This window comes from Ochrobactrum sp. MYb379 (assembly GCF_037479515.1).
Classification (GTDB): domain Bacteria; phylum Pseudomonadota; class Alphaproteobacteria; order Rhizobiales; family Rhizobiaceae; genus Brucella.
Genome location: NZ_JBBGYW010000013.1, coordinates 55938 through 106512, shown reverse-complemented (window position 1 = coordinate 106512; position 50575 = coordinate 55938). Strand labels below are relative to the sequence as shown.

Sequence of the window (50575 nt, the reverse complement as noted above, 5' to 3'; positions counted from 1 at the left end):
TTTATGAATATATGTAATATATACATATATCTAAACTATATATTAGAAAAAATAAAAATAATTATTAATGGTGCGGGGGCGCTATGAGTAAGGGGTCGATTGGGTTCGATCTTGCGGTATGCACAGCCATATCTGCGAGATTGGAGCGACGAGGTGTGTCGCGAGCGTGTCTTAAACATGCATATGAAAGGGCTCTGATTAACGGAACGAGTTTTTGCGAAGAAATTCAGCACGCGAAAGATGTCACGGAGACGATGCTTTTCGAGGCTATTGCGGACTATCTTGAGCTTCCGTTTACATTGGAGATATTGCCGTCTCGGGTTTTTGTTTCCGGGGAGGCGGCGGCAACCGTCGTTGAGGTCGGGCAAGCCTTGGTCTTGGGGCCAGACGGTTCAAGCTATCTCTATCTTGCGCCGAATGAGCGTCGGACTGCACGGCTTCTGGAACATCTTCGTCGTTCGCCAGAGCTGCGAACGCGCATTCGGATATGCACGCACTCCTTGCTCAAGCAGATATTGCGGCAACGTCATCAAGACGAATTGATTCAACGTGCGCACTTGATGACGCCTAAGCCATTCTCGGCCGCTCGTGTACTCGAAACACCTCAGGCATTTCTCATCGCTATGGGCCTCTACGCCTTTATCGCCTGCATTGTCGGTTGGCCAATGCAAACGATATTTGTATTGCATACGAGCCTGACACTATTCTTTTTGGGCTGTGTGCTCATACGATTATCAGCTGCCGTTTCCAGTCGAAGGCTGCGCTTGTCACAAATGCTTCCATTCAAGAAACGTGACTTGCCAGTCTATTCTGTGCTCGTTCCGCTGTATCGCGAGCAAGCTGTCGTTGGACAACTGATTTCAGCGCTGGATCAGATCAACTGGCCGCGCAGTAAACTCGACATTAAGCTCGTCTGCGAAAAGGATGACTTCGATACAATCGCTGCCATTCGCAGTTGCAGGCTGCCGAGCAATTATGAAATCATCCTCGTCCCATCAGGCGGGCCGCGGACAAAGCCAAAAGCGCTTAATTATGCCTTGCAGTTTGCGCGTGGGGAAATTGTGGCCGTTTTTGATGCAGAGGATCGTCCGCACCCGGATCAGTTGCTGGAGGCATGGCAGGCATTTCAGCGTGAAGGTAGAAAGCTTGCTTGTGTTCAGGCTCCGCTGATTATCGGAAACTTCCGCCAAAACCTGCTGACGCGGATGTTTGCATTTGAATATTCGGCCTTGTTTCGGGGGCTTTTGCCATGGCTTGCGTCACAAGGGCTGGTTATTCCATTGGGTGGCACATCCAATCATTTCCGCCGTTCCTGTTTGGATGAAGTCGGGGGCTGGGATGCTTATAATGTGACCGAAGATGCCGATATGGGCCTGCGTCTGGCACGTTTTGGCTACGGCATTGGCGTTATCAGTCGTGGAACGATTGAAGATGCGCCGATAGATTTCAGCGTATGGAACAAGCAGCGTACCCGCTGGATTAAAGGTTGGATGCAAACCTGGCTGGTTCATGGTCGCAATCCCTATGCCGCATCACGTGAACTTGGCTGGTGGCGTTTTGCCATCAATCAAATTTATACTCTGGGGATAATCGGCTCAGCGCTTCTGCATCCATTTATGCTGATGACGGTTCTGCTGCTTTTCGGCAGCCTGTTTTTTGCGCCGCTTGGTGCAGAAAATATCTGGCTTCTGCGCATTGATATGGTGAATATCCTGCTGGCTTATCTGAGTTTCTATGTGTTGGGTTCCAAAACAATGGAGCCAACAGAGCTGGGCGGCTATGCCTATATTCTGGCAATTCCGGTCTATTGGGTTCTGATTTCTCTCTCTGCATGGCGCGCAGTGTGGCAGCTGGTGTGGAGACCCCATTTATGGGAGAAGACTCCGCACCAGCCAAGCTTGTTCTATGTGCCTGAAGAGGAAAGCTTCGGAATGCTCGATGCTAGAAACTCAGCACCTCGGCCGATAATGGACTGATCTTCCGGGCCAATAGCCTCAAGATCACGGCCTGTATAGGGCAATGTCAAAAGCACTCGCCGGATTGCAGCCAGTCTCGCGCGACGCTTGTCATTGGAGCGGATGATCGTCCATGGCGCATACCCGGTGTCGGTGCGTTCCAACATGGTTTGCAGTGCCGCCGAATAATCGTCCCAGCGCGAAATCCCGGCGATATCCATCGGCGAGAATTTCCAGTTTTTGAGTGGGCTGTGTCGACGCTCATGAAAGCGCTTGAGCTGCATTTCCTGACCAATATCGAGCCAGAACTTGAACAGGTGAATGCCTTCAGTCACCACCATCCGCTCGAAGTCAGGGGTTTCCGTCAGGAATGTCTCAAGCTGTTCTGGCGTGCAGAACTGCATGACACGTTCAACGCCTGCACGATTATACCAGGAGCGGTCGAAGGTGACGAACTCGCCCGATGTCGGAAAATGCTGCGTATAACGTTGAAAATACCATTGTCCGCGCTCTGTTTCGGTCGGCTTTGGCAAAGCGACATTTCGCGCGGTACGTGGGTTCATGAATTCGCGAAGCGTGAAAATTGTTCCGCCCTTACCAGCAGCATCGCGGCCTTCAAAAACATTGATGACGCGACCGCCAGTCTCTTGCAGCCAGTATTGCAGCTTCACCAACTCGATTTGTAGCCGCTCCAGTGTTTCTTCGTAATCCTTGACCTTCATTTTATCGGGATAAGGATAGCCACCGGACTGCAGCGCATTGTCCTCAATCCAATCCGGGAGTTTCGGATCATTGATGTCGAACTTCTGCGTTTTGCCATTAATTTTCAGCTTGATGGGTTTTGTGTCGCCCTTATCGGCATTCTTTTTGTTAGCTGTCTTTGAACTGTCACCCACCGCAAGCTCCTTTGCTATATAGACAAAGCATGTTTCAAACATGCCCATTCTTCTTGTTTACATGATATGGGCTGTTTGTGATGGACGTAAAGGACGCAATGCTGGTTTTTGCCGCATCTGCGTCTTCATGGTGAATCGCTTGCGCTTGAGAGCGCATCCCGAAAAGTGTGAAGCGGTTTTCGGATAAAGATACGCGTTAAATAACTGAGAGAAGTCAGAATGAGTGAAGATAACAATCAGGATGCACCCGTTTTAAATGCGGATGAATCTTTTTTCGCGCCGCTTCTCCGGGTTAAAGGTGTGCTGATTGCAAGCCTTGTTGTGATTATCTGCGTTATGGTGCTGGATCTGCCATTGTGGTTCCGCATTGTGTTGTTGCTGTTGATCGTCGTTGGTGCAATCTGGGTTGCCAGTGCCACGACTGATGATGTGGTTGTGCAAGAGCCGCAAAACGTGAGCATCGTCAGCGAGATGGACAATGTCACTGGCGAACGTCTTTCGGATTTGCTGACCGATCCGATGATCGTCTTTGATCATCGCGCAACGGTGCTTTTTGCCAATGTGTCGGCACGTGATGCTTTTCAGTCACTTGAAAAGGACACCGGGCTTTATCTGCGCTTTCGTGCGCCGGAGATGCATGCGCTTATTCAGGGTGTGATCACCGATGGCGAGCCGCGCAGCATTGATTATTTCGAGCGCGTGCCGATTGACCGTTGGTATAAAGCCATGGTGAAGGCGCTTCGCGGAGCTGACGGCAAGCCAGAACTGTTTGTTCTGCTGTTTCGCGATCAGAGTGAAACACGCCGCATTGACCGTATGCGCTCGGACTTTATCGCCAATGCAAGCCATGAATTGCGCACACCGCTGGCGTCGCTGCTCGGATTCATTGAAACGCTGCAAGGTCCGGCGCGCAACGATGCGAGCGCACGCGAACGTTTCCTTGGTATCATGCAAAAACAAGCCGAGCGCATGTCGCGTTTGATCGACGATCTTCTGTCTCTGTCCCGGCTCGAAATGCGGGCGCATTTGGCCGTGACCGAATGCGTGGATATGACAGCCGTACTTAATCATGTGGCTGATACACTAAGCCCGCTGGCACAAGGTCTGGATGTGGTTATTGAACGCCATCTGCCAGACCATCCGCTAAACGTTACCGGCACGCGGGACGAGCTAATTCAGGTGTTCCAGAACCTGGTTGAAAATGCCTGCAAATACGGGCAAGGCGGCAAGCGCATTATTGTGAATCTGAATGAAGAAGTATCGCAAGGCGCATCTGAAGTCGTGGTGTCGGTGCAGGATTTTGGACCGGGCATTGCCGCCGAACATCTGCCGCGTCTGACAGAGCGCTTCTATCGTATCGATGTGGAGACAAGCCGCGCCCAAAAGGGCACTGGGCTTGGGCTGGCGATTGTTAAACACATTCTTGCCCGTCATCGTGGACGTCTTGTCGTGCGCTCGCAGCTTGGCGAAGGTTCAACTTTTGTGGTGCGGTTGCCAAAGCGGGCATAAACTAGACAAATTCTGATACGCAAAGAAAAACCCCGGAGCAAAAATGCTGCCGGGGTTTTGAATTATAAACGCTCAAGAGATTGATTAGCGTGCGCGGCGACGTTCCGCAGTTGGCTGGAAAGCCAGCTTCGAATGATAGCCGCAATATGGGCTGGATTCACCGGATTCACTGCCGCAGAAGTGGAAGTCTTCATTGAGCGGATCGCCGATTGGCCATTTACAGGTGCGTTCGCTAAGCTGCAACAGTGTCAGCTTGCGCGAGATTGGAACCACCACGTCAGATGCCGGGCGCACAACACGCTGCGTTACAGCATCTTCAACATATTCCATCTGAAGTGCAGTTGCGCCGACAGTCTGGGTTACGGTTGCAGTGCGAATGGTCGTGGTCGCCTGTGGGCGGCTTGCACCATTGCTGCTGCTGGTCGTTGTTGTCGCAGTTGGACGCGGGGTCGCTGCAACTGGGTTTACTTTTTTGCTGCGCGGAGCAGCGGTCGTGGTTTTGCCACGGCCTGACAATTTCAGACGGTGCACTTTGCCGATCACTGCGTTGCGGCTGACGCCGCCAAGCTGCGCTGCGATCTGGCTCGCGCTCAAGCCATCATTCCATAGCTTCTTAAGCAGTTCGACGCGCTCATCTGTCCAGTTCATCGCCCTGGGCTCCAATCAATCTTCGTTATCCGGAATCCACCAGCGCCCCCGGATTACTCCAGGTGCAAATACTATATCTATCCGGGTGACTAGGTCCGCCGTACAAAATGTGGTTTTTTACTTTAAAAATAAACTACATTATTGAACGACGCCATGACAAGGGATAGCCTTGTCAGGCGGATTCCATTTCTATGGTTTTCCCCAACTTGGGTGCTAAAGACGGTTTTTCTGAGTCAGTTGCGCGTATTTTGCAGCAGCTTTTCAGAGGTGCGCCCCGTCAGGGAGAACTTCTGGCGTCTCTATATCGCCCCGTTCTGCAAAATGCCACCCCTTCGACCGCATAGGTGCCATCTTATAACCGGCAATAACTATAAGGTGTGTTTCTTGCATCACTTCATGCGTAAGATGCTTGATTATCCGGGATTGCTTTGATTGACATTTTTTTTGTGAACGCCAATATACGCGCGGGATTAAATAATGCCGCCTTGAGGGCGGTTTTTTATTTCCGCAGAGCGCATCCCGAAAAGTGTGAAACGGTTTTCGGATAAGATGCGCGTTTAAAATATGGGAAACGCTGCCTGACCGGCCTTGCCGGGGGCGCTGCATTAAAAAGGCTAATGGAGGCCTGACTGCAATGACCAACGTTACGACTGTGCAACCGCTTTACGACACTTACAATCGTGCGGCTCTGCGCTTCGAGCGAGGTGAGGGCATCTGGCTTATTACCGAAAGCGGCGAGCGTTATCTCGACTTTGCGGCAGGCATCGCGGTCAATTCGCTCGGCCATTCGCACCCACATCTCGTCAATACATTGAAAGATCAGGCTGACAAGCTCTGGCACCTGTCGAACCTCTATGAAGTTCCGGGTCAGGAAAAGCTGGGTCAGCGTCTGGTCGATGCGACTTTCGCAGACAAAGTTTTCTTCACCAATTCCGGTGCGGAAGCGATTGAATGCGCGATTAAGACCGCACGCCGCTATCATTATGTAAATGGCAATCCTGAGCGCTTCCGCGTCATCACCTTTGAAGGTGCGTTCCACGGCCGCACACTGGCCACGATCGCCGCTGGTGGTCAGGCAAAGTATCTCGAAGGCTTTGGCCCGAAGGTCGATGGTTTCGATCAGGTTCCTTTTGGCGATGAAGCGGCACTGCGTGCTGCGATCACCGATGAAACGGCTGCAATTCTGCTTGAGCCTGTGCAGGGTGAGGGCGGTCTGCGCGGTTTCCCTGAAGAGTTTATGCGTCTTATTCGTAAGATCTGCGACGACAAGGGCCTTCTGCTGATCCTCGATGAAGTGCAGACTGGCGTTGGCCGTACTGGTAAATTGTTTGCGCATGAATGGTCGGGTATTACGCCAGACATCATGGCAGTCGCCAAGGGTATCGGCGGCGGTTTCCCGATGGGCGCATGCCTTGCAACGGCTGAAGCTGCCAAGGGCATGACTGCTGGCGTTCATGGCACCACCTATGGCGGCAATCCGCTTGCTATGGCTGTTGGCAATGCTGTGCTTGATGTTGTGCTGGCTGACGGTTTCCTTGAAAGCGTGCAGGAAACTGCACTCACCATGAAACAGGGCCTTGCCTCGATTATTGATCGCTACCCGAATGTTATTTCGGAAGTGCGTGGTCGTGGTCTGCTGATGGGTATCAAATGCGTAGTTCCAAACGTGAGCCTCATTCAGGCTCTGCGTGATGAGAACTTGCTCAGTGTTGGCGCGGGCGACAATGTTATCCGTCTTCTGCCTCCGCTGGTGACAACACCGGAAGAAGCGCGTGAAGCGCTGGCGCGTATTGAAGCAGCTGTTGAGCGGCTTTCTGTTGCAAATCCGATCAGTAAGACGGCGTGAGATCATGGCGAATAATGGTATAAAGCACTTCATTGACCTCTCAGCCGTTCCGGCAACGGAACTGCGCGCGATCATGGAAGACGCCAAGGCACGTAAGGCACGCATTAAATCTGGTGAGATCGAAAAGCCATTCGCTGGTAAAGTGCTGGCGATGATTTTTGAAAAGCCGTCCACGCGTACCCGTGTGTCGTTTGATGTCGGTATGCGTCAGCTGGGTGGCGAGACCATTATGCTGACGGGTTCGGAAATGCAGCTCGGTCGCAGCGAAACCATTGCGGACACCGCAAAGGTGCTTTCGCGCTATGTCGACGCGATCATGATCCGCACAACATCGCATGATCGCATGCTGGAATTGGCCGAACATGCGACCGTTCCGGTAATTAATGCACTAACCGACGACACACACCCTTGTCAGATCATGGCTGACGTTCTTACATATGAGGAACATCGCGGCTCGATCAAAGGCAAGACCTTTGCCTGGATGGGGGACGGTAACAACGTTCTTCATTCGCTTGTGGAAGCCGCGGCGCGTTTTGATTTCAACGTCAATATCGCAACGCCGGAAGGCAGCGAGCCGAAGCATCAATACATCGATTGGGCAAAGGCAAACGGCGCGACTATCATGTCCACTGCGGACCCTATCAAGGCAGTTGACGGTGTGGATTGCATCGTCACTGACACGTGGGTTTCCATGGGGCAGGAAGATCGCGCACGTGGCCACAATGTTTTCATGCCCTATCAGGTAAATGCACGTCTGATGGCTAATGCTGACCCGAAGGCGCTTTTCATGCACTGCCTGCCCGCGCATCGCGGCGAGGAAGTGACAAACGAAGTGATCGACGGCCCGCAATCGGTCGTATTTGATGAAGCTGAAAACAGGCTGCATGCCCAGAAGGCCATTCTGGCATGGTGCCTGCAAAGCAGCTGATTGGGAGCATATTTTGTCTGACAAGATCAGCACAGAGCATAACGAAGCCGAAGTCGTTCATATCGATATGAACAATTTTGAATTCGCAGGTGATGACGCCGTTGTGCCTTTCCAGGTGGAAGGGCTCGACGTGCGTGGTCGCGCCGTGCAGTTGGGCGCAAGCATTGACGCAATTTTGAAGCGCCACGACTACCCGGAACACGTTGCCCGCCTTCTGGCGGAAGCGACGGTTTTGACCACGCTTCTTGGCACCTCATTGAAGTTTGAAGGCAAGTTTATCTTCCAGACGCAGTCTGACGGTCCGGTCGATATGCTGGTCGTGGATTTCCGCACGCCGAAGTCTGTTCGTGCCTATGCACGTTTTGATGCGGAGCGCGTTGCAGAAGCGGTGAGCGCTGGCAAAACCCGCCCCGAAGAACTGCTCGGTCGCGGCACGCTTGCTTTTACGGTTGATCAGGGTGCACATACACAGCGCTATCAGGGCATTGTTGCGCTTGATGGATCGACACTGGAAGAGATCGCACGCACTTATTTCCGCCAGTCGGAGCAGATTGCAACCGATATGCGACTGAGCGTTGCGAAGCTTGTTGAACGCGGTAGCGACGGTAAACTGGCTGAGCGCTGGCGTGCTGGCGGTTTGATGATCCAATACCTGCCGGAATCCGAAATGCGTGCGCGCATGCCAGATCTGCCGGGTGGCGATGGCGATGAGAATACCGCTATTCTCGGTCCTGAAGATGATGGCTGGGATGAAGCGCGTTCGCTGGTCGGAACAATCGAAAGCTCAGAGCTAACCGACCCGCAGGTCGGTTCGGAACGTCTGCTTTATCGTCTGTTCCATGAGCGCGGCGTGCGTGTATATGAAGCGATCCGCGTAGAGGATAATTGCGCATGTTCGCGTGAGAAGATCGAAGGCGTGTTCAATAATTTCTCGGCTGAAGAGGTTGAGGATAGCGTCAAGGACGGCAAGATTTCGGTGACATGCGAATTCTGCTCAACGACCTACGAGTTCGATCCGGCGCAGTTTGCGAAGTAAATGAGCACATCCCGAAAAGTGTGAAGCGGTTTTCGGATAAGATGTGCGACAAATTAAAAAGGCGCTTTTTTCAAAGCGCCTTTTTTTAATTCAGTGTCCGTCGAGTTTCTGGAATATCCAGCGAGAACGCTGGAATATCGACGTCAAATGAATTTCCATCGGGCGATTGCATCTGATAGCGACCGACCATGACGCCGGATGTTGTGCTGAGCGGGCATCCCGATGAATACTGATAAGAGTCGCCGGGGTTCAACGTAGGCTGTTCGCCGATAACGCCAGCGCCGCGCACTTCTTCAATGCGGCCATTGCCGTCTGTGATCTGCCAATAGCGCGAACGCAATTGCACGGTTTGCGATGAATTGTTGGCGATGGTAATCCGGTAGCCCCACACATAACGGCTTTCGTCCGGCTCGGACTGGTCTTCGAGATAAAACGGTTCAGCCGTTACCTCAATATCCCGTGTTACCGCTCTGTACATACGCACCCGCCTTCAAATCATACCTTGTCGCTGTCTTCTATCGCCAAAGTTGCGGGTAAGGTCAACGATTTGTGGCTGCAATTGCCGGAATGTTCCGGCAATTGCTTTATTTGGAATATCAATCAGCGAGCAGCGGCAAGCGCTTCCAGCACGTCTTCAACAAGATCATCCTGATCTTCGAGGCCAACCGAAATACGCAGCATACCGTCAGAAATGCCGAGTTCTGCACGCGCTTCATCGGTGAGGCTCTGATGCGTGGTTGTAGCCGGATGGGTGATGATGCTCTTTGCATCGCCCAGATTGTTGGAAATGCTGAAGACCTGCAACGCATTTTCAAACTTGAATGCTGCTTCCTTGCCGCCTTCGAGTTCGAGTGCGATCAGTGTCGAGCCGCCGGTCATCTGTTTTGCAATGATGTCTGCCTGCGGGTGATCTGCACGGCCTGGATAAATGATCTGCTTCACACCTGCCTGACCAGCAAGCGCATCGGCAACGGCTGCCGCCGACTGCGTCTGCTGACGCACACGAACGCCGAGTGTTTCAAGGCCTTTGAGCATAATCCATGCATTGAACGGGCTCATGCCTGGGCCGGTATGACGGAAGTAAGGCTGTAGCACTTCTTCGGTCCATTCCTGATCGGAAAGGATAATGCCGCCGAGGCAACGGCCCTGACCATCAATATGCTTGGTGGTCGAATAGACGACGATATGTGCACCAAGTTCCAGCGGCTTCTGGAAAAGCGGCGTTGCAAACACGTTGTCAACGATCAGCTTTGCGCCGATTTCATTGGCAATCTCTGCAACAGCTGCAATGTCGATAACCTCAAGCGTGGGGTTCGACGGGCTTTCGAGCAGCATGACTTTGGTGTTCGGGCGAACAGCTGCTTTCCAGTTTTCAATCTTCGAGCCGTCGATGATGGAGAACTCAACGCCATAGCGTGGCAGCAGTGTTTCGATAATGTAGCGCGACGAGCCAAACACAGCGCGCGCACAGATGACATGCTCGCCTGCCTGTACTTGACAGAGAATGGATGCGGCGACCGCCGCCATACCGGATGTGAAAGCGCGTGCATCTTCGGCGCCTTCGAGCGCGCACATGCGCTTTTCAAACATGTCTGTGGTTGGATTGGCATAACGCGAATAGATGAAACCCGGGTCTTCGCCAGTGAAGCGTGCTTCCGCAGCTTCTGCGGTCGGGTAGAGGAAGCCCTGCGTCAGATAGAGGGCTTCGGAAAGCTCTGCAAAGCCCGAACGGAGCGATCCTGCATGAACGAGTTGCGTTGCTGGGCGTAATTTACGGGTAGTCTTATTCGTCATTTTATCCAACCTGTCGAAAGCTGGTCGGCCGGGGCGGATTGCCTCGGCGGCCAATAAAAAAACCGGCCTTGCGAATACACAAAAGGCCGGTTACGAACCGCGGCCTTATTTTAGCGAATTCTTTAACGTGGCTGCAAGCCGGCCGGCCAAATCACCACGGAACACTTTTTCCTTATGCCTCTTGAGCGGGGTCGTCAATGCCAGAAGACGCCGACAAGCTGGAAAATAAGCAGTTTGACATGTGTTTTGATGCGTGAAAGCTGGGGAAACAGAGTCAAAATGCTGGTCTTGCGGCATTCAAGCGGTCAATGGTCTTAAACCTATTTTAAGTAATTCACGGAGTTGAGTGGCATGACGCAGAGGGAAGCAGGAATTCTGGCAGATGCGGATATTGCCGCCCTGTTTGAAAGCGGTTTGCTCAAATCTCAGCGTCCGCTCGATGCCGATCAGATTCAGCCTGCAAGCCTTGATCTGCGTTTGGGTGCGAAAGCCTATCGTGTGCGTGCATCTTTCATGCCGGGTCCGGGAACGCCGGTCATCGATAAGCTCGAACGCTTGAAGCTCCACGAGATTGACCTCACTCAAGGTGCGGTGCTTGAAACGGGCTGCGTCTATATCGTGCCGCTGCTCGAAAGTCTGTCGCTTTCGCCAGAGCTTTCAGCATCCGCCAATCCAAAAAGCTCGACTGGACGCCTCGATATTTTCACCCGTGTCATCACCGATGGCGCGCAGGAGTTCGACAAGGTTCCGGCTGGCTATAATGGCCCGCTTTATCTTGAAGTCAGCCCGCGCACATTCCCGATTGTCGCGCGCACTGGCTCGCGCCTGTCGCAAATCCGTTTCCGTCAAGGCCGCGCACAGCTGACCGAAGCCGAACTTGCGGTGCTGCATCAGACCGAAACGCTGGTGGCTGCCGAAATGCCGAACATCTCCGGCGGCGGCATTGCGCTCTCGGTTGATCTTTCTGGTGGCGAAGACAGGTTGATCGGTTATCGTGGCAAGCACCACACTGGCGTTGTCGATGTTGATAAGCGCGCCGCCAATGACGTTCTCGACTTCTGGGAACCAATCTATGATCGTGGCGCGCGCGAACTGGTGCTCGATCCGGATGAGTTTTACATCCTTGTTTCGCGTGAGGCAGTACATGTGCCGCCGCTATATGCTGCTGAAATGACGCCTTTTGACCCGCTGGTCGGTGAATTCCGTGTGCATTATGCAGGCTTCTTTGATCCGGGCTTTGGTCACACCGCTGCTGGTGGAACGGGAAGCCGTGCGGTTCTGGAAGTGCGCAGTCATGAAGTGCCGTTCATTCTCGAACACGGGCAGATTGTCGGCCGTCTTGTTTATGAGCATATGCTGCATCGCCCGAAGGCGCTTTATGGCCTTGATCTTGGATCAAACTATCAGGCGCAGCAGCTCAAGCTCTCCAAGCATTTCAGGTGATTGCATTCTTCCCAGTTCCGTCTCTATAAAATAGGGAATAGGTGGAGGATTGCTTTGGTGAAAAACGGGAAAGATGAGGTGCGGGAAATCGCGACGGACACGCCAGCGCGTCGTTTGTCTGTGGGCATTGTCGCATTGCCGGGCTTTACGCTGACCGCATTGAGCCTGTTTCTCGACCCGTTTCGCCTTGCAGCCGATGATCGCGATAAAAGCCGCCAAATCCGCTGCGGTTGGAAAATCTGCACCCTGTCTGGTGGTCCGGTCACATCGAGTTCCGGCATGGTGATCGAACCGACCGCGCCCATTGGTGAACTGGACGACTGCGATTATGTAGCCGTTGTTGGTGGTATTCTTGGGCAATATCGTCCACGCCAGCAGGCTTTGATTGATCTCATCAAGCGTGCCGATAAGCGTGGAAAGACAGTGGTCGGGCTCTGTACGGCAGCATTTTTGCTTGCCGAAGGCGGGTTGCTTGATGATCGCAATTGCTGTGTAAGCTGGTTTCACCATGACGATTTTATCAATCTTTTCGATGGCTATTCAGCTGATACGACAAGTCTGTTTCACCGCAGCGGACGACACTATACCTGCGCGGGTGGTCTGGGTGCTGCTTCGCTGTCGCTCTCGATTATCCAGAATGAAATCTCCGAGGAGCTGGCGCGCAAAAGCGCATCCATCCTGATGATCCCCTATGAGCTTGTGCGTTCGGAACAACCGGCGTTAAGCTTCAACGGGGTGCGCTCGCCGATGATCCGCAAGGCAATCCGCATTTTCGAGGAAACGCTGGAAGAGCCGGTGCCGATGATTGATGTGGCGCGAAAGCTCGGCATTTCCGTGCGCCAGATGGAGCGCGGTTTCCGCATGGCGATTGGCCGTACGGCATTTGAAGTGCGCGAAGAATTGCGGGTCAAGAAGGCTCGGGAGCTACTGTCTGAAACCGGACTGTCATTGCTCGAAGTGGCCGTTGCAAGTGGTTTCACGGATACGCGCAGCATGAACCGTTCGTTTGTGCGCCAGAAGCAGAAGCCACCGCGCGATTATCGCAAAGAACATTGAATGTCGGGCGCATGTTGCGGAAAAGTGGGAACCGGTTTTCCGATAACAACATGCGGAAAAAAGAAGCTAGAGCGAGCGCAATAAGGGCACATGGGCGCGACACGCTCTAGATTACTTGCGAATCCTGTGCCGACGACCTATTTTCCGCAGCGAAACTGCCGCTCTGGCAGATGCTGAATGCAGGAGATTTGCATGTCTGATGGTGTAAACCGTTTTCTTGGCGATACGCCTGCGCGCGCGCTGATCAAGCTTATTCTGATCTCGCTTGTGGTTGGCGTGGTTATGAGTGCGTTTCACTGGACGCCTTATGACATTCTCTATGGTATCCGCGATTTCGTCCTGCGCCTGTGGAATATGGGCTTCTCGGCAATTGCCGGTTTTGCAGATTATCTGATCCTTGGTGCAGCTGTTGTTATTCCCGTCTTTATTTTGCTCCGAATCCTGAGCTATCGGAAGTGAGTTAGAATTTTAGGGTCTGGTAAAATGCAGCAGAATAACGGCTTTACTCTTTCAAGGCGCGGTTTTCTGATCCTCGTCGGTGGCGCCCTCGCTTATGCAGCTCTGCCGAAGGGGTATGCAGAAGCAGCCTCTGGCGATGTTGATCCAACGGCGCTGTTTAATCAGATCCGCAAATCCAATGGCCTGTCTTCAATGGCAACTGACAGCAAACTTGAGAAAGCAGCGCTTTATCAGGCGCGCCGTATGGCATCTCACGGCAAGATCGGCCACTCCGTCGGGTGGGGCAATGGTTTTGTGTCGCGCCTTAAGCAGGCTGGCATTCGCGGCCCTGCGGCTGAAAATGTTGCATCCGGTCAGCCTAATACGCAAGCCGTGTTTGATGCATGGATGAAATCACCGGGGCATCGTAAAAACATGCTCGATCCGACATTCAGCCATTACGGGCTTGCATGGGCCACGCCAGAAAATAATCCGCGCCGCCTGTACTGGGCGATGATGCTCGGCCTGTAGAAATTTCATGCGCATCGCTCCTGACATAAGGCTGTCAGGGATGCGACAATGCGGTGGCCGAATTCTCTGTCGTTTTGAATGATTCCAGCATAGAGCTTTCCCTTATCTTGTTTGAAATTTGGGAAAGCCGGGGATCATATGCTGCACGATAAGAGCATTGTTTCCAGACCATTTGAAGTGACCAATCGCATGGTGATGATGATCGCCGTGCCGATGACGCTGGCAGCTATCACGACCCCATTGCTGGGGCTGGTGGATATGGGCGTGGTCGGTCAGATGGGGCAGGCGGAGCTGATTGGCGGACTGGCTATTGGTGCGCTGGTGTTTGACTTCCTGCTGACCATGTTCAGCTTTCTGCGTTCCGGCACCACTGGCCTCGTCGCGCAGGCGATGGGCGCGGGTGACAAGGCAGAAGAACAGGCGATCTTCTGGCGGGCAATTGTCATTGCCATTGCTGCAGGCATCCTGATGATCCTGAGCCTGCCGCTGACATTGAAAATTGCATCGGATTTCATTCATCCGACACCTGCTACGCAGGAAGCAATGGTCACTTATGTGTCGATCCGTATGCTTTCAGCACCAGTAGCACTGATTAATTATTCAGTGCTTGGCCTGCTGCTTGGGCGCGGGCAGGGCATTCTGGGCCTCAGCCTTCAGGTGCTGATCAACGGCATCAATATTGTGCTCTGCATCATTCTCGGGCTGGAACTTGGCTGGGGTGTGGCCGGTGTTGCATGGGCAACAGTGACGGGTGAAACTGTTGCGGCAGTCATCGGCCTCTTCCTCGTCATGCGGCATTTCCATAAGCAGACGGGTCGTCATCCTGACATCAAGCAGATTCTGGATAAGACGGGCATTGTGCGAATGATCGCGCTTAATCGCGATATTATGATCCGTTCGATCCTGCTGCTCACAGCCTTTGCTTATTTCACCCGCGCAGGAGCCGAACTCGGACCTGTGACGCTTGCGGCTAATGCTGTTCTGATGAACTTCTTCCTAGTATGCGGTTTCTTTCTGGATGGAATGGCAGCGGCCGTCGAACAGATCATTGGTCGATCAGTCGGTGCGCGCTACAGCCCGGCTTTTGTGCGCGGTGCCAAGCTTACCTTCGTTTGGGGACTGGTGATGGCGAGCGCGATTGCACTGATCCTGCTGGTGTTTGGCGATGCGATTATCGGCCTTCTTTCCAAGGCCGAGGACGTGCGCGATGAGGCGATCAGATATTTGCCATGGGCGGCATTAACCGGGCTTACTGGCCTGCTCGCATTCCATATGGATGGGGTCTATATCGGCGCAACATGGTCGCGCGATATGCGCAACATGATGTTCTTCTCGCTGATATTCTTTTTGGCGGTGCTTTATGCAGTAAAGCCCGTGATGGGAAATCACGGGCTTTGGTTGGCAATTAATCTGTTCTTGTCAATCCGCGGCATAACGCTTCTCGCGTTACTGCCGCGTAGATACAGAACTGAATTCTTCAAAGCATGATCCCGAAAAGTGGGAACCGGTTTTCGGAATAAGATCATGCTCAAGAGAAGTTTAGTCAGGAAGACGACGCGCGGCCCATTCCTTGGTGTCGCGGTCGCGCAGATCAGCAATACTGGCCACGCCTGCGGACTTCACAGCTTCTGAAAGCCCGCGCACGATGTCTGATGCGAGGCCCGGACCGCGATAGATCATACCGGTATAAAGCTGAATAAGATCAGCACCGGCTCTGATTTTTGCAAGCGCTGTTTCGGCACTATCAATACCACCAACACCGATCAGCGGCATGTCGGCGCCGACGCGCTCACGCATGCGTGCGAGAATAATCGTCGAACGCTCAAACAGCGGCGCACCCGAAAGGCCACCGGCCTCTTCGCGGTTATCAGCACTTTTCAGGCCACCGCGCGAAAGTGTGGTGTTGGAAACGATAATACCGTCGAGCTTCTGCTCAAGCGCTTCCGCCGCAATATCATCAAGCTCTTCGTCTGAAAGATCTGGCGCGATTTTCAGGAAAACCGGACGCTTCAGCGTGCACATCTTGCCTTCTTCATCGCGTGCAGCAAGCACACGCGAGAGAAGTTCGCGCAGTGCATCACTTGATTGCAGATTGCGCAGACCCGGTGTGTTGGGCGATGAAATATTGACGGTGAAATAGCGAGCCAGCTGATAGAACTTGCGAATGCCAGCGACATAATCGCCAATGCGGTCTTCTGCATCCTTGTTGGCACCGATATTCACACCAACAATGCCGGTCTTGCCAGCGCGCTGTGACAGGCGCTTAAACGCTGCATCATGGCCTTCATTGTTGAAGCCAAGACGGTTGATGACGGCATGATCATCGACCAGACGGAAAATGCGCGGACGCGGATTACCGCTCTGCGGGCGAGGTGTCAGCGTGCCGACTTCGGTAAAACCAAAGCCGATTTTCAATAGCGCATCCGGCACTTCGGCGTTCTTGTCGAAGCCAGCGGCCATGCCAACCGGATTTGGAAACTGCAAACCTGCAATCTTGACCGAAAGGGCAGGATCATGCGGGCGGCTACAGGTAACAATACCTGTTTTCAGACCGGCGATGGACAGACCATGCGCTTGCTCGGCGTCGAGCGTAAACAATGCACGTCGACCGATTGCTTCAAAAAATCCGCTCATTAACCCTCAAGCTCCGGGAAGATATGGAGACCATTGTCGTCGAGCGTCAATGGCTCGACTTTTACCACTGCCGACACTGGCAGCACGTCATAAAGATGCGGAAACAATGCCCCGCCACGCGAGGCTTCATATTTCAGCGCGACACCTAAAGCTCTCGCATCCACGCTTATTAGCAGCAGATCGGCTTGCCCGGCAAAATGCTTGGCGGCTGTTTCGCGCACCTGTTCATGGGTGGAGAAATGGATATAGCCATCGGCAATATCAACGGGTGCCCCGGTAAAATTGCCAGTCGCTTCCGCCTGCGCCCAGAGATCGCGCGGGGCGATCTTGTAGATGGTCGTTTTGGTCATAGCGGCTCTCTAGCCCGAATTTATCGGAAAATCAAAGCATGACTTGTTCGTTTTTCTTGCATAGCTCCCATATGATGGGGAGTGCTCAAGCGCATCCCGAAAAGTGTGAAGCGGTTTTCGGACAAGATGCGCTTAAAAAAGTATTCTAAAGGAGGTGAATTATGAGTGGTAAAATTTGTGCAGTCGCAATGGCTTCAGTGCTTGGTGCAAGCTTTGTTGCAAGCAGTGCATATGCTCAGGAAAACGGGCGTTATCGCCTCGAAGGCACCGAAACCGGCTATGTGCGGCTCGATACACGAACAGGTGCGCTGTCGGTCTGTAATGAGCAGCAGGGCCAGCTTATCTGCAAAATGGCGACTGAAGACCGTGAGGCTTATGAGAACGACATTTCCGATTTGCAGGATCGCGTGAAGAAGCTTGAAGATAAGTTTGCGGCGATTGATGCCGGAACTGCATCAGCCTCTCCGTCGAAACTGCCGTCGGAAGCTGAGTTTGAACAGTCGCTTGGTTATATGGAACGCTTCATGCGCCGCTTCATAGACGTCACGAAAAGCTTTGACAGTGAGCCAGAAAAGCCAGCGGGCAACCTTCCACAGTAGCCGCATCGGTATTTAGTAGTGCTTGCGCCAATGGCCTGAAAATGCTTGCTTTCCTCATACTGTTTTTCCAATAGAGGTTAAATAGTACGGGAGGAAAGTCCGGCAATGCAGGGCTGGGGAATTATAGGCGTCGCATTTCTGTATCTGTTGATGCTGTTTGCTGTGGCAAGCATTGGTGACAGACGTGCGTCGCGCTGGAGCGTTGCTCCGCGCCCCTATATTTATGCGCTGAGCCTTGCAGTCTATTGCACCTCGTGGACGTTCTTCGGCTCGGTTGGCCTGTCGGCGCAACGCGGGCTTGAGTTCCTAGGTATATATATCGGGCCCATTCTGGTTTTCACGCTCGGAAACCGCCTGCTGCGCCATATTGTGCGGCTGGCAAAGGCCGAACATATCACTTCGATTGCCGACTTTCTGGCGGCTCGCTATGGCAAAAGCTTTGGCGTAGCATCCCTTGCCACGGCAATTGCTGCCGTCGGTTCCATTCCTTATATAGCGCTGCAACTCAAAGCCGTTTCGGGCAGTGTCGGTCTGGTCATGGAGCATTACGGCTCAGCTTTTGACCCGTCTTCCTTTGTATTTGGCGATATTTCATTACCCGTCGCAGCGGTGCTTGCAGTCTTCGCGATCCTGTTTGGTACGCGGCACACTGATGCGACCGAACACCAGAACGGGCTTATTCTGGCTGTTGCACTCGAATCAGTCATCAAGCTTTGTGCATTTCTGACGGTTGGTCTGGCCTGTACGTTTTTCTTGTTTGGCTCACCCGGTGAGTTGATCGACAAGATTTCACAATCGCCAGCGGCCCTTGATGCATTCCACTATGAAACATCGATTGGCACTTGGATTGTGCATACGATGTTGAGTGCAGCCGCCATCATCATGCTGCCGCGCCAGTTCCACGTCACAGTCGTTGAAAGCCGCAGCGAAAAAGAACTGCGCACGGCATCGTGGTTGTTTCCGATCTATCTGATCCTGATCAACATCTTCGTATTTCCGATTGCGCTGATCGGCGTGATGACGCTCGGAAATACGGTGAGTGGCGATCTTTATGTGCTGGCTTTGCCGCTATCGGCTGGCGCACACTGGCTGGCGCTGGTCGCGTTTCTCGGAGGCTTGTCGGCAGCAACGGCGATGGTGATTGTTGCCTGTGTGGCATTGGCGATCATGATCTCCAACCATCTGGTCTTGCCATTGATCATTCGAACACTGGCTGTGCGGCACCCGACCGAGCAGCGTGATCTCACCATGATCATTCTCAACACAAGGCGGCTGACGATTGTTGGTATTCTGGCGCTGGCCTTTGTCTATTACCGCATGGCGTCGAATAATATTCATCTGGCGTCTATTGGCCTCATATCCTTTGCAGCCATCGCGCAGTTTGTGCCGTCTTTCATCGGCGGGTTGTTCTGGCGCAATGCCAATGGTCGCGGCGCGATGCTGGGCCTTTCGGCAGGCTTTTTAATCTGGGCCTATACGCTTTTGCTGCCGACGGTCGCGCCGGAAAATGCAGCTATCTTGCGTGAAGGCTTCCTCGGTCTGACCGCCCTGCGGCCCGAAGCCCTGTTTGGCACCGATGCACTGCCGTTGACCCATGGCGTGATTTGGAGCCTGGCCGCCAACACGCTGTTTTATATTCTTGGTTCGCTGTCGCGGGCTTCCACCCCACTGGAGCGCATTCAGGCCAGTATTTTTCTGCCCCGCTATTCGATTGCGGCACCAACGCTCAAACGCTTGCGTACCACCGTCACGGTCGCAGAACTCAAAGCCACTATGTCGCGCTATCTGGGTGCTGAACGCGTAGAACGCGCCTTCATCCGCTTTGAAGGGCGTGAGCAGCGCAAGCTTGATCCCGGCATGATGGTCGATACGCCGCTGATCCGTTATGCCGAGCAGCTACTTGGCACGGCTGTTGGTTCTTCATCGGCCCGTCTGGTTTTGTCGCTGTTGTTTAAGCGCAATGATGCTTCCGCGCGCGATGCGCGGCAATTGCTCGATGATGCTTCGGTTGCCCTGCAACAAAACCGCGACCTCTTGCAAATCGCGCTCGATCAGATGGATCAGGGTATCACGGTTCTTGATAAGGATTTGCGCCTCACATGCTGGAACCGTCAGTTTAGAAAGCTGCTTGAACTGCCCGACGAAGTCATGCAGGTCGGCATTCCGGTATCTGAAATTGGCGAGCATCTGGTACGCAGTGGTGACTTGAGCGCCAGTGCAGAAAATGCCGCTATCCGGTCGCTGGCAACCTTGCGCAAGCCATGGCGATTGACGCTGAAATCAACCGGCAAGGTGTTGGAAATCAACTCCAACCCAATGCCCGATGGTGGTCTTGTTGCGACCTATACGGATATCACCGCCGAAGTCGAAGCCGACAAAATGCGCCAGCACGAGGCAGAAGTGCTTGAACAACGCGTGGTGGATCGGACGGCAGAACTAACGCTGGTCAATCAGAAACTTGCCAAGGCGCAGAGCGTTGCTGAAGAAGCCAATCTTGGCAAAACGCGCTTTCTCGCAGCAGCAGGCCATGACATCCTGCAACCGCTCAATGCTGCACGGCTTTATAGTACTGCATTGGCCGAAAAGCTTGGTCGTGCCGAAACAAGCCAGCTTGCGCGTAATATCGACAGTTCGCTTGAATCGGTCGAGGCCATTCTGGGCATGGTGCTCGATATTTCGCGGCTCGATACAGGCGCGTTGAAACCCGAGGAAACCGTATTCCGCCTTGACCGGCTTTTGAGCCAGATTGCGACTGACTTCACGCCGATGGCGCGCAAGAAAGGACTTAAACTTCGCGCCGTGCCGTCGAGCATCGTGGTCAAGACCGACCGTAATATGCTGCGCCGTGTCATTCAGAATTTGGTTTCCAATGCGATCAAATATAGCCGCAAAGGCGGGATTCTATTCGGCGTTCGCCGCAGAGGTGATTTCATCGAATTGCAAGTGCTGGATACGGGCATCGGCATCCCCCAGCAGAAACTGAAACTGGTTTTCCGCGAGTTCACGCGTCTGGATGAAGGCATGCGAGAGGCCGAAGGTTTGGGTCTTGGCCTGTCCATCGTTGATCGTATTGCGCGCATGCTTGAACTGCCGCTGACCTTCACGTCTACATCTGGGAAGGGTAGCGTGTTTGCTATTCGTATTCCGGTTAGTTACGAAGCAGTGCCGGTTGAGGAAGTGGCTAATCGTAAGGGCATCAAGCGTTCATCGAGCCTAGCAGGCCTTGATGTGCTGTGTATCGACAATGACGCGAATATTTTGGCCGGCATGGAAACATTGCTGGGTGGTTGGGGCTGCAATCTCACAACGCTTCGTAACGGCTCAGGCCTGAAGGTTTATTGCGTTGAGCGCGAAGTTCCACCGGATATTATCGTGGCCGACTATCATCTCGATCATGAAAACGGGTTGGATCTGATTGGCTTTGCACGCGAGAATTTCGGCAGCGAGGTTCCGGCAATTCTTCTGACTGCTGATCGCTCAAAGGAAGTGCGTAGGCGTGCTGAAGAAGAGATTGTCACTGTGCTCAATAAGCCATTGCGACCGGCAGCTCTGCGCTCGCTTCTATCGAGCGCATTGCATCAGCGCTCCGCTGCCGCTGAATAAAGTTCTTAGCTTGGCTCAATAGTCAGCGCATCGCTGCCGATACGTGAGAGAAGAATGACCGCCTGCGTGCGACTATCCACGCCGAGCTTCTGCAAAACAGCCGATACATGCGCTTTGACGGTGGCTTCTGAGACATTCAGTTCATAGGCGATTTGTTTGTTGAGCAAACCTTCCGCAAGCATGGTCAGCACACGGGTTTGCTGTGGGGTGAGCGTCCTGATCTTGGCAATCAGCGTTTCAATTTCAGGGTCGCGCGCTTCATCAATATCAATATCGGATGGTGTCCAGATATCGCCAGCAAGCACGGCATGCACGGCCTCGCCAATGGTTTCCATACTGGCAGATTTGGAAATAAAGCCCGATGCGCCAAGCTCAATAGCATGGCGGATTGTGGTGGCGTCGTCAGTTGCGGAGACAATGATAATCGGCAGCGCGGGTTCAAGCGCTTTCAGTGTCACCAAACCAGACAGGCCGGTGCCGCCCGGCATGGTCAGATCAAGCAACAACAAATCAATGTCGCCGCCATCCGTGACCAGCCTTTTTGCAGCATCGAAATCGCCGACTTCAATGACTGTTGCTTCTTCCGGCAAGCTCGACAGAACCTGTCTCAGCGCTCCCCTGAAAAGCGGATGATCGTCAGCGATGATAAACTGCATAAGCCTCGCACGCCATTCTGAAAGTCCTCCCCGAGCGATGCATGGTGACATGCAACGCTTTCGTTTTATGCCGTTTTTCGTCTCTCGCAACTAAAAATAGCACTAATTAGCCGGAACTTATGTCGCATTGCCCCCTTATGGCCGCATTATACGCTAATTTTGGGTTTGAAACAGCGACCTTGGTGGAAACGAAAAGGCCTTACATGACACGCAATACGCTATATCCGGAGATTGTGCCCTTCAAGGAAGAGATGCTGCAAGTGTCGGCTTTGCATCGTATCTATGTTGAGCAATGCGGCAATCCTGATGGCAAACCCGTGATCATGATCCATGGCGGTCCGGGCGGTGGCATCACGCCCGCTATGCGTCGTCTGCACGATCCCGAAAAGTATCGCATGATCCTATTCGATCAGCGCGGCTGTGGGCGTTCGACGCCCCATGCAGAACTGCGCGAGAATACCACTTGGGATCTCGTGGCCGATATGGAGCTTATCCGCACCCATCTCGGTATCGATAAGTGGCAGGTCTTTGGCGGCTCGTGGGGTTCAACACTGGGTCTCGCTTATTCCCAAACGCACCCAGAGCGCGTGTCGGATATGATTCTGCGCGGCATCTTCATGGTGCGTCGCTTTGAAGTCGACTGGATGTATTCCAATGGCGCAAGCATTATTTTCCCGGATCATTTCGAAGCCTATCAGGACCATATCCCGGAAGAAGAACGCGGCGATATGATTGCGGCTTATTATAAGCGTCTGACGGATCGCGATCCGCAAGTGCAGTTGGCAGCCGCTCGTTTATGGGCGCGGTGGGAAGGTTCTGTGCTGTCCGTCCAGCCCGATCCTGCGCGTGTTGAGGCTTTTGGTGAAGACCTCTATGCTGTCGCTTTCGCGCGTATTGAATGCCACTATTTCCAAAACCGCGGTTTCCTTGAAAGTGACGATCAGCTTCTTCGTAATGTTGACCGTATCCGCCAGATTCCGGGCGTGATCGTTCATGGCCGCTATGATATCTGCACGCCATTTATCAATGCTTGGCAATTGAAAAAGATGTGGCCGGAAGCCGATCTCAAGATCGTTGAAGACAGCGGACATTCCGTTACTGAGCCGGGCATCATGCATGAGCTGATTGAGGCAACCAAACGATTCGCCACTTAAACGATGCGAAAAGCAGCTAATTTGAAGCCGCAAGTTGCCTAAACATTAGAAAAATCGAAAAAAGCCCCCTCTAAACGATGTATTTTGAAAGTTCATCTTTTCTTTGAATGTTTTAGTCTACAATCTAGGGACAGAACTTTGGTGATCCTCCCGGTCTCTAGCGTTCGAAGCGAAGATTTTATCTGGCGATGCTTATCCGCAGCAAGGACGGCCCCGGTTAAGCTCGTGTTCGAGAGGGATACAGACTAATGTTGAAAGAATTCAGAGAATTTGCTCTCAAGGGCAATATGGTTGATTTGGCCATTGGTGTTATCATCGGTGGCGCGTTTGGTGGCCTTGTTAACTCGATCGTCAATGACATCATTATGCCAATCATTGGTTTGGTGACGGGTGGTATCGACTTCTCCAATATGTATATCCAGCTTGCTGGCGATCCACGGCCAACACTTGCCGCAGCTCGTGAAGCCGGTGCAACCATTGCGTACGGCAATTTCGTCACCTTGCTCATCAACTTCATGATTATTGCCTGGGTTCTGTTCCTTGTCGTTAAGGGCATGAACAAGCTTAAGAAGAAGGAAGAAGCAAAGCCAGAAGCTGTTGCTGAGCTTCCGCGTGAAGAAGTTCTGCTCGCAGAAATCCGCGATCTTCTGGCAAAGCAGAGCAAAGCTTAATTGCTTTCAAATAGCTAATTTAGAACGGGGTCTTTTTGGCCCCGTTTTTATTTGATCCATCAATTTGAATGATCGGATCATCACAAAATACCACATGATTTCATGGTTGCGCCTTGCTAAGCAGGAGCAATCAAAATTGAATTATGTGGGAACAAATGACGCTTTTTACTGATCTCCGTCGTGAAGCAGCTGAAGCACCGGATAGTGGTATTGTTGCTGTCGCCAATCATGGCCGGGGCAAGCCGGGAATAATTCCTCTCTGGGTGGGTGAGGGTGATCTGCCGACACCTGATTTTATTCGTGACGCTGCACAGAAGGCCATAGCAGATGGCGAAACCTTCTATACATGGCAGGCTGGTATTCCCGATCTGCGCGAAGCGCTGGTTCGTTATCACGAACGTCATTTCCCACAGCCGTTCAAGGCCGAAAATTTCTACGTCACCGGCTCTGGCATGCACGCCATTGAAATGGCGCTGACAGCGACCACGGGTGCAGGCGAAGAAGCGATTTATCTTTCACCGGCATGGCCTAATTTCGTTGGTGCAGCAGGTCTGTCCGGCGCTGTTCCAGTGCCTGTCGAGCTCGAATTCGGTGCGAATGGCTGGGTGCTTGACCCTGAAAAAATCGCGGCAGCCATTACGCCACGTACACGTGCTCTTTTCATCAATACGCCATCCAATCCTACTGGCTGGACGGCCGATATTGAAACCCTGCGCTATATTCTCAATCTCGCGCGCGAAAAGGGCATCTGGATTATTGCAGACGAGATCTACACCCACTTCTATTATGGCGGTGGTCGCGCCCCTTCCTTCATGGATATCATGGAGTCGGATGATCGCATTATCTTCGTCAATTCGTTCTCAAAAAACTGGGCGATGACCGGCTGGCGCGTGGGCTGGATGAATGTGCATCCGTCCATTGGGCCAGCAATTGAGAATATGATCCAATATTCCAATTCTGGCGTGGCGCAGTTTATGCAGCGTGGTGCGGTAGCCGCCCTTGATCATGGTGATGAATTTATTGCGATGCAGGTTGAGCGCGCACGTTCAACGCGGGATCGCTTGTGTGCGACCTTGCAGGAAACGGGCAAAGTCCGCCTGACGCCACCGCAGGGCGCGTTCTATCTGTTCTTTGGCGTTGATGGCGTGACGGATTCGGTTAAAGCAGCAATCGATATGGTCGATAATGCCAATGTTGGTCTTGCACCCGGCAGTGCATTTGGCGTGGGCGGCGAGGGCTATTTCCGTCTTTGCTTCTGTCGTGATCCGCAGCAAATCGATGAGGCTGCTGCAAGATTGGTTCGCTGGATCAATGGTCTCTGAAAGCAAAAAGGCCGGTGAAAACCGGCCTTTTTAGATGCTTTATTGCTGAACTGATCAGCCGCCCGCTTTGGAAACCATCAGCGGAATGATGCGGTCCGAATTCGCTGCTTTTGGTGCGTCTGGCTCAGCAAATGGAATGCCGAGCGTATTCCACACTTCGAGCAGCGCATCTTTCAGGCCATCAATTAGTGCGTCGTCATGCAACGGCGATGGCGTGATGCGCAGACGCTCTGTGCCGCGCGGCACAGTCGGATAGTTGATCGGCTGAATGTAGATGCCATGCACGTCGAGCAGACGGTCGCTGGCTTTCTTGCAAAGTTCCGGATCCCCAACCAGAATTGGCACGATATGGGTTTCCGAAGGCATAACCGGGAAACCGGCACCGGATAGAACGTCTTTGGCGCGCTGCGCCTGACGCTGCTGACCATCGCGCTCGACCTGTGAAGTCTTGAGGTGACGGATTGCAGCGGTGGCGGAAGCAGCGACTGCTGGCGGCAGCGATGTCGTGAAGATGAAGCCCGGTGCATAAGAGCGCACGGCATCGATAATCGCACGTGATCCGGTGATGTAACCACCCAGAGCGCCGAATGCCTTGGCGAGTGTGCCTTCGATGATGTCGATGCGATCTGCAAGGCCGTCGCGTTCGGTGATGCCACCGCCGTGTGCGCCATACATGCCAACTGCATGGACCTCATCAATATAGGTCATGGCGTTATATTTATCGGCCAGATCGGCAATCTTTTCGATTGGCGCGATATCGCCATCCATCGAATAAACGGATTCAAACACGATCAGCTTGGCGCGGGAATGGTCCGCAGTTTTCAAAAGCTGTTCGAGATGCTCAACGTCATTGTGACGGAAAATCTTTTTCTCTGCACCGGAACGACGCACACCTTCGATCATCGAAGCGTGGTTCAGCTCGTCAGAAAGGATCAGACAGTTTGGCAGCAATCGTGCTATGGTCGAAATCGAAGCTTCGTTGGAAACAAAGCCAGATGTGAACACGAGACCAGCCTCTTTGCCATGCAGATCGGCAAGTTCGGCTTCAAGCTCAACGAGCGGGTGATTGTTGCCCGAAATATTGCGGGTGCCACCTGCGCCAGAACCTGTAGAATTGGCAGTGTCGCACATAGCCTTGATAACATCGGGATGATGCCCCATGCCCAAGTAATCGTTCGAGCACCAAACGGTGATCTCACGTGCTGTGCCATTGGTACGCCAGGTAGCGCGGGGGAAACGTCCAACAATGCGTTCAAGATTAGCAAAAACGCGGTAACGTTTCTCGGCGTGCAGCTGGTCGATCGCTTCTTCAAAAAACCGGCGATAGTCCATTAAACGCTCCTTGTTATTGATCTAGTACCGCTTTTGTTTCTCTGCGTCCATGGCGCAATGATGGGCAATTTGCCACGTTTTCGTGAAGCTGCATTGATCTAAATCAAACAAATAGCAGGGTTTTTTAGCATGTTGCGAAAAAGTGGGAGCTAATTTTTGATAATGAAATGCGTTGTAAAAGACGCGCTGGAGCCGCGGCGGTGGGTACGAAAAAATGCGACCTGCTCTAACGCGTCATCAGACGATAAATGAATTTTGGCGCTGAATCGCGGCGGCGAACATAGACCCGCGGCATGCCGAAAAAATCGTCAGTCGCCCTTGCGCGTGCATGAACTGTTGTTGTTGCAGTTTCATATCCCGCTTCACGGCACATTTCCCTATGGATCGGCAGGTTGCCGCCATAAGGATAGGCGAAGTTGGTTACTTCTGATCCGAGCATGTCTTCAAGTTTGGCCTTGCATTCCGCGATCTGACGGCGGGCTTCGTCATCGGGTGTTTTTTCGAGATTGACGTGATCAAGCGTATGCGCACCCACTTCATGGCCAAGAGCCGCCCATTCGCGCATCTGTGCAACTGACATGCAGGGCGAAAGCGGAACGCCGACCGCATTATCCCAGACATTGCTGCCACCCACCTGATTTGCGACAAAATAATTGGTTGCGGTAAAGCCAAACTCCGAAAGCACGGGCAGGGCATTCTCATAATTGTTGAGAAAACCGTCATCAAAGGTGATGACTGCAACCTTGCCGGTCTTTTCGCCTTTGATATAGGGCATAGCATCACGCAGCGAGAGGCCTTGATAGCCAAGCCTTTTCAGCCATGCCAACTGGCTGCGGAACTTGTCGGGATGCACCCAAAGCCCGCGAAACGGAACCTTCTTGTGCGGCAGCGGCGCAATCTGATGATAAAGAAGAACAGGAACAGCCATGTTTCTCACTTCGATCTGGCAGAGAAGTTGCGCACACGCATCCGGTAAATCGGACGCAGTATTTCGCGTGCAAGCTTGTCTTTGAAGGATTTCTTGTGCTGGATTGTCGTGCCGCCAAGCTGTGCTGAGATTTCTTTGACACCACCCGGAATGACAGCAAGCGGCTGTAATCCGGTTACCCAGCGCATTTGCACTGTCGTATCAACGGGGCGGTCAAATTGCTCTGTCGCAGCCAAGAGTTTCTTAGCGGCATCAAAGCTGACAAGTTGCGCCACCATGCCAAGCCCAATCGGGTTTGGGATGATGATGCGGAGTTGGTCATTACGGAAAACTTCACGACCCTGTTCGCGGTCGCGGAACGTGAAGCGCACAAAACTGCCCGGCTCGAAATGATTGGTGACAGCCTGAAAGGCCGCATTGAAAACATCGGTCAGTTCAATGTCGTCTTCAATGACAAAGCCCGCATTGAGCCCCTGATCGACAATCGCTTGCCACGCTTTGCGATGCGATAAGAAACAGGCGATCTCATTTTTGCTTAGTTTAAACGGGTAGCGCGGGGCATGCAGCTTGCGCTTATAGACGCGCTTTATGTCTGCGTCTGGCAAAGTGCGGCTATCAACGGCATCGATGACTTCTGTTTTAACAGGCAGTTCCTGGACAAGTTTTGCGACTTGCGGCCTGCGATCGCTCGCGCGCGCCAAGTGAATGATGAAGGCCTTGATATTCATGTCGAACCTGAGCGCATAAAGTAAAGCGAGCTAGAATAGCCCTCTATATCTGTTATGCGCTCAATTTGCGCAAGTCGCTCTTATCAGTCTGCTTTAATCAAGGCTCCCGAGGCGATCTTTTCTTCGATCCATTTGCGTTCAGCCGCCCAATCGTGACGCTTCCAGCCTTCCCAACTAAAGCCGCAGATCTTTATGTCCCAGTCGGGTAGTGAATATTTGCGCAAAGCGAGCCAGATGCCAAAGAATCCGGTGCTTGGAAACACTTCTTTCATCCGATCAGCGCCAATTCCCAATTCGTCGCAAACCGAGAAGTAGTCCTGTGATGGCATGATGCGAATCTTTTTTCCCGCGCGGCCGAAATAATCGATGGCTTCATTCGTCCAATCTGCACGGCGACCTTTGAGGCGCGACAGGAAATTCGGGTGATGATGAAACCGTTTGATGATGCTTGGGTGAAAGGCGAACAAAACCTCCGGCGTATTGCGAACAATTTCCGAATTGATGAAGTTTGGATTTTTGATCCATTCTTCCATTTGCTTGCTCGATGTCGCAAGCATCAGCATGTCGGTTTTTGTGCCTGTCATTCCCAGAGAAACGCGTGGTTCGTTAAAGCGAATAACAAGGTCAGCGGAATCGATTTCTGCCGACATATCTCGGCCAACCGGGCCGTTCCCGACAATAAAAAGTGTCTTATTCATATGTTAGGAAATCTTGTTCTGTTAATTTAGACAATCAGATTTAATCAAATTACGTCGATTATGCGTTTGAAGCTATGTCTCACGCAGTTGAGGTCATTTTTTCTGATCACTTTTGTCGCGTCCTCATACGGCTTTCGTGAGATTGTTTACCATCAGGGCCTAGGTTCTGACAACGCAGCCATGCAGTTTATGCACTTCTCAAACTGATTGAAAAGGCAGAAGCTTCATCTTGGGAGGAAGGTAAAAATGCAGCACTGAAAAGATGCTCAACATAAGGGGATACCATTATGAACCACCTTCGCACTCAGTTTTCCCGTTGGATGCAGTATCGCGAAAATCTGCGCGAGCTGAGCGGTTGCACCGACCGCGAATTGTCCGATCTCGGTCTGTCACGCGCAGATATTCGCCGTGTCGCCCACGAAGCTGCTTTCGTCTGATCTTTTCTAGGCGTTAAACCTCACCTGGCTTCTTGAAGCGGATGTGAATGTCATCGCCTGCAAGGTCGAAACCGGCATAGTTGCGCTGAAAGGCGATGAGGGCATCGTTGACGCCCTTTGAATAATCATCGTCGTGCACTTCAACATGATGCCGGTAAATGATCCTGTCGTCTTTGTAGAATATGACCTGACCTTCCATGATGGCCTCCTCTTAAAGCCTTATGGTGTGTGCTGAGCAAAGCTCACTGACGTCGGTATAATCTATCGAGATAGGCGTGTGGCGCTTGCTTTCAAGTCTTGATGTCAGGTCTGGGCGCTGCTGTTTTCGCCTTTGCAAAGCGCAAGCCATGCTCTTGCAGCATGCGAGAGAAACGCACCCTTGCGCCAGACCAGTGCCATGTCCCAGTTCATTTCCACATCGCTGATACGATGGATGCGGATGCCGGGGCTTTTGCGTTGTTCAGCGATCATTTGCGGCAAGAAGCCAATGCCCATGCCAGCGGCCACCAGCTCGACAATAAAATCGATCTGGCTGGAACGCACGGCCACGTGCGGAAACAATCCACGCTGATGGCATGCATCGAGAATGATATGATTGAGCGCAAAGCCGCTTTCAAAAAGAATGAAGGGCAGGCTGGCAATATCAGACAAGGGAATGCCGCCATCATCGGTGAAGCTGTGATTGGCTGGAAGCAATGCGACCACCGGCTCGCAGCGGACGGCCTGCCATTCGAAGCTTTCCTCAACAGGCAACAGCGATGCGGCCAGTTCGACGTCGCCCGCTAGCAGTAATTCTTCGAGGCGCTTGCTGCCATGCTCGACAAGTTGGATATCGATGTCAGGGTAAAGCTTGGTAAAGGCTGCAAAGACCGGGGCGAACAACACGCTGGAACCGATTGGCGGAAGGCCCAGCCGCAGAAGGCCGCGCTTCAAGCCGCGCAATTCGCCAAGCTCGCTCAGCATGTCGTCCTTTTCGGTCAGCATGGCAATAGCCCGGCGATAGACGATCTCGCCTGCATTTGTCAGCCGGGGAGGGGTAACTTCACGGTCAAGCAGAATCAGCCCGAGTTCTTCTTCGAGCTGACGCACCGTCTTGCTGACGGTGGATTGGGTGGCATTGATGGTGCGGGCAGCAGCCGAAAAGCCGCCCTGGCGCACCACTTCCACGAAAGCCTGAAAGCCACGTAAGTTCATAAGCTATTCTATTATGGAATAGCTGCAATGAAATCAATTCATTTCTGGAATGGCGATGCTCCGCCTATAGTGAATTCACAACACCTGCATTGGAACATGACCATGAGCACCCATAATCTGACAGTTCGTTTTCGCTATGCGCTGCACAACAGCCGCATGATGCAGATTGCGACACTGTTCGGTTTCTGGCTGGCAGGTGAAGCGTTTGTCCGCCTGGTCGGCCTGCCGCTGCCGGGCGGTATTGTCGGCATGGCACTGGTTCTGGCTTTGCTTCTGAGCGGACGCATTAGCCTGTTCAGCATGAAGCGCGGTGCTGAATGGTTTCTGGCAGAAATGCTGTTGTTCTTTGTGCCTGCCGTGCTTGCCGTCCTTGAGCATCAGGAACTGCTTGGAATGCTCGGCGTGAAGATCATGGCCGTCATTCTGGTTGGCACACTCACCGTCATGACCGTTACTGCGCTGACAGTTGATATGTGCTACCGCCTGAGTGTGCGTTATGCCGCTAAGTAACCCCTATGTGGCGATGCTGTTTTGGTCGGCAGCCACAATCCTGCTTTATCTGGCGGCAAAGCGCGTTTATCGCCGCTTTCCTATGTGGTGGCTGACGCCGCTTGCCGTCACGCCATTATTGTTGATGGCGCTTCTTATTGGCATGAATGAAAATTACCGCAGCTATTTTGGCGCAACGCATTGGCTTGTGGCGCTGCTTGGCCCTGCGACGGTTGCTTTCGCCATCCCGATCTATCAGCAGCGTGCAACCATTCGCCGTTATTGGCCGGTTCTGCTGGTTGGTGTGGTGATGGGCAGCTCGTCTGCCATGCTCTCTGCATGGGGTTTAGCGCATCTGCTTGGCCTTAATGAAGCGATCAGTCTTAGCCTGATGCCGCGCTCGATGAGTACGCCTTTTGCCATGACGGTTTCCGGCGACATTGGCGGCACTCCTGATCTAACGGCGATCTTTGTGGTTATTACCGGCGTGTTTGGTGCAGCACTGGGTGAACTCATGCTCAACTGGTTGCCACTGCGATCAACGCTTGCGCGCGGCGCACTGTTTGGCATGGGTGCGCATGGCGCAGGCGTCGCCAAGGCGCATCAGATCGGCAGAGAAGAAGGCTCAATCGCCGGTCTCGTGATGGTTCTCGTCGGATTAGTCAATGTTCTGGCTGCGCCCTTCATCGCACATCTTCTCTGAAACACTGTTTTTGCAGAATAATTTTCTCGACCTGCTCATTCTGTGAGCAGGTTTTTTATGTTCGTAATTTTGCAACAAACTTAAGCATCGGCGTATTTGCATAACTGTTATGCGTTATTGGCCGTTGTTGAATAAAGAGGCTCAGGGTAAACATTGGCCATCGGGTTCACTCCTCCTCCCAGAACCCGATGACGGATACGGCACTCCTCCTCCCAGCCGTATTCAAGATCAGGCCGCGCATCCTCCTCCCGCGCGGCCTTTTTCTTTTTTAAACTTCCCCAAAAAATCCCTTATTTGTTGACAGTGCGTTGCCGCGTCACCGTATAGGCAATCGCGGAAATGTGAACTATCTCTCCTGCAACATCAGTTTTGCGGCAATCCAATCCATCAGGACATTGCCGCCAAGAAATGCGGGAGTTAGAACTATGACCAGCGGCATTCATCATTTGACTATGATTACGCGCAAGGTTCAGGCCAATGTCGATTTCTATGCGGGCTTTCTGGGCTTGCGTATTGTCAAACAGACAGGCGGCTTCGAAGACGCTGAACAGTTGCATCTATTTTATGGCGACCGTTCCGGGACGCCCGGTTCGCTGATCACCTTCCTCGTCTGGGAAGATGGTGCACGCGGACGCATCGGTCACGGTCAGGTCAGCGAAATTGCGCTTGCCATTGATCGCACTTCTGTTGGCTTCTGGTTGGAGCGCGCCTTGCGCTATCATGTGCAGTCGGAAGGTCCGGTGCAGGAATTTGGCGAGCCAGTGCTGCGACTGCGTGATCCTGATGGCGTGATCGTCAAGCTTGTTGGCAGCGATCTTGCCGCCAATGATGCATGGGTTTCGGGCGATGTTCCAGCAGAGCATGCGGTTCGCCGCATTCGTTCGGCCACGATCCTGTCCGAAAAGCCAGAGCAGACCGTCAGCTTCGTTGAGCGTTATTTCGGTTTCCGTGCGCACGCCAAGGAAGGCAATATCGATCGTCTGGTGTCCGATTCAGGCGATGCGATTGATGTGCGTGATGCAACAGGCTTCTGGCCGGGTATTCCCGGCACGGGCATTGCTGATCATGTTGCTTTCCGTGCAACAGATATGGCCGAAGTGGAACGGGTGGAGAAGGAATTAGCTTCGCTCAATTCCAGCGAAACCAATGTCCATGACCGCAAATATTTTGCTTCGCTCTATGTTCGCGAACCGGGCGGCACTTTGTTCGAGCTTGCAACCGACGGCCCTGGTTTTACCATTGACGAGCCGGTTGATGCGCTTGGGCAGACGCTGTTTGTGCCTCCGGGTAACGAGCAGCAGGAAGCTGCAATTCGTATGCGCATGCCACAATTCTCAGCGCCGGGTGAGGAGCGGGTGATCTATCGCGATTTGCCTTTCGTGCATCGTGTTCATGTGCCGGAAAATCCGGATGGAACGACGCTGGTGCTTTTGCATGGAACGGGCGGCAATGAAAATGATCTGATGCCGCTTGCCCATGAGGTAGCACCGCGTGCCACATTGTTAGGTGTGCGTGGTCGCAGCATTGAAGAAGGCACACAGCGCTGGTTCCGCCGTATCACGATGGATCGGTTCGATCAGGCTGACATTCGTTCTGAATCTGAAGCATTCGAGGCTTTCATTCACGGTGCGGTGAAATCCTATGGTCTTGACCCGGATCGAATGGCATTCCTTGGCTATTCCAATGGTGCCAATCTGATTGCTGCCTTTATGCGGCTTCACCCGCACATTGTGCGTAAGGCGGTGTTGCTGCGCGGCATTGAGGTGCTTGAACAGGCTCCCAAAGCTGACTTGTCGGATACGTCGGTGTTGCTTTTGAGTGGGGCTGACGATCTCTATAGTGGCTTGTCTGGGCCTCTGGAACAGGCGTTAGATGAAGGCAAGGCCAGCCTTGATAGTCGTCGTTTGCCGGGTGTCGGTCATGGGCTTGTAAAGGATGATCTTCGTATCACACGCGACTGGCTGTCCGAACAGCTCTGATAAAACCAAAAGGCCGCTATGCAAATAGCGGCCTTTTTCGTGCTTTTTGTGTAACTGAGATGCCGCAATTGTTCTGGCTTTCCACAGCTCCCGATATTTAACGCTTGGCTTATTCTCTCCCTTGAAGAATAGTGCCTTCATATCTGCCCGATTGGGCGCGTTTCGGGTTTTGTCCTTTTGGGAGAGTTGAGTTTTGCGGAGCATTTTTCGTCATACCGCCCCGGCATTGCTCGTTATGCTTGCTCTCCTTGCGGGTTGCGCCAGCCGTCCCGACGGTGTGCTTATTCCCATCACAGAAAGTGTTCCGGGCGCGTCAAAAGTGGACCTGATGGTCGCCACGACCCGCAAGCCGTCCGATAATCCAGGCCTGCTTTATTCCGGCGAGCGCGATCAGGACATCAGCCTCACCGAGATTGTTGTTTCCATTCCGCCGGACAAAAATCGCAAAGTTGGCGAAGTGCAGTGGCCTAAGAAAATGCCACCGAACCCGCTCAAAGAATTTGCGACGGTGGAAGTGAAGGCGATCAATACCGAAACCGGCGCGCGACAATGGCTTGATCATAGCCTGCCAAAATCACGGCGCGTGATGGTTTTCGTGCATGGCTTCAATAATACATTTGAAGATTCGGTCTATCGCTTCGCACAGATCGTGCATGATTCCGGCGCAGAAGTGGCACCTGTGATTTTCACATGGCCGTCACGTGGCAGTGTGTTTGATTATAATTACGACAAGGAAAGCACCAATTATTCGCGCGATGCGCTGGAAACGGTGCTGCGCAAACTCGTGAATGATCCGCGCGTCAAAGACGTAACGATCATGGCGCATTCCATGGGTAGCTGGCTGACGGTGGAAGCACTGCGCCAGATGGCAATCCGGGATAAGCGCGTAGATCGGAAGATCACAGACGTTATTCTTGCGTCCCCTGATCTTGATGTGGATGTGTTCAACAAGCAGTTCCGCGCTATGGGCAAAGAGCATCCGCGCTTCACGCTATTCACATCCCGCGATGATCGTGCGCTTCGTGCTTCGCGCTTCATTTCGGGCAATGTTGACCGCCTTGGCCAGATTGATCCATCGGTTGAGCCATACAGGTCACAGCTCGAGCAGGCCGGAATTACTGTTATCGATCTCACGCAGCTAAAAGCGGGCGATAGCCTCAATCACGGCAAATTCGCATCAAGCCCGGAAGTGGTTCAGTTGATCGGCCAGCGCCTCGTCACGGGCCAAACCATCACCGATTCCGACATTGGTCTTGGCGAGCGTCTGGGTGCTGTGGCTCTCGGTACGGCACAAGGCGTGGGTACTGCTGCTTCACTCGTAGTCAGCGCGCCGATCGCCGTTTTCGATCCGAATACACGCCGGACCTACAACGAGCAGATTGATCGCTTTGGCAGAACGGTAGGCAGTACAGTCAGCGGCACGGTCGGAAACTAAACCGCGCTGCATCTTATGCATTGGCAAATGTGCAGTTGTCATATTTGAAGGCGCGCTGTAGGACTACGGCCAACTCTGGCAGTTGGCAGGAAGCCCCTCATGCAGATCGTCCATACAATTGAAGACTTGCGACAAGCACTTGGTGCGGCTCGCAAGAGCGGCAAATCCATCGGCCTCGTGCCGACCATGGGTTATCTCCACAAAGGGCATCTGGAGCTTGTACGCCGCTCGCGCGCGGAAAACGATGTCACCGTCGTTTCGATCTTCGTCAATCCGCTGCAATTTGGTGCCAACGAAGACCTCGACAAATATCCGCGTGATCTTGAGCGCGATGCAAACCTCTTGCGCAACGCGAATGTCGATTTCCTGTTTGCCCCTGCGGTGTCGGATATGTACCCGCGCCCGATGCAAACCGTTGTCGATGTGCCAGCGCTCGGCAATCAGATGGAAGGCGAGGCTCGCCCCGGCCATTTTGCAGGTGTTGCAACGGTTGTGAGCAAGCTTTTCAATATCGTCGGTTCAGACGCTGCTTACTTCGGTGAGAAGGACTTCCAGCAGCTCGTCATCATCCGCCGCATGGTCGAAGATATGGCGATCCCTGTGCGCGTGGTGGGTGTCGAAACTGTGCGCGACGATGACAATCTTGCCTGTTCATCCCGCAATGTTTATCTGACGCCTGAACAACGTGTTGCTGCTATCATCGTGCCAAAGGCGCTTGATGAGGCAGAGCGGCTTTATCGCTCTGGCATAGACGACCCGGAAGCGCTTGAAGCCGCCATCCGTGCTTTCATAGAAGCAGAGCCGCTTGCCAGCCCGGAGGTGGTTGTACTCCGCGATCCTGACACATTGGAGCGTTTGACGTCGGTGCAGGGCAGACCGGTTCTGGTTGCACTTTTCGTGCGATTTGGCTCAACGCGTCTTCTCGATAATCGCGTCATAGAATTATCTGCGCAGGAAAAGGCCGCCTGAAATGAGTGCGACTGTTAACAAAAAGCGCCTTTCGCCTAGGGCTATTCAGGCGATGAAGGGCGAACGCCCGGTTGTCAGCCTCACGGCTTACACCACGCCGATTGCCCGATTGCTTGATCCGCATTGCGATTTGCTTCTGGTGGGCGACTCCGTTGGAATGGTGCTTTACGGTATGGATTCCACACTTGGTGTCACGCTCGACATGATGATCGCGCATGGAAAAGCGGTCATGCGTGGCGTTGACCATGCCTGTGTGACTGTCGATTTGCCTTTTGGCACTTATCAGGAATCCAAAGAACAGGCGTTCCGCAGCGCTGCCCGTATCATGCAGGAAACCGGCTGCGATGGTGTCAAGCTTGAGGGCGGAGAGGAAATGGCCGAGACGGTCGAATTTCTCGTCAAACGTGGCATCCCGGTGTTTGGCCATGTTGGGCTGATGCCGCAGCAGGTCAATACAGTTGGTGGCTTTCGCTCACTCGGACGCGACGATGCTGAAGCCAATCGCATCCGTCAAGATGCACAGGCTATTGCCGATGCGGGTGCGTTTGCGCTGGTGATTGAAGGCACTGTCGAGCCACTTGCCCGCGAGATCACGCAAAATCTGGCGATCCCGACAATTGGCATTGGCGCGTCACCCGCTTGTGACGGGCAGATTCTGGTTTCAGACGATATGCTGGGTCTGTTTCAGGATTTTACGCCGCGTTTCGTCAAGCGCTTTACAGAGCTTGCACCGCAGATTTCCGATGCGGCTGAAGCCTATGCGCAAGAGGTGCGCGCCCGTACGTTTCCGGGGCCGGAACACGTGTTTGGTGTGAAGAAGTAGCGCGCTTACGACCTGACAGCTTTCAAAAATAGATCCTGCACGCCGCGAACCATTTCATCGCGGTCAGTGATGTTGGAGCGGATGATGAAATCATCAACCGCACCATGCAGCGCATGAAATAGAAGCGTGGCCAGAAGCCGCGTGTTTTCTATTGACCAGGCGTTTGCATCGTTACCATCACTCAGTAGCTGATCAAGCCGCACGATTGCTGGATTTTCCTGCATGACATGGCGCATTGGCGGATGAAAATCATGAAAAACTAGATCGTGCAGACGATAATTGTCGAGATAGGTCGCAATGCCGGTGCCTGCCCAGACTGTAAGGCGACCGTTCCAGTCATTGGCTGGAACGGTGCTCAACTCGCTGTCGAGCCGTTCGCAATAAAAGGCAATAAAGCGCTCGCGTAAGGCGACAAGAATGTCGTCTTTGCTGCGGAAGTGCAGATAAAAGGTGCCCTTGGCAACGTCAGCTTTGCGCACGATTTCATCGACGCTTGTGGCCACAAACCCTTTTTCAAGAAAGATCGTTTCAGCCGCCGACATAAGCTCGCTGCGACGAATTTCCGCCGGTTTTGTGCGGGGCTTTGTCTTAGTGGCTGCTGGCAAATCATTCACTCCCGTTTTCAGGCTGCTTCCAGTTTTGCGCGGATTGCGGCCTTGTCAAAAGCAAGCTGATTGGGTCGAACAACCCGTTCATCCAGCCAGTGCAGGGCGGCGTCGACATTCGAGAATGTGCCTGCGGGCACGCGAAACAGCTTTTCCGCATCCATGCGGCTTGCTTCCTCATACACGGATTCAGGTACAATGCTAATCATGCCCATGACCTGATTGCGGATACGCTCTGCATTTTGCTGAAACCATTGCTTGATCTCGCGCGCTCCGCCGTATGGCTGCTGAAGCGCATCTTCATCAAGAAAGCGCCTTATCGCAATGAAAGGCTTTCCTTCATCAAGCCATGCATTCCAGCTTTCACAGAATGCGCGCAGCTCTTCGATTGTCGAAGGGCCTTTGGCGAGCGTGACGACATAAGGCCACTGTTCGGTATTGTGAAACATGAATTCTCGCTCTCGCTGCGGCCAAAATTGTTGGCTGACCGGCATGCAAGGGTCTCGCTTGCATGTTTTGAGCCAGTTCAATCCGGTCGCAAGCACCGATGTCTCGTGGTTATGAGGCTTAGAGCGCGTTTCGATCTGATTGCATGAGATCGACACTCTAAGTTTTGCAGTAACGCGCAGCTTTTCCGAAAACCGCTTCTTGCTTTTCGTGATGCGCTCGAAAACCTGAAAGGCCAGCACGCACACATTAGCCGGCCTCCCAGATCATTATATTAACTGACTGATAGTCAGTCATTTATAATTTGCATGGATATATGAATAAAGCAATCATGTTTTTGTTGAAATTTGTGTGATCTGCGAATGGTGGTAATCGTTTCATAATGCGGGTTAAGCGCAGTTGCCGTTACATAACTGCAATATAGCATCGCTATTTTGCGCCGATTCTCCCAAGACCTTCGTCGAGCATTAGAAATCGGACAGTATTAATGATTGAGAATAAGCCCTTGGAAATCGAACGAAAGTTTCTGGTGGCGACATTGCCTCCGCTGGAGCAGCTTGAGGCGGTGAAAATACAGCAAGGTTATTTTACCCGTGCTGAAGACTCTGTTGAAATTCGATTACGCAGTAAAGGGACCGATCATTTTCTCACCCTCAAATCAAAGGGTTTGATTGAGCGTCTAGAATATGAAGTTGCGATCAGCGAGGCGCAGTTTCAGGCGCTCTGGCCTGCAACCGCTACGCGACGCTTTGAAAAGACGCGCTATGTCGGGGACCTTCCTGAAGGTCAGACTTTTGAACTCGACGTTTTTGCGGGTGATCTTGCATCGCTTTTGCTGGTTGAGGTGGAGTTTTCATCGATGGAAGCCGCACGACAATTTCAACCACCTGAATGGTTTGGCGCTGATGTGACGGAAGATGCCTCCTTTAAAGGCCGATCGCTTGCGATGCGCAATGAAGATCAGGGAGAGGTGTGATGAAAACGATTATGCTTGATGTGGACGGTGTTTTGATTTCAGGGCGTCCTTCGGATGGAAAGCACTGGACTACATCGTTAGAAGCGGATCTCGGCATTTTGCCTGCTGATTTAAAGCTGCATTTTTTTGCAAAATACTGGCCTGCGATCCAGTTGGGAAATGCCGAACTCATGCCATCTCTCGATGATGCCCTGAAAAACATCAACTCCGATGTGAGTGCCGAGCAGCTTGCAGATTATTGGTTTACCCATGACAGCCATATCGATCAATCGGTGTTACAGGCATGTCAAAAGCTGCGTGCCGATGGACACGTAGTTTGGCTTGCCACCAATCAGGATCATGAGCGCGCGGCCTACATCATGTCGGATCTTGGCCTTGCGGCTCATGTGGACGGGATGATTTATTCCGCAGCTTTAGGTGTGAAAAAGCCCGACCCTGCTTTTTTCAAAACTGCCGAAAAACGTGCAGGTGCTGATGCGGCTGATATCATTTTTATCGACGACACGATGCTGAATGTGGAAGCTGCGCGAGATTGCGGATGGCAGGCATTGCATTGGAACAACGATCATCGTGGTGATCCTAGTTCCCAAGGATTGTTGGACTTGGTCCGCCAGTGCCGAGTTTGAGGCGCATTTTCATTTCAAGGTGGTTATCATTATCAGGCTGCGACGCGATTAATCCCGCTTCTTCAGCTTTTTGCCAAAGAAAGCCGCGATTTCCGCGTTGATCCGCTCGTGAAGCGTGGTTCTCACAACACCCGGATTATCAATGCAGAATCCGGCAACGAGTTTTGTAAGGTCTTCGGAGCAGGGCGCGAGGAAGGTGAAGTGCCCGGCCTTCTTGATTATCTTCAACTCTGCATTGGGGAGTTCAGGCGCCAGCGCCATGGCATTGTCCTCAGGCGATAACTCGCTATCCTGATCACCCACATAGATGAGTGTGGGTGCTGTAACTGATTTGAGCGTTTCAGGCGGAAAGACAACGCTTAACGGTGCCATCAGGACATAAGCGCTGATGCGCGGATCGGCTTGTGGTATGAGGTCTGCGCGGTCGATCCTGATCTTGCCCTCTGCTTCGCAGATGCTGTTATCGCCGATGCGTTTTGCGCAGTAATCCTCAAAGCGCGAAAGCTCTGGCTTTGCCCCTGCAAGGATCAGCCCGGTCGTGCCACCCGCCGAAAAACCTACAAAGCTGATACGGTTCTTGTCGATATGCGGAGCAAGTACTGCATCGTTCAGCGCTGTGGAGAGTGCTGCTGAAATCTGCATCGGTCGGCCATAGGTGGAGCTTATAGCGCCCAACCGGCTGGTATCGGCAAAGTTATCGCCTGCATGGGTCAGGCTGACCACGACATAGCCATCGCGGGCAAGAGATGCGCCGAGATCGTGATGCCCCCACATGCTGCCCATCGTGCCATGCGACAGCAGGATCAGCGGAAACTGCCCCTCTGCCATCATTGCATTGGGCGATGCTGCCACCTGATAGGGGCCGATTTTTGTGACTTTTGCCTCGTCTGTGCTTGGGTAGAAAACCACAGCATCCATCGGTTGATGATCAACCGGGTCGATCACTTGCAGCTTCCTGACGCCGCTGCTGGTGAAGCTTTCTGCGCTCGCTATGGGCGCGAGGCAAACAAGAGCAATGATCAGGGCGAACAGTCTCAACAGCATTTCAAAGCGATCCCGAACAAGGCAAGGTGCAAAAGTAACAAAGGGAGGCATGAGCCTCCCTTTCATCGTCGTATAGATCAGCTCTTACTTTTCGACGAAAGCCTTTTCGATCACGAAGTGACCGGCTTCGCTCTGGCTGCCTTCTTCAAGGCCAAGTCCTTCAAGAATGACGCGCATGTCGGCAAGCATTTCTGGACTACCACAAAGCATCATCCGGTCGTCCTGTTCGGAGAATTTCGGCAGGCCGAGATCTTCAAAAATCTTGCCTGAGCTGATCAGATCGGTGAGGCGACCCTTGTTGCGGAACTCTTCACGCGTCACGGTCGGATAATAAATGAGCTTCTCGCGCACCATCTCGCCCAAGAATTCGTCTTCTGGCAGTTCTTTGGTGATGAGATCGGCATAAGCCAGCTCGTTCACTTCGCGCACGCCATGCACGAGGATGATTTTCTTGTAACGCTCATAGGCTTCAAGATCGCGGATGATCGACAGGAATGGCGCAAGGCCGGTGCCGGTCGAAAGCAGCCACAGATTGTCGCCCGGAATGAGATTGTCATAAAGCAGCGTGCCAACCGGCTTTTTGCCAACGATCAGCTTGTCACCTTCTTTCAGGTGCTGCAAGCGCGAGGTCAGCGGACCATCCTGCACTTTAATCGAGAAAAATTCGAGCTGTTCGTCATAGACACTGGAAGCAATCGAATAAGCGCGCAGCAGCGGTTTGCCGTTCACTTCAAGGCCGATCATGATGAACTGGCCGCTCTGGAAGCGCAGGCCCTGATCGCGTGTGGTGCGGAAGGAAAACAACCTGTCGGTCCAGTGGTGAACGTCAAGAACGGTTTCCTGATAAAAATTGCTGCTCATGTCGGAACTGTCTCTGTTTCGCTTTTCACGGTGTCCGCTCAAAACAAGCGAACTTCATTTATCGCAATCATGGGGGATCGCGTCTGGCTGCCTTCAGGGTGGCTTCCGCGGAGGTCGTGATTTGCCGGTATGCTGCACCATGCCCGGCCGACGATTACGGAAGTTGGAATAATGCTTCTGTGTCCCGACATCAAGAGTTAATCAGGTATATGCGTCGCGCAATTAAATCGAATCCAAACGCAGTCTCAAGAAACCACGTTCTAATCAAGCGAGCTTCCGAAGCATGTTGTGCTCAGGAAGCTCGATTTGCCTTTCAACGCGAACTGCGCACCAGTGCGATAGCCGCAAAGAGTGCGACGCCCGACATCACGGCAAAACCGCTAAACAGCCAGAGCGCTGCATTGGCGGTGCCTGCAACCCCGCCGGGATTGCTCAGCCCTGCGAGATTGGCCACCATGCCAGCGAGTGCTGCACCCATAGCCGTGGTGAACAGTTGAACCGTTGTCAGCGATGCCGAAGCCAAATTCTGATCTGCTGCATCAGCGCGTTTGAAAATGCGTGTCAGCAGATGCGGCCATGTCATGCCAACGCCAAAGCCGATGACAATCATCGCAAGACAGATCGGCAGCAGACTTGTCCAATTGCCTTCACTGCCCGGAGGCACGAGGATAGCAAGTGTTATCATGCCAATAACGCCCATAATGGGTGCCGCAAGGATAACCCGGTTCACGCTTTTACCTGTCACGCCCGATGAGCCGATGGAGCCAAGCGTCCAGCTTCCGCCCATCAGCGCTGCAAGATAGCCAGCAATTAGCGGTGACTGGTTATGCAGAACTTGAAAGAACAGCGGCACGAACACTTCCGAACTGGTGACGGAACCGCCCAGAAAGCCCATGGTGAGATAAAGCGCACCAAGGCGGCTCAGGCTGAATGTTCCCTTCGGCAAAATGCGTTTTGTGGAGCGATGTTCGACAAAAACAAGCAGCATCAGCACCGCAAATGCGATGACAACACCTGCAACATTCCAAAACGCGCTCGGCGAAATGCTGGCAGCCGAAATAATCAGTACCGCCATGGTCAGCAAAATCAGCTGCGGCCATGCAAGACGGTCTTTGTTTTCAGCATTGCTGATCTGCTTTGGCAAAACGACCATCGCCATTACTGCGAAGATAGCAATCACTGGCACCAGCGACCAGAAGGCTGCGCGCCATTGGCCAAGCTCAGCAAAAATGCCGCCAACAGCAGGGCCAACCAGCGTTGCCACACCCCACATGCCTGAAACAAGTGCAATGGCACGCGGCCAGAGCCTTTCGCTAAAGACAATGCGGATCATTGCATAAGACAGCGCCAGCAACATGCCACCGCCAAGCCCCTGCACAACGCGACCGCCAAGCATGGCAGGCATGGACGGTGCAAAGCCGCATGCAAGTGTGCCAATAGCGAAGATAATTGCCGCCACCAGATAGGCATTGCGCGGTGCAGCTTGTGACAGAAGTTTCGGCACAAGCGCCGAGCCAAGAATAGACGCGGTCACGAACAGCGCCGTGTTCCATGCATAATAATCCATGCCGCCAATGTCGGCGACTACGGTTGGCAATATGGTTGTGGCGATAAAAACATTGATGGCGTGGAGTGCTACGCCGCCTACGAGCGTCAGCGAACTTATCGCATTCTTGCCCGCAAACAATTCTCCCCAGCCTGCGGTAGCCCCTGCTGTTACAGTGGCGGCTGGATTTTCGGTCTGCATTTCTTTCCCTGGTCCTATCCCGCATTTCAGAGACGGGTTGATGCCCGTTGTCCGCACGCGTTTGTGCGTCTTATAAAATGCTTTTTTGATCTTCGGAATGGGGGAGAAAGTAAAACAGCATGAATAAAAATCAAAAGGGGTTCAATTTTAAATGAAAAGCCCTATATCAAGCCCAGAAATATCCAGTCCGCCGCTGCTCTTGAGAAATTTTTCTCAAAATGTCTGTGGCGGATTTGTGTTTCTGTCACAAGCTTCATATAAGCCTCTTAATTAGTAGCCTTATATAGCTGCATAACGTGCCGGCCAGATAACTGGACAGGCCATATCCCCTCGCTGACGACCCGGAACGACTATGATCCAGACGCCATATTATTTGATCGACAAGACCAAGCTTAAAAGCAACATGGAAAAAGTTGCCTATGTGCGTGAGAAATCCGGCGCAAAAGCTCTGCTGGCGCTGAAATGCTTTGCCACATGGTCGGTGTTTGATCTGATGAGCGAATATATGGACGGTACCACCTCGTCCTCGCTTAACGAAGTGCGTCTTGGCCATGAGCGTTTTGGTGGCGAGACACACGCCTATAGCGTGGCCTATGCTGATCACGAGATCGACGAAGTTGTCAGCCATGCCGACAAGATCATTTTCAATTCGATCAGTCAGTTTGAGCGCTTCGCCGATAAAGCAGCACACATCAAGCGCGGTCTGCGTCTTAATCCAGGCATTTCGTCTTCAACCTTCGATCTCGCTGATCCTGCGCGTCCGTTCAGCCGGCTTGGCGAATGGGATGTCGCGAAGGTTGAAAAGGTTATGGACCGCGTCACCGGCTTCATGATCCATAACAATTGCGAAAATTCTGATTTCGGTCTTTTCGACACGATGCTGACCGATATTGAAGAAAAGTTCGGCTCGCTGTTGCATCGCGTTGAATGGGTCAGCCTTGGCGGCGGTATCCATTTCACGGGCGACGATTATCCGGTCGATGATTTCTGCGCGCGCCTGAAGGCGTTTTCGGAAAAGTTCGGCGTGCAGGTCTATCTGGAGCCGGGCGAAGCTTCGATCACCAAGACCACGACGCTGGAAGTGACGGTTCTCGACACACTTTATAACGGCAAGAACCTTGCCGTGGTCGATAGCTCGATTGAAGCGCATATGCTTGATCTGCTGATCTATCGTGAAAAAGCGAAGATGGTGCCGAACAATGGCGAGCACAGCTATATGATCTGCGGCAAATCCTGCCTAGCGGGTGATATTTTCGGCGAATTCAATTTCGACAAGCCGCTGGCTATTGGCGATCGCCTCTCATTTGAAGATGCTGCCGGTTATACGATGGTCAAAAAGAACTGGTTTAATGGCGTGAAAATGCCAGCCATTGCCGTGCGTGAACTCGACGGCACGGTGAAGATTGTCCGCGAATTTGATTATGCGGATTTTGAAGGGTCTCTCTCCTGAGACCTGTGACGGCTTAAAAATCGCACGAACTCAACACGTTCCATAAGGCAGGAGAGCCGGGGACAGTAAACAGATGGCGGGAAACCGCTGGAAGAGGAAGCATCGACAGAAAATGAAGAAGAACGTTCTCATTATCGGCGCCGGGGGCGTGGCACAGGTTGTTGCACATAAATGTGCACAAAACTCTGACATTTTGGGCGATATCCATATTGCGTCCCGCACGGTTGAGAAATGCCGCAACATTATCGATAGCGTGCATGAAAAGAAGAGCCTCAAGACTGAGGTGAAGCTGGAAGCGCATGCGCTGAATGCTCTGGATATTGAAGCCACCAAGGCTCTGATCCAGAAAATCGGCGTTCAGATCGTCATCAATGTCGGATCGTCCTTCCTTAATATGTCGGTTCTTCGCGCCTGTATTGATACAGGCGTGGCCTATCTGGATACTGCGATCCATGAAGATCCGAAGAAGATTTGCGAAACCCCACCGTGGTATGGCAACTACGAATGGAAGAACCTGAAGGAATGCGAAGAGAAGGGCATCACCGCCATTCTGGGCATCGGGTTTGATCCGGGCGTGGTCAATGCCTATGCGCGTCTGGCTGCCGACGACTATCTCGATGAGGTTAAGTCCATCGACATCGTTGACATCAATGCTGGTTCGCATGGCCGCTGGTTCTCGACCAACTTCGATCCTGAAATCAACTTCCGCGAATTTACCGGCACGGTTTATTCATGGCAGGGTGGTCAGTGGCAGTCGAACAAGATGTTTGAAGTCGGCCAGACTTTCGACCTGCCTGTCGTTGGCCCAAGCAAGGCCTATATGACCGGCCATGATGAAGTGCATTCGCTCTCAAAGAACTACCCAAACGCTGATGTGCGTTTCTGGATGGGCTTTGGCGATCACTATATCAACGTCTTTACCGTGCTGAACAATCTGGGCCTTCTGTCCGAACAGCCGGTTAAGACCGCTGAAGGTCTGGAAGTCATCCCGCTTAAGGTTGTCAAGGCTGTGCTGCCTGATCCATCCTCGCTGGCACCGGACTACACCGGCAAGACCTGCATTGGCGATTTCGTCAAGGGCTTGAAGGACGGCAAAGAGAAGGAAGTCTTCATCTATAACGTCGCCGACCATAAGGACGCCTATAACGAAGTTGGTTCGCAGGGCATTTCCTACACTGCAGGTGTACCGCCTGTTGCAGCCGCAATCCTGATCGCTTCGGGCGAATGGGACGTGAAGAAGATGGTCAATGTGGAAGAGCTTAATCCAAAGCCATTCCTGCATATTCTGAACCAAATCGGCCTGCCATCGCGTATTAAAGATGAAGATGGCGACCGCGCACTCGACTTCGCGTAAGCCTCGTCTAAATGACTGAAGAAAACCCCGCTTTGGCGGGGTTTTTGTTTGTGTATTAAGCGGCGGGTGTTCAGCCCGTCAGCGAATAAATATCAGTCGCCTCGAGGCCATGTGTCAGAGAGCCGATAACCGCCTGGAAACGGATCGCTTGGATCAAGCATAAGCTGCGAAGTCCCCGTCACCCATGCGCGACCGGAAATGATCGGGCTGATGGCGGGTTTGCCAGCAAGCTCCAGAGCCTTATCAAGCCGACAATGGAATTGCGTACCAAGTACGGACTTTCCAATAAACCGCTCGCCAACTTTCATCTGGCCCTTTGCGTGTAACACTGCCATGCGTGCAGAGCAGCCAGTGCCGGTTGGTGAGCGATCAAGTTTTGCGGGGCGAATGGCAACGGTATTCACACCTGTCAGCACATCGCCATCGCGTGTCACTGGCTCAGTGATCTGGCAGAATGAAATGTGGTTCCAGTCTTTCTCAGGATGCCGGAAACCCAATTGCTCATTGGCGGCTTTGGTGATTTTCACGCCGATTTCGGCCAGTTCACGCGCCTGTTCCGGCTCGATTTTCATGCCGATATGCGCCGCATCGACAATGACAAAACTGTCTCCGCCATAGGCGGTATCGACTGTTATGGTGCCAAGCCCTTCAACTTCCAGTGCGGCATCCAGACGGTCAGCGAAGGATGGCACGTTGCGCACGCTGATGCGCTCCGCCTTACCGTTGCGACATTCAGCTTCCACCTCAATGATTCCGCCGGGCGCTTCCAATACCATGCGTGTGATGGGCTCCTGCATGGGGATGATGCCGCTGTCGAGTAAAACGGTAGAAACGCAGATCGAATTGGAGCCCGACATGGGCGGCGTATCGGCAGGTTCCATTATAATAAAGCCCATTTTAGCGCGTGGGTCTTTGGGTGGAACCAGAAGATTGATATGGCGAAACACGCCGCCGCGCGGTTCGTTCAGCACGAAATTGCGCAAAGTCTCGTCGCTTGCAATGAAGCGCGACTGTTCCCAAACGCTATCACCGGGAGGAGGAGCAACGCCACCGACAATAACGTCGCCAACCTCACCCTCTGCATGGCAGCCAACGATGTGAATGACTTTCGTGCTTCGCATGGTTTTTCTCCCAACTTGGTATTTTCACTATTGGTGAGCAAAGGAGCTTAACGGTCAACAGAAATGCACCCGCGAAACCACAATTCTGCAACGTAAATGGAATTGATTTTCGTGCATGTCAGCAGGTGAGAATTTACTTCCCAAGATGTGTTGCTTCTTTATGCAAGTCTGCTATCCATTGTGCTCCAATTTTGTGCAAATCGATGTGCAACCCGCCTGGCTCCGGATCAATTTCTGGAACATACACAACGTTCCCAAAAGAAATTGAGCAAACCGAAAAGTGGGAGCGTAGTCGCTTTTGAAGCGATGAACGCTCTTAGCCGGCATGGGGCAGTCGATGATCGTATCACGATGCTAAATTCCTCAGATTGACATGGTCTCTGACGTCATGGCGCGTGTTTCAGCTATGGATTGTCCGGCGGATTGACGGCCACGGATAGTTCGGGGAGTGACGAGTGACCAATACAGTTGATGCGGGCTTTCGCGAGCCACATGTGAATAGCGTTCGGCGCTGGGCCCGGGAAATGGCCACGTCGCTTAAACTCGGCTGGCCGTTGATTTTCACTAATCTTTCGCAGGCGGCACTCACCGCGACTGACGTTATCTTCATTGGTCGTCTCGGTAAGGACACGCTTGCGTCGGCGCTGTTGGCGACCAGTTTCTATCATACGCTGATGATCTTCTCGATGGGGCTGGTCTCGGCTGTTATGCCAATGATTGCCATCGCACTCGGTAAGAACCGCCATTCGGTGCGCGATGTTCGCCGCACCGTGCGCCAAGGCATGTGGTCGGCGATTATCATTTCAATCCCGATCTGGATCGTGCTGTGGCATTGCGAGGAAATATTCATCTTCCTCGGCCAGCAGCCGGATATTGCGGCGCGTTCCACCGATTTTATGCACACGTTGCAATGGGCGCTGTTGCCCTATCTTTTCTATATTGTGCTGCGGTCGTTCTTTGCTGCGATGGAAAAGCCGATGTGGACGCTGCTGATTGCTGCTGCTGCCATTGGCTTTAATGCGCTTGCTGGTTGGACCCTGATTTTCGGGCACTTCGGCTTTCCGCGTATGGAGCTGCATGGCGCGGGTATAGCCACGACGCTGTCGAGCATCATGATGTTTCTCGGCATGGCATTTATCACGATGCGCCATCGCCGTTTCCGCCGCTATCGTTTGTTCGGTCGCTTCTGGCGCGCTGACTGGCCACGTCTGGTCGAGCTTTGGCGCATTGGTTTCCCAATGGCGCTGACCTTCGTATTTGAAACGTCGATCTTCTACGCTGCCGTCATTATGATGGGCTATATCGGGCCGACTGCCATGGCAGCGCACGCCGTTGCCATACAGGTGGCGTCGCTCAGCTTCATGGTGCCGCTTGGCTTCGGGCAAGTGGCAACGGTGCGCGTCGGTCGTGCTTACGGGCGCGGGGATGCGCAGGCTGTCGCCTATGCAGGATGGAGCGCCTATGCACTGGGCGTAGGGTTCATGGCAATCATGGGTCTGCTGATGATTTTGATCCCGCGCTTGTTCATCGGCGTGTTCCTCAATCTCAAAGATCCGGAAAACTTTGCGGTTATTGAGCTTGCTGTCACGTTCCTTGCACTTGCGGCACTTTTCCAGATCGTTGACGGCGCACAAGCGGTTGCCGCTGGCATGCTGCGCGGCCTGCGAGATACGCGCATTCCGATGTATCTTGCATTGATTGGCTATTGGGGCGTTGGCTTGCCGCTAGGCGCTTTGCTGGCATTCCAGTTCAAACTCGGTGGCGCTGGTGTCTGGCTTGGCCTTGCGGCGGGGCTTGCAATCGTATCCGTGCTGATGACGATGCGCTGGCGGCGGTCGCTCTTGCGCATTAGCAATATTTCGGCAGCCGTATAATCAAAAGCCGCGCGCTGAAAAGCGAGCGGCTTACTTTTCGACCGGAAAATTGCTTACTTTGTCAGTGTAACGATGCGGTCAAGTGCAGAGCCAAAGCCCTTCAGCGAAACCTTAAATGCAACCGGCTGGCTGGGGCTGAGCGCTGTCGTGGTCACATTGAGATTGGCGCCTGCCTTCAGGGCCGCAACCTGTTTCGCATCAAAGCTCACTGGCGCCAGACATCCTTGGGGCAGACAAGTTGAGAAGGTCAGATTTGGGCCCGCGGCTTCATCAATCTTGAGTGCTGCACCGTTTGCGAGATCAAGACCGAATGGCATCAGAAGTACGCCTTCTACCTTGCCACCATCCACATTGCGCAGTTCTGCGGTCAGAACGCGCTGGCCGGTTTGAGAGCTATTCTGATCCTGACGGACTGCGCAGAGAGTTTTATCTTTCTGTGATTGGCAAGAAACGGTCCAATCCTCATAAGTTTCCTGCAATGTGCTTGCTCCACCCGGAAGTGGGGCAGCAAAAGCTGACAGACCCGAAATGGTTGTGAATGCAACTGCAAGGCCGATGGAGCGATATTTTGTCATAAATGCAATCTCTATCTAAATTGGTGATGTGTAATGCCGATCAATCAGTTTACAAATCTCAAACAACTATTGATCACAAAATAAGAGCCTATTCAACAGGCAATATATTATTGTTATTTAAGCAAATTCAGGTGGTCTAAAAAAATAAATAGCTAATATTTTAAGTATTAATTTCTATGAATTGACTGTTAATCCGAGTGATGTAAGCAGTTTGATGTTGAACTTGCGCTCATAGCTGAATTGCGGTTCAATCTGGGAGACATAAGACTGAACCGCATTCATTCTTTTCGGCTTTACCGGTTTTCTATCGCGACAACTTCATGTGGCGATTGACATCCTTGTAGAGCAGATAGCGGAATTGTCCGGGTCCACCGGCATAGCAAGCCTGCGGACAGAAGGCGCGCAGCCACATGAAGTCGCCTGCCTCTACTTCCACCCAGTCCTGATTGAGCCGATAAACCGCTTTTCCTTCAAGAACATAAAGCCCGTGTTCCATCACATGGGTTTCGGCGAACGGAATGACGCCGCCCGGCTCGAATGTCACCACGGTCACATGCATGTCGTGGCGCAGATCGTTCGGATCGACAAAGCGCGTCGTGGCCCATGCGCCATTGGTGTCGGGCATAGGTGTTGGTGCGATGTTCTTTTCATTCAAGAAAAGCGGCTCCGGCACATCAAGGCCATCGACATACTCGTAAGCCTTGCGCACCCAATGGAAGCGCGCGACAGCACCTGAATTGTTGCGAAGCGTCCAGCCGCTTTTGGGCGGCAGATAGGCATAGCCGCCTTCGGTAAGCACATGATCCTGGCCGGCAAGCGTGACGGTCACTTCGCCTTCGACAACAAACAACACACCCTGTGCGCCATCATCAAGCTCTGCACGATCACTGCCGCCGCCGGGCTGCACTTCCATAATATATTGTGAGAAAGTCTCGGCAAAACCCGATAACGGGCGCGCAATAATCCAAAGCCGCGTCTTGTCCCAGAAGGGCAGAAAGCTTGTGACGATATCGCTGAATGTGCCTTTCGGAATGACCGCATAGGCTTCGGTGAACATCGCGCGATCGGTCAGAATTTGCGTCTGTGGCGGCAGGCCACCGGTCGGGGCGTA

48 protein-coding genes and 1 riboswitch (1 of these 49 running past the window's edge) are annotated in these 50575 nt (G+C 52.9%); of the genes, 27 read left to right on the top strand and 21 right to left on the bottom strand.

Going from position 1 to position 50575, the window contains the following annotated elements; all coding sequences use genetic code 11:
- The first annotated feature begins 83 nt into the window (after positions 1–83).
- On the top strand, positions 84–1976 hold the full coding sequence (locus WH356_RS19160; RefSeq protein WP_339513662.1) for a glycosyltransferase family 2 protein: 1893 nt from the start codon (positions 84–86) through the stop codon (positions 1974–1976).
- On the opposite strand, the gene ppk2 is transcribed toward WH356_RS19160, so the two are convergent.
- Positions 1904–2851: a polyphosphate kinase 2 gene (ppk2, locus tag WH356_RS19155; protein ID WP_339513660.1), complete on the bottom strand. Its 948-nt coding sequence runs from the start codon at positions 2849–2851 to the stop codon at positions 1904–1906. The genes WH356_RS19160 and ppk2 overlap by 73 nt on opposite strands.
- A 219-nt stretch (positions 2852–3070) precedes the next feature.
- Here ppk2 and WH356_RS19150 point away from each other — a divergent pair, with 219 nt between their 5' ends.
- Positions 3071–4360, top strand: coding sequence for an ATP-binding protein (locus WH356_RS19150; RefSeq protein ID WP_339513658.1), 1290 nt, complete (start codon positions 3071–3073; stop codon positions 4358–4360).
- A gap of 84 nt (positions 4361–4444) precedes the next feature.
- On the opposite strand, the gene WH356_RS19145 is transcribed toward WH356_RS19150, so the two are convergent.
- The gene (locus WH356_RS19145) at positions 4445–5008 is read right to left on the bottom strand and encodes a GcrA family cell cycle regulator (protein ID WP_339513656.1); all 564 of its coding nucleotides are present in this window, start codon (positions 5006–5008) and stop codon (positions 4445–4447) included.
- Positions 5009–5642: 634 nt separating this feature from the next.
- On the opposite strand from WH356_RS19145, the gene WH356_RS19140 reads away from it, so the two are divergent.
- Genes WH356_RS19140 through WH356_RS19130 form a run of 3 tightly spaced genes read left to right on the top strand, consistent with a single transcriptional unit; the run spans position 5643 to position 8818 of the window.
- Entirely contained in the window at positions 5643–6854 is a 1212-nt protein-coding gene (locus tag WH356_RS19140; RefSeq protein WP_339513654.1) for an aspartate aminotransferase family protein, read from the top strand.
- A 4-nt stretch (positions 6855–6858) separates the two neighbouring features.
- Positions 6859–7782, top strand: a complete 924-nt coding sequence (argF, locus tag WH356_RS19135) for an ornithine carbamoyltransferase (protein ID WP_339513652.1) — start codon at positions 6859–6861, stop codon at positions 7780–7782.
- A 13-nt stretch (positions 7783–7795) separates the two neighbouring features.
- On the top strand, positions 7796–8818 hold the full coding sequence (locus WH356_RS19130; RefSeq protein WP_339513650.1) for an Hsp33 family molecular chaperone: 1023 nt from the start codon (positions 7796–7798) through the stop codon (positions 8816–8818).
- An 85-nt stretch (positions 8819–8903) separates the two neighbouring features.
- Here WH356_RS19130 and apaG read toward each other — a convergent pair whose 3' ends face one another.
- Both apaG and WH356_RS19120 read right to left on the bottom strand, forming a co-directional pair.
- On the bottom strand, positions 8904–9296 hold the full coding sequence (gene apaG / locus WH356_RS19125; protein WP_339513648.1) for a Co2+/Mg2+ efflux protein ApaG: 393 nt from the start codon (positions 9294–9296) through the stop codon (positions 8904–8906).
- Positions 9297–9418: 122 nt separating this feature from the next.
- Positions 9419–10612: an O-succinylhomoserine sulfhydrylase gene (locus WH356_RS19120; protein ID WP_339513646.1), complete on the bottom strand. Its 1194-nt coding sequence runs from the start codon at positions 10610–10612 to the stop codon at positions 9419–9421.
- 87 nt (positions 10613–10699) lie between these two features.
- Positions 10700–10780, bottom strand: a riboswitch (SAM riboswitch).
- A gap of 183 nt (positions 10781–10963) precedes the next feature.
- Here WH356_RS19120 and WH356_RS19115 point away from each other — a divergent pair.
- From WH356_RS19115 to WH356_RS19095, 5 genes are all read left to right on the top strand, one after another.
- Entirely contained in the window at positions 10964–12055 is a 1092-nt protein-coding gene (locus WH356_RS19115) for a 2'-deoxycytidine 5'-triphosphate deaminase (RefSeq protein WP_339513644.1), read from the top strand.
- Positions 12056–12112: 57 nt separating this feature from the next.
- A complete protein-coding gene (locus WH356_RS19110) occupies positions 12113–13111 on the top strand; it encodes a GlxA family transcriptional regulator (RefSeq protein ID WP_339513642.1) in 999 nt (332 codons plus the stop codon).
- A gap of 192 nt (positions 13112–13303) precedes the next feature.
- Positions 13304–13570, top strand: a complete 267-nt coding sequence (locus WH356_RS19105) for a DUF6460 domain-containing protein (protein WP_339513640.1) — start codon at positions 13304–13306, stop codon at positions 13568–13570.
- 24 nt (positions 13571–13594) lie between these two features.
- The gene (locus tag WH356_RS19100) at positions 13595–14080 is read left to right on the top strand and encodes a CAP domain-containing protein (RefSeq protein WP_339513638.1); all 486 of its coding nucleotides are present in this window, start codon (positions 13595–13597) and stop codon (positions 14078–14080) included.
- 138 nt (positions 14081–14218) lie between these two features.
- Positions 14219–15568 (top strand): MATE family efflux transporter, encoded by a 1350-nt coding sequence (locus WH356_RS19095; RefSeq protein ID WP_339513636.1) that lies wholly within the window; start codon positions 14219–14221, stop codon positions 15566–15568.
- Positions 15569–15619: 51 nt separating this feature from the next.
- Here WH356_RS19095 and WH356_RS19090 read toward each other — a convergent pair whose 3' ends face one another.
- Together WH356_RS19090 and WH356_RS19085 are read right to left on the bottom strand one after the other, a co-directional pair.
- Positions 15620–16714: a quinone-dependent dihydroorotate dehydrogenase gene (locus WH356_RS19090; RefSeq protein ID WP_339513634.1), complete on the bottom strand. Its 1095-nt coding sequence runs from the start codon at positions 16712–16714 to the stop codon at positions 15620–15622.
- A complete protein-coding gene (locus WH356_RS19085) occupies positions 16714–17064 on the bottom strand; it encodes a DUF952 domain-containing protein (protein ID WP_339513632.1) in 351 nt (116 codons plus the stop codon). The genes WH356_RS19090 and WH356_RS19085 overlap by 1 nt, the downstream gene beginning before the upstream one ends.
- A 161-nt stretch (positions 17065–17225) precedes the next feature.
- Between WH356_RS19085 and WH356_RS19080 the strand changes: the two genes are divergently transcribed.
- Positions 17226–17663, top strand: a complete 438-nt coding sequence (locus WH356_RS19080) for a hypothetical protein (protein ID WP_339513630.1) — start codon at positions 17226–17228, stop codon at positions 17661–17663.
- A gap of 105 nt (positions 17664–17768) precedes the next feature.
- The gene (locus tag WH356_RS19075) at positions 17769–21266 is read left to right on the top strand and encodes a PAS domain-containing hybrid sensor histidine kinase/response regulator (RefSeq protein ID WP_339513628.1); all 3498 of its coding nucleotides are present in this window, start codon (positions 17769–17771) and stop codon (positions 21264–21266) included.
- Positions 21267–21271: 5 nt separating this feature from the next.
- Here WH356_RS19075 and WH356_RS19070 read toward each other — a convergent pair whose 3' ends face one another.
- Positions 21272–21922, bottom strand: coding sequence for a response regulator transcription factor (locus WH356_RS19070; RefSeq protein WP_339513626.1), 651 nt, complete (start codon positions 21920–21922; stop codon positions 21272–21274).
- Positions 21923–22125: 203 nt separating this feature from the next.
- Here WH356_RS19070 and pip point away from each other — a divergent pair, with 203 nt between their 5' ends.
- From pip to WH356_RS19055, 3 genes are all read left to right on the top strand, one after another.
- On the top strand, positions 22126–23076 hold the full coding sequence (pip, locus tag WH356_RS19065) for a prolyl aminopeptidase (protein WP_339513624.1): 951 nt from the start codon (positions 22126–22128) through the stop codon (positions 23074–23076).
- A 248-nt stretch (positions 23077–23324) separates the two neighbouring features.
- Positions 23325–23747, top strand: coding sequence for a large conductance mechanosensitive channel protein MscL (gene mscL, locus WH356_RS19060; RefSeq protein WP_339513622.1), 423 nt, complete (start codon positions 23325–23327; stop codon positions 23745–23747).
- 155 nt (positions 23748–23902) lie between these two features.
- On the top strand, positions 23903–25069 hold the full coding sequence (locus WH356_RS19055; protein ID WP_339513620.1) for a pyridoxal phosphate-dependent aminotransferase: 1167 nt from the start codon (positions 23903–23905) through the stop codon (positions 25067–25069).
- 54 nt (positions 25070–25123) lie between these two features.
- Here WH356_RS19055 and hemA read toward each other — a convergent pair whose 3' ends face one another.
- The 4 genes from hemA to WH356_RS19035 all read right to left on the bottom strand — a co-directional run bounded on the left by hemA (position 25124) and on the right by WH356_RS19035 (position 28755).
- Positions 25124–26401, bottom strand: a complete 1278-nt coding sequence (gene hemA / locus WH356_RS19050; protein ID WP_339513618.1) for a 5-aminolevulinate synthase — start codon at positions 26399–26401, stop codon at positions 25124–25126.
- Positions 26402–26627: 226 nt separating this feature from the next.
- Complete coding sequence (locus WH356_RS19045) at positions 26628–27329, bottom strand: polysaccharide deacetylase family protein (RefSeq protein WP_339513616.1); 702 nt, start codon at positions 27327–27329, stop codon at positions 26628–26630.
- A gap of 5 nt (positions 27330–27334) precedes the next feature.
- Positions 27335–28057: a glycosyltransferase family 25 protein gene (locus WH356_RS19040; protein WP_339513614.1), complete on the bottom strand. Its 723-nt coding sequence runs from the start codon at positions 28055–28057 to the stop codon at positions 27335–27337.
- Positions 28058–28140: 83 nt separating this feature from the next.
- Positions 28141–28755: a glycosyltransferase family 29 protein gene (locus tag WH356_RS19035; protein WP_310010907.1), complete on the bottom strand. Its 615-nt coding sequence runs from the start codon at positions 28753–28755 to the stop codon at positions 28141–28143.
- A gap of 287 nt (positions 28756–29042) precedes the next feature.
- On the opposite strand from WH356_RS19035, the gene WH356_RS19030 reads away from it, so the two are divergent.
- On the top strand, positions 29043–29192 hold the full coding sequence (locus WH356_RS19030; RefSeq protein WP_339513612.1) for a DUF1127 domain-containing protein: 150 nt from the start codon (positions 29043–29045) through the stop codon (positions 29190–29192).
- 13 nt (positions 29193–29205) lie between these two features.
- Here the strand turns inward: WH356_RS19030 and WH356_RS19025 are convergent, their stop codons facing one another.
- Positions 29206–29391: a hypothetical protein gene (locus tag WH356_RS19025; RefSeq protein WP_007873529.1), complete on the bottom strand. Its 186-nt coding sequence runs from the start codon at positions 29389–29391 to the stop codon at positions 29206–29208.
- A gap of 104 nt (positions 29392–29495) precedes the next feature.
- Positions 29496–30386: a LysR substrate-binding domain-containing protein gene (locus WH356_RS19020; RefSeq protein ID WP_339513610.1), complete on the bottom strand. Its 891-nt coding sequence runs from the start codon at positions 30384–30386 to the stop codon at positions 29496–29498.
- A gap of 102 nt (positions 30387–30488) precedes the next feature.
- On the opposite strand from WH356_RS19020, the gene WH356_RS19015 reads away from it, so the two are divergent.
- The 6 genes from WH356_RS19015 to panB all read left to right on the top strand — a co-directional run bounded on the left by WH356_RS19015 (position 30489) and on the right by panB (position 36784).
- Complete coding sequence (locus WH356_RS19015) at positions 30489–30896, top strand: CidA/LrgA family protein (protein ID WP_339513608.1); 408 nt, start codon at positions 30489–30491, stop codon at positions 30894–30896.
- A complete protein-coding gene (locus WH356_RS19010) occupies positions 30883–31578 on the top strand; it encodes an LrgB family protein (protein WP_310010904.1) in 696 nt (231 codons plus the stop codon). Before WH356_RS19015 ends, WH356_RS19010 begins: the two co-directional genes overlap by 14 nt.
- A 425-nt stretch (positions 31579–32003) precedes the next feature.
- Positions 32004–33557 carry a VOC family protein gene (locus tag WH356_RS19005; protein ID WP_339513606.1) on the top strand — a complete coding sequence of 518 codons (1554 nt, stop codon included), beginning with the start codon at positions 32004–32006 and terminating at the stop codon, positions 33555–33557.
- A 235-nt stretch (positions 33558–33792) separates the two neighbouring features.
- Positions 33793–34992, top strand: a complete 1200-nt coding sequence (locus WH356_RS19000; RefSeq protein ID WP_339513666.1) for an alpha/beta hydrolase — start codon at positions 33793–33795, stop codon at positions 34990–34992.
- A gap of 99 nt (positions 34993–35091) precedes the next feature.
- Entirely contained in the window at positions 35092–35961 is an 870-nt protein-coding gene (gene panC / locus WH356_RS18995) for a pantoate--beta-alanine ligase (RefSeq protein WP_339513604.1), read from the top strand.
- Between the two features lies 1 nt (position 35962).
- On the top strand, positions 35963–36784 hold the full coding sequence (panB, locus tag WH356_RS18990) for a 3-methyl-2-oxobutanoate hydroxymethyltransferase (RefSeq protein ID WP_339513601.1): 822 nt from the start codon (positions 35963–35965) through the stop codon (positions 36782–36784).
- 5 nt (positions 36785–36789) lie between these two features.
- Here panB and WH356_RS18985 read toward each other — a convergent pair whose 3' ends face one another.
- Both WH356_RS18985 and WH356_RS18980 read right to left on the bottom strand, forming a co-directional pair.
- A complete protein-coding gene (locus tag WH356_RS18985) occupies positions 36790–37398 on the bottom strand; it encodes a TetR/AcrR family transcriptional regulator (protein WP_339513599.1) in 609 nt (202 codons plus the stop codon).
- Between the two features lie 8 nt (positions 37399–37406).
- Positions 37407–37838: a hypothetical protein gene (locus tag WH356_RS18980; protein WP_339513597.1), complete on the bottom strand. Its 432-nt coding sequence runs from the start codon at positions 37836–37838 to the stop codon at positions 37407–37409.
- Between the two features lie 485 nt (positions 37839–38323).
- Between WH356_RS18980 and WH356_RS18975 the strand changes: the two genes are divergently transcribed.
- Both WH356_RS18975 and WH356_RS18970 read left to right on the top strand, forming a co-directional pair.
- Positions 38324–38812, top strand: a complete 489-nt coding sequence (locus WH356_RS18975; protein WP_339513595.1) for a CYTH domain-containing protein — start codon at positions 38324–38326, stop codon at positions 38810–38812.
- Positions 38812–39438, top strand: a complete 627-nt coding sequence (locus tag WH356_RS18970) for an HAD family hydrolase (RefSeq protein ID WP_339513593.1) — start codon at positions 38812–38814, stop codon at positions 39436–39438. The genes WH356_RS18975 and WH356_RS18970 overlap by 1 nt, the downstream gene beginning before the upstream one ends.
- 48 nt (positions 39439–39486) lie before the next feature.
- On the opposite strand, the gene WH356_RS18965 is transcribed toward WH356_RS18970, so the two are convergent.
- From WH356_RS18965 to WH356_RS18955, 3 genes are all read right to left on the bottom strand, one after another.
- Positions 39487–40533 (bottom strand): alpha/beta hydrolase family protein, encoded by a 1047-nt coding sequence (locus tag WH356_RS18965; protein WP_339513592.1) that lies wholly within the window; start codon positions 40531–40533, stop codon positions 39487–39489.
- 33 nt (positions 40534–40566) lie between these two features.
- Positions 40567–41343 (bottom strand): ferredoxin--NADP reductase, encoded by a 777-nt coding sequence (locus WH356_RS18960; RefSeq protein ID WP_007873545.1) that lies wholly within the window; start codon positions 41341–41343, stop codon positions 40567–40569.
- 313 nt (positions 41344–41656) lie between these two features.
- A complete protein-coding gene (locus WH356_RS18955; protein WP_339513589.1) occupies positions 41657–43090 on the bottom strand; it encodes an MFS transporter in 1434 nt (477 codons plus the stop codon).
- A 352-nt stretch (positions 43091–43442) separates the two neighbouring features.
- Between WH356_RS18955 and nspC the strand changes: the two genes are divergently transcribed.
- Entirely contained in the window at positions 43443–44540 is a 1098-nt protein-coding gene (gene nspC, locus WH356_RS18950) for a carboxynorspermidine decarboxylase (RefSeq protein WP_339513587.1), read from the top strand.
- Between the two features lie 112 nt (positions 44541–44652).
- Entirely contained in the window at positions 44653–45894 is a 1242-nt protein-coding gene (locus tag WH356_RS18945) for a saccharopine dehydrogenase family protein (protein ID WP_339513585.1), read from the top strand.
- Positions 45895–45986: 92 nt separating this feature from the next.
- Here the strand turns inward: WH356_RS18945 and WH356_RS18940 are convergent, their stop codons facing one another.
- On the bottom strand, positions 45987–47015 hold the full coding sequence (locus tag WH356_RS18940; RefSeq protein ID WP_339513583.1) for a trans-3-hydroxy-L-proline dehydratase: 1029 nt from the start codon (positions 47013–47015) through the stop codon (positions 45987–45989).
- A gap of 455 nt (positions 47016–47470) precedes the next feature.
- Here WH356_RS18940 and WH356_RS18935 point away from each other — a divergent pair, with 455 nt between their 5' ends.
- On the top strand, positions 47471–48889 hold the full coding sequence (locus tag WH356_RS18935; RefSeq protein WP_339513581.1) for an MATE family efflux transporter: 1419 nt from the start codon (positions 47471–47473) through the stop codon (positions 48887–48889).
- Between the two features lie 53 nt (positions 48890–48942).
- Here the strand turns inward: WH356_RS18935 and WH356_RS18930 are convergent, their stop codons facing one another.
- Entirely contained in the window at positions 48943–49464 is a 522-nt protein-coding gene (locus WH356_RS18930) for an invasion associated locus B family protein (protein WP_339513579.1), read from the bottom strand.
- 304 nt (positions 49465–49768) lie between these two features.
- Positions 49769–50575, bottom strand: partial view of a bifunctional allantoicase/(S)-ureidoglycine aminohydrolase gene (locus WH356_RS18925; protein WP_339513577.1) — the 3' portion only. Its footprint extends 15 nt past the window's final position; the window shows 807 of its 822 coding nt (coding positions 16–822); its start codon lies beyond the right edge, outside the window; it ends in the stop codon at positions 49769–49771.

Excerpts from the sequence above, each read along its gene's own strand:
- WH356_RS19040 (WP_339513614.1), bottom strand. The coding sequence starts at position 28,057 with ATGAATATCAAGGCCTTCATCATTCACTTGGCGCGCGCGAGCGATCGC.
- WH356_RS18940 (WP_339513583.1), bottom strand. The coding sequence starts at position 47,015 with ATGCGAAGCACGAAAGTCATTCACATCGTTGGCTGCCATGCAGAGGGT.
- apaG (WP_339513648.1), bottom strand. The coding sequence starts at position 9,296 with ATGTACAGAGCGGTAACACGGGATATTGAGGTAACGGCTGAACCGTTT.
- WH356_RS19160 (WP_339513662.1), top strand. The coding sequence starts at position 84 with ATGAGTAAGGGGTCGATTGGGTTCGATCTTGCGGTATGCACAGCCATA.
- WH356_RS18975 (WP_339513595.1), top strand. The coding sequence starts at position 38,324 with ATGATTGAGAATAAGCCCTTGGAAATCGAACGAAAGTTTCTGGTGGCG.
- WH356_RS19100 (WP_339513638.1), top strand. The coding sequence starts at position 13,595 with ATGCAGCAGAATAACGGCTTTACTCTTTCAAGGCGCGGTTTTCTGATC.
- WH356_RS18965 (WP_339513592.1), bottom strand. The coding sequence starts at position 40,533 with ATGCCTCCCTTTGTTACTTTTGCACCTTGCCTTGTTCGGGATCGCTTT.
- WH356_RS19015 (WP_339513608.1), top strand. The coding sequence starts at position 30,489 with ATGAGCACCCATAATCTGACAGTTCGTTTTCGCTATGCGCTGCACAAC.
- WH356_RS19070 (WP_339513626.1), bottom strand. The coding sequence starts at position 21,922 with ATGCAGTTTATCATCGCTGACGATCATCCGCTTTTCAGGGGAGCGCTG.
- WH356_RS18955 (WP_339513589.1), bottom strand. The coding sequence starts at position 43,090 with ATGCAGACCGAAAATCCAGCCGCCACTGTAACAGCAGGGGCTACCGCA.
- WH356_RS18980 (WP_339513597.1), bottom strand. The coding sequence starts at position 37,838 with ATGTTTCACAATACCGAACAGTGGCCTTATGTCGTCACGCTCGCCAAA.
- WH356_RS19115 (WP_339513644.1), top strand. The coding sequence starts at position 10,964 with ATGACGCAGAGGGAAGCAGGAATTCTGGCAGATGCGGATATTGCCGCC.
- WH356_RS19105 (WP_339513640.1), top strand. The coding sequence starts at position 13,304 with ATGTCTGATGGTGTAAACCGTTTTCTTGGCGATACGCCTGCGCGCGCG.
- WH356_RS19000 (WP_339513666.1), top strand. The coding sequence starts at position 33,793 with ATGCTTGCTCTCCTTGCGGGTTGCGCCAGCCGTCCCGACGGTGTGCTT.
- panC (WP_339513604.1), top strand. The coding sequence starts at position 35,092 with ATGCAGATCGTCCATACAATTGAAGACTTGCGACAAGCACTTGGTGCG.
- hemA (WP_339513618.1), bottom strand. The coding sequence starts at position 26,401 with ATGGACTATCGCCGGTTTTTTGAAGAAGCGATCGACCAGCTGCACGCC.
- WH356_RS19140 (WP_339513654.1), top strand. The coding sequence starts at position 5,643 with ATGACCAACGTTACGACTGTGCAACCGCTTTACGACACTTACAATCGT.
- WH356_RS18930 (WP_339513579.1), bottom strand. The coding sequence starts at position 49,464 with ATGACAAAATATCGCTCCATCGGCCTTGCAGTTGCATTCACAACCATT.
- WH356_RS19055 (WP_339513620.1), top strand. The coding sequence starts at position 23,903 with ATGACGCTTTTTACTGATCTCCGTCGTGAAGCAGCTGAAGCACCGGAT.
- WH356_RS19095 (WP_339513636.1), top strand. The coding sequence starts at position 14,219 with ATGCTGCACGATAAGAGCATTGTTTCCAGACCATTTGAAGTGACCAAT.
- WH356_RS19045 (WP_339513616.1), bottom strand. The coding sequence starts at position 27,329 with ATGGCTGTTCCTGTTCTTCTTTATCATCAGATTGCGCCGCTGCCGCAC.
- WH356_RS19010 (WP_310010904.1), top strand. The coding sequence starts at position 30,883 with ATGCCGCTAAGTAACCCCTATGTGGCGATGCTGTTTTGGTCGGCAGCC.
- WH356_RS19020 (WP_339513610.1), bottom strand. The coding sequence starts at position 30,386 with ATGAACTTACGTGGCTTTCAGGCTTTCGTGGAAGTGGTGCGCCAGGGC.
- WH356_RS18945 (WP_339513585.1), top strand. The coding sequence starts at position 44,653 with ATGAAGAAGAACGTTCTCATTATCGGCGCCGGGGGCGTGGCACAGGTT.
- WH356_RS18960 (WP_007873545.1), bottom strand. The coding sequence starts at position 41,343 with ATGAGCAGCAATTTTTATCAGGAAACCGTTCTTGACGTTCACCACTGG.
- mscL (WP_339513622.1), top strand. The coding sequence starts at position 23,325 with ATGTTGAAAGAATTCAGAGAATTTGCTCTCAAGGGCAATATGGTTGAT.
- WH356_RS19150 (WP_339513658.1), top strand. The coding sequence starts at position 3,071 with ATGAGTGAAGATAACAATCAGGATGCACCCGTTTTAAATGCGGATGAA.
- WH356_RS18970 (WP_339513593.1), top strand. The coding sequence starts at position 38,812 with ATGAAAACGATTATGCTTGATGTGGACGGTGTTTTGATTTCAGGGCGT.
- WH356_RS19120 (WP_339513646.1), bottom strand. The coding sequence starts at position 10,612 with ATGACGAATAAGACTACCCGTAAATTACGCCCAGCAACGCAACTCGTT.
- WH356_RS19145 (WP_339513656.1), bottom strand. The coding sequence starts at position 5,008 with ATGAACTGGACAGATGAGCGCGTCGAACTGCTTAAGAAGCTATGGAAT.
- WH356_RS19025 (WP_007873529.1), bottom strand. The coding sequence starts at position 29,391 with ATGGAAGGTCAGGTCATATTCTACAAAGACGACAGGATCATTTACCGG.
- argF (WP_339513652.1), top strand. The coding sequence starts at position 6,859 with ATGGCGAATAATGGTATAAAGCACTTCATTGACCTCTCAGCCGTTCCG.
- panB (WP_339513601.1), top strand. The coding sequence starts at position 35,963 with ATGAGTGCGACTGTTAACAAAAAGCGCCTTTCGCCTAGGGCTATTCAG.
- WH356_RS19090 (WP_339513634.1), bottom strand. The coding sequence starts at position 16,714 with ATGAGCGGATTTTTTGAAGCAATCGGTCGACGTGCATTGTTTACGCTC.
- WH356_RS19085 (WP_339513632.1), bottom strand. The coding sequence starts at position 17,064 with ATGACCAAAACGACCATCTACAAGATCGCCCCGCGCGATCTCTGGGCG.
- WH356_RS19075 (WP_339513628.1), top strand. The coding sequence starts at position 17,769 with ATGCAGGGCTGGGGAATTATAGGCGTCGCATTTCTGTATCTGTTGATG.
- nspC (WP_339513587.1), top strand. The coding sequence starts at position 43,443 with ATGATCCAGACGCCATATTATTTGATCGACAAGACCAAGCTTAAAAGC.
- WH356_RS19005 (WP_339513606.1), top strand. The coding sequence starts at position 32,004 with ATGACCAGCGGCATTCATCATTTGACTATGATTACGCGCAAGGTTCAG.
- WH356_RS19080 (WP_339513630.1), top strand. The coding sequence starts at position 17,226 with ATGAGTGGTAAAATTTGTGCAGTCGCAATGGCTTCAGTGCTTGGTGCA.
- WH356_RS19035 (WP_310010907.1), bottom strand. The coding sequence starts at position 28,755 with ATGAATAAGACACTTTTTATTGTCGGGAACGGCCCGGTTGGCCGAGAT.
- pip (WP_339513624.1), top strand. The coding sequence starts at position 22,126 with ATGACACGCAATACGCTATATCCGGAGATTGTGCCCTTCAAGGAAGAG.
- WH356_RS19030 (WP_339513612.1), top strand. The coding sequence starts at position 29,043 with ATGAACCACCTTCGCACTCAGTTTTCCCGTTGGATGCAGTATCGCGAA.